The sequence below is a fragment of the Pseudomonas danubii genome (assembly GCF_042980055.1).
GTDB classification, from domain to species: Bacteria; Pseudomonadota; Gammaproteobacteria; order Pseudomonadales; family Pseudomonadaceae; genus Aquipseudomonas; species Aquipseudomonas danubii.
In genome coordinates this window covers 1,328,900-1,370,000 of record NZ_CP116502.1, presented here as the reverse complement: position 1 = coordinate 1,370,000, position 41,101 = coordinate 1,328,900, and the positions used below count along the sequence as shown (strand labels likewise).

Genomic DNA, 41,101 nt, shown 5'->3' with positions numbered 1-41,101 from the left:
AGGTGGTCGCCTTCGCCACTGGTGTTCCTTCCTATATCTACGCATTTCACCGCTACACAGGAAATTCCACCACCCTCTACCATACTCTAGCTTGCCAGTTTTGGATGCAGTTCCCAGGTTGAGCCCGGGGCTTTCACATCCAACTTAACAAACCACCTACGCGCGCTTTACGCCCAGTAATTCCGATTAACGCTTGCACCCTCTGTATTACCGCGGCTGCTGGCACAGAGTTAGCCGGTGCTTATTCTGTCGGTAACGTCAAAACAATCACGTATTAGGTAACTGCCCTTCCTCCCAACTTAAAGTGCTTTACAATCCGAAGACCTTCTTCACACACGCGGCATGGCTGGATCAGGCTTTCGCCCATTGTCCAATATTCCCCACTGCTGCCTCCCGTAGGAGTCTGGACCGTGTCTCAGTTCCAGTGTGACTGATCATCCTCTCAGACCAGTTACGGATCGTCGCCTTGGTGAGCCATTACCTCACCAACTAGCTAATCCGACCTAGGCTCATCTAATAGCGTGAGGTCCGAAGATCCCCCACTTTCTCCCGTAGGACGTATGCGGTATTAGCGCCCGTTTCCGGACGTTATCCCCCACTACTAGGCAGATTCCTAGGCATTACTCACCCGTCCGCCGCTCGCCACCAGGTACAAGTACCCGTGCTGCCGCTCGACTTGCATGTGTTAGGCCTGCCGCCAGCGTTCAATCTGAGCCATGATCAAACTCTTCAGTTCAAACATCTTTGGGTTTTGAGAAAACCCTAAACTTGGCTCAGCAATCGTTGGTTACATCTTTGATTTCTCGCGGAGTAACTTGTGATGCTGATAATCTTTTTGACTATCAGTCTGACTCCACAAGCACCCACACGAATTGCTTGATTCAGTTGTTAAAGAGCGGTTGGTTAAGATCTTTCGTCTCAACCGAGGCGCGCATTCTACAGCAGCCTCATTTGCTGTCAAGTGATTTTTTTAAGAAGTTTTCAAAGTTTCCTTTTTAACTTCAACCACTTGCGCTTCCGATCTCTCGTTAGCGGGAGGCGAATTCTACAGCGTTACACGCTGCTGTCAACACCTCTTTTTAACCGCTTTCGACCGAGAGGATCGAATCGTTAATAAGGCGAAAACACACTGCCTTACCAACTGCTTCTGGCTTCGATGAACTGAAGCGTAACCGCTGCCGAAAACCGCGTAACTCGTTGAATCTCAAGGAGTTTTCCGTTTCGACTGCGCCGGAAGTGGGGCGAATTATAGACCTGTAGAATCTGCCGTCAACACTTAATTTGCATTTTCTATGAATAAACTCAAAAGCACCCTCAGAAGAGTGTTTTGGCTAGCCGCATAGAGGGGCATTACGCCCCTCTATATAGAAGAGAAGCCTTACAGCACTCCCGAACGCGTCAAAGACTCAACAGCCTCGACCTGCATTCCCAATACTCGCTGCAGGACCTGCGCAGTGTGCTCACCCAATAGAGGAGGGGCATTACGGTACTCCACAGGCGTCTCGGAGAGACGAATCGGGCTGGCGACCTGAGGCACAGTCCCTGCCAACGCATGGGGCAGCTCAACAGCCAGACCACGAAACACAACCTGCGGGTCAGCAAATACCTGGGCCAGATCATTAATCGGCCCACACGGCACTCCTGCCTTCTCCAACTGACTTACCCACTCAGCAGTAGTCTTGAATACCGTCGCCTGGCGAATCAATGGAATCAACAGCGCCCGATTAGCCACTCGCAGCTTGTTAGTGGCAAACCTAGGGTCATCTGCCCACTGCGGCTGACCCGCTACCTCAGCAAACTTACGAAACTGCCCGTCATTACCCACGGTGAGGATAAAGTCTCCGTCCGCGGTCGGAAAATCCTGATAAGGCACTATATTAGGATGCGCATTGCCCAAGCGCTTGGGAGCAACTCCCGTGGTCAGATAGTTCATGGCCTGGTTAGCCAGACAGGCCACCTGCACATCCAGCAGCGCCATATCGATGTGCTGGCCGCCGCCGCCCTGATCCCGATGAGCCAGGGCTGCCAGAATCGCCACCGTCGAGTAAAGCCCGGTAAGAATATCGGTCAACGCTACACCGACCTTCACCGGCCCAGCCCCCTCATCCCCCTCAGGGCGTCCGGTCAGGCTCATCAGCCCACCCAACCCCTGAATCATGAAGTCATAACCCGCCCGCTTGGCATAGGGACCGGTCTGACCAAACCCGGTGATCGAGCAATAGATCAGTCTCGGATTGATTGCCTTGAGCGATTCATAGTCCAAGCCATATGCAGCCAGCCCACCAACCTTGAAGTTCTCGATGACAATGTCCGACTTGGCAGCCAGCTCACGCACCAACTGCTGCCCCTCGGGACGAGTGAAGTCGATGGTCACTGACTGCTTGTTACGGTTGGCCGACAGGTAATAAGCAGCCTCCGTGGTGTTCTCGCCATAGGCATCTTTAAGGAAGGGCGGCCCCCAGGCGCGCGTATCGTCACCATTGCCCGGACGCTCGACCTTGATGACCTCGGCCCCCAGGTCCGCAAGGATCTGCCCCGACCAAGGCCCGGCCAGTACCCGTGATAAATCCAGTACCCGCAGATGCGATAACGCGCCCATGGCCGCTCTCCTATTAATAGAACGCCTGGATACCGGTTTGTGCACGCCCGAGAATCAGCGCATGCACGTCGTGAGTGCCTTCGTAGGTATTGACCACCTCCAGGTTCACCAGGTGACGGGCGATACCAAACTCATCGGAGATACCGTTGCCACCCAACATGTCACGAGCCATCCGCGCGATATCCAGAGACTTGCCGCAGGAGTTGCGCTTCATGATCGAGGTGATTTCCACCGCCGCGGTACCTTCATCCTTCATCCGCCCCAGACGCAGGCAGCCCTGAAGGGCGAGAGTAATTTCGGTCTGCATGTCTGCCAGCTTTTTCTGGATCAACTGAGTCGCGGCCAGAGGACGGCCAAACTGCTGACGATCAAGGGTGTATTGACGCGCGGTATGCCAGCAGAATTCCGCCGCGCCAAGCGCGCCCCAGGAGATGCCGTAGCGTGCCGAGTTCAAGCAAGTGAAAGGACCTTTCAGACCACGCACATCCGGGAAGATGTTCTCTTCCGGGACAAAAACGTTATCCATGACGATCTCGCCAGTGATCGAAGCCCGCAGGCCCACCTTGCCATGAATGGCTGGAGCGCTCAGACCTTTCCAGCCTTTCTCCAGAACGAAGCCACGGATATCACCAGCGTCATCCTTGGCCCAGACCACAAACACATCCGCGATCGGACTGTTGGTGATCCACATCTTGCTGCCGGTCAAGCTGTAGCCACCTTCGACCTTGCGCGCACGAGTAATCATCGCGCCCGGATCGGAACCATGGTTCGGCTCGGTCAGACCAAAGCAGCCAATCCATTCGCCAGACGCCAATTTCGGCAGGTACTTCTGCTTTTGCGCTTCGGTGCCGAACTCGTTGATCGGCACCATCACCAGGGACGACTGCACACTCATCATGGAGCGGTAACCCGAGTCCACGCGCTCCACTTCACGAGCGATCAGGCCATAGCACACATAGTTCAGGCCACTGCCGCCGTACTGCTCGGGAATGGTCGCGCCCAGGAGGCCGACTTCACCCATTTCACGGAAGATGGCCGGGTCGGTCTTCTCATGGCGGAAAGCTTCCAGAACCCGTGGCGCCAGCTTGTCTTGAGCGAACTGCTCGGCACTGTCGCGGACCATGCGCTCTTCTTCGGTGAGTTGCTGGTCCAGCAGAAGGGGATCGATCCAGTTGAAGCTTGCTTTGCCGCCCATGAGTGAATCCTCGTGAAGTAGGTCAACTATCGTGGGCTGATCCTAGGCCCAGCAGGAGCCTCCCGGCAAACGAGGATTTTGCATACTGTTGTGCTAATTTCTCACTTCGTGACGGCAAAAAGTGCCATCTACAGCCACCATTAGTGAGATAGCCGTACATGCGCAGGAAGATCCCCAGTACCGCCGCCCTGATCAGCTTCGAGGCCGCCGCCCGCCACGAGAGCTTTACCAAGGCGGCGCAGGAGCTTTCCCTGACCCAGGGCGCCGTCTGCCGACAGATCGCCAGCCTGGAGGAGTTCCTCGGCGTAGAACTCTTCCGACGCTCGCGGCGGGGGGTCAAACTGACTGAAGCCGGCCTTTCCTACAGTCGACGGGTCGCAACTCAACTGGATGCCGTAGAGCGCGACACCCTTTCCGTGATGGGTCAGCAAGGCGCCAATGTCATCGAACTGGCAGTGGTTCCGACCTTCGGCACTCAATGGCTGCTACCACGCCTCAAGGACTTCCAGAAACAACACCCCGAAGTCACCGTCAACCTGACCAACCGCACACGCCCCTTCCTGTTCGCCGATACCCCCTTCGACGCAGCCATCTACTTCGGTGACGCCGACTGGTCCGGTACTCAGTCCCATCGCCTGATGGGCGAGCATCCAGTGCCGGTGTGCAGCCCGGCCATACTGGGCAACCACCAGCAACTGAGTGCCGAAGCCATTGCCGAACTGCCCCTGTTGCAGCAGACCACACGTCCCTACGCCTGGCGACAGTGGTTCAACTCACAACAAATGAGCATCCCCCGCGACATGACAGGGCCACGCTACGAGCTATTCTCCATGCTCGCCCAGGCAGCCATGCACGACATGGGTATCGCCCTGATTCCAGCCTTTCTCATTCAGCGCGAACTGGCGGAAAAACGCCTGGTGATTGCCAACCCTCAAGCACTCACGAGCATCAAGGCGTACTACCTGATGATTCCTGAGCGCAAGGTTGAATCAGCCTCTTTACGGGCATTTCGCGACTGGCTAGTAAACCAGGCGAACAGCTACAACCTTGGAAAATAAAGGCTACACGCCAATAACTGACCCCGTAGTCAACTAATTCAAAGCCCTACAGATATAACTATTTGTCGCATTTAGACAGACTGTACCGACACCTTGGACAATCGTTCTACAAGCGCCTAACCACGCGGCTTGTAGGGTTTATTTAGAGGCGATGTAAGACTATTCACGCCACCGATGAGAAGAATCTTAATTTCATGTCTAAAGCCTTGAAAGGCGCGGCTTACAAGGGTTTAAGTCTGTACGTTGCGACATTCGGTCACGGGGTGACTTGTAGTTAATTTTCCGTCACTAGTCAGAATCCCTTGAAGGCCTCAAAGTTCGCCTGCAAAATGCCGCGCCCCGCTGTGATTTCAGCGGGATCGTGCTGATCGGCCGCCCCAGCCGCACCCTCCTCAGTGCGCTGGCCTTCTAAGAAAGATCGAAAGCAATAAGATCAAGCAGGAGATTTGACGTGCACATTGGTGTTCCTCTCGAAACCCAGACGGGTGAAACACGGGTTGCTGCAACCCCGGAAACCATCAAGAAGCTGATCGGCCAGGGTCATAAAGTCACTGTGCAAAGCGGCGCCGGCATTAACGCCAGCGTGGTCGACAGTGCCTATGAAGCGGCAGGGGCAACCATTGGCAACGCCAACGATGCCTTTGGCGCCGAACTGATCCTCAAGGTAGTGGCCCCCAGTGACAGCGAGCTGGCTCTGATCAAGAGCGGCACCGTGTTGGTGGGCATGCTCAATCCGTTCAGCAATGAAACCATCGCCAAGCTGGCCGAACGTGGCATTACTGCCTTCGCCCTCGAGGCGGCACCACGCACTTCCCGGGCCCAGAGCCTGGACGTGTTGTCGTCCCAGGCCAACATTGCCGGCTACAAGGCTGTGCTGCTGGCCGCCCACTACTATCCGCGCTTCATGCCAATGCTGATGACCGCCGCTGGCACCGTCAAAGCAGCCCGCGTACTGATCCTCGGCGCCGGTGTGGCAGGGCTGCAGGCCATCGCCACGGCCAAGCGCCTGGGCGCGGTGATCGAGGCCTCGGACGTGCGCCCAGCGGTGAAGGAGCAGATCGAGTCCCTGGGGGCCAAGTTCGTCGACGTGCCTTACGAGACCGACGAAGAGCGCGAGTGCGCTGTAGGTGTCGGTGGCTACGCCCGTCCCATGCCGGCCAGCTGGATGCAGCGCCAGGCCCAGGCGGTCCACGAGCGTGCAAAGCAGTCCGATATCGTCATCACCACCGCGCTGATCCCAGGCCGCAAGGCACCGACGCTGCTGAGCGCCGAGACCGTCGCCCAGATGAAACCCGGCTCGGTGGTCATCGACCTGGCAGCAGCACAGGGCGGCAACTGCCCGCTGACCGTAGCGGATCAGGCCGTGGTCGAAAACGGTGTAACCATCGTCGGCCCGACCAACCTGGCCGGCGCGGTAGCTGCAGATGCCTCGGCGCTGTACGCCCGCAACCTGCTGGACTTCCTGAAGCTTGTCTTCACTAAAGAAGGGCAGTTCGAAGTCAACCTCGAAGACGACATCGTCGCCGCGTGCCTGATGTGCCGCGACGGCCAAGTCATCCGCAAAAACGCCTAAGCAGGGATTCAGACGATGGAAGAGCTTATCTCCCCCGGTATCTACAACCTGATCATCTTCGTGCTGGCGATCTATGTCGGTTATCACGTGGTCTGGAACGTCACACCCGCACTGCATACGCCGCTGATGGCGGTGACCAACGCCATTTCCGCCATCGTCATCGTCGGCGCCATGCTGGCTGCCGCCCTGACCGTGACCCCGCTGGGCAAGACCATGGGCACCCTGGCCGTTGCCTTGGCCGCGGTCAACGTGTTCGGTGGCTTCCTGGTGACCCGCCGCATGCTGGAAATGTTCAAGAAGAAAGCGCCCAAAGCCGTGAAAGAAGAGGTGCAGAAGTAATGAGTATGAACCTGGTAACAACCCTCTATCTGATTGCCTCGGTGTGCTTTATCCAGGCGCTCAAGGGACTTTCGCACCCGACCACGTCCCGACGCGGCAACCTGTTCGGCATGCTGGGCATGGCCCTGGCGGTACTGACCACCATTGGCCTCATCTATAAGCTCGGCGCAGAACTGGCCACCGCCGGCATCGGCTACGTCATCGTGGGCCTGCTGATCGGCGGCACCGCCGGTTCGATCATGGCCAAGCGCGTAGAAATGACCAAGATGCCGGAGCTGGTGGCCTTCATGCACAGCATGATCGGCCTGGCCGCGGTGTTCATCGCCATTGCCGCCGTGGTCGAACCGCAGTCTCTGGGCATCGTCAAACACCTGGGCGATGCGATCCCCGCTGGTAACCGCCTGGAACTGTTCCTCGGCGCGGCCATTGGTGCCATCACCTTCTCCGGCTCGGTGATCGCCTTCGGCAAGCTGTCGGGCAAGTACAAGTTCCGCCTGTTCCAGGGCGCACCGGTACAGTTCGCCGGCCAGCACAAACTCAACCTGGTGCTGGGCCTGGCCACCCTCGGCCTGGGCGTGACCTTCATGCTCACCGGCAACCTCGGCGCCTTTGCCCTCATGCTGGCCCTGGCCTTCGTCATGGGTGTGCTGATCATCATCCCGATCGGCGGCGCCGACATGCCGGTGGTGGTATCGATGCTCAACAGCTATTCGGGCTGGGCAGCGGCAGGGATCGGTTTCTCCCTGAACAACTCGATGCTGATCATCGCCGGCTCCCTGGTGGGCTCCAGCGGCGCGATACTTTCGTACATCATGTGCAAGGCGATGAACCGTTCGTTCTTCAACGTGCTGCTGGGCGGTTTCGGCAACAGCGCCGATGCGGGCGGCCCGGCCGGTGCACAGGAAGCCCGTCCGGTGAAATCCGGCTCGGCTGACGATGCGACCTTCCTGCTGACCAACGCGGATACCGTGATCATCGTTCCCGGCTACGGCCTGGCGGTAGCGCGGGCCCAGCACGCGCTGAAAGAGCTGACCGAGAAGCTGACCCACCGCGGCGTAACCGTGAAGTACGCGATCCACCCGGTAGCGGGGCGCATGCCCGGCCACATGAACGTATTGCTGGCCGAAGCCGAAGTGCCTTACGACCAGGTGTTCGAGATGGAAGACATCAACTCCGAGTTCGGCCAGGCCGACGTGGTGCTGGTCCTGGGTGCCAACGACGTGGTCAACCCGGCGGCGAAGAACGATCCGAAATCGCCGATCGCCGGCATGCCGATCCTCGAGGCTTTCAAGGCCAAGACCATCATCGTCAACAAGCGCTCCATGGCCAGTGGTTATGCCGGCCTGGACAACGAACTGTTTTACCTGGACAAGACCATGATGGTCTTCGGCGACGCGAAGAAAGTCATCGAAGACATGGTCAAAGCCGTCGAGTAAAGCTGCTGTAGCGCAATAACCCAAACCTCAGCCTTTAGTAGGCTGGGGTTTTTTATTTACACCATAAAGCCGACAGAAGGCTCTAGATCAGGGCCTTTCATTCGACCTTTGTCGCGGGGCGTTTTTTTTTGAAATCACTAGACTGCGCTTCTTGCTTCCGTTGCCCGAGATAACAATCCATGTACCGTGATCGTATCCGCTTGCCTTCGTTGTTGGATAAGGTGATGAGCGCCGCCGACGCTGCCGCCCTGATTGAGGACGGCATGACCGTCGGCATGAGCGGCTTCACCCGCGCCGGTGAAGCCAAGGCCGTGCCCCATGCCCTGGCCGAACGGGCCAAGGTGACCCCGCTGAAAATCAGCCTGATGACCGGTGCCAGCCTGGGCAACGACCTGGACAAGCAACTCACCGAAGCCGGCGTCCTGGCCCGGCGCATGCCGTTCCAGGTGGACAGCACCCTGCGCAAGGCGATCAACGCCGGCGAAGTGATGTTCATCGACCAGCACCTTTCCGAAACCGTTGAGCAACTGCGCAACCAGCAGCTCAAGCTGCCGGACATTGCAGTGATCGAGGCTGTCGCCATCACTGAGCAGGGCCATATCGTGCCGACCACTTCGGTGGGCAACTCCGCCAGCTTCGCGATCTTCGCCAAGCAGGTGATCGTCGAGATCAACCTGGCGCACAACCCGAACCTGGAAGGCCTGCACGACATCTATATCCCGACTTATCGTCCAACCCGCACCCCAATCCCACTGGTGAAGGTCGACGATCGCATCGGTAGCACCGCGATTCCGATCCCAGCGGAAAAGATCGTCGCCATCGTCATCACCAACCAGTCCGACTCGCCGTCTACCGTGTCCACCCCGGACAGCGAAACACAAGGCATCGCCAATCACCTGATCGACTTCCTCAAGCAGGAAGTGGATGCCGGACGCATGAGCAACAAGCTCGGCCCGCTGCAGGCGGGCATCGGCAACATCGCCAACGCGGTGATGTGCGGCCTGATCGAGTCGCCGTTCGAGAACCTGACCATGTACTCCGAGGTGCTGCAGGACTCGACCTTCGACCTGATCGACGCCGGCAAGCTCAGCTTCGCCTCGGGCAGCTCCATCACCCTGTCGAGCCGGCGCAACGCCGACGTGTTCGGCAATCTGGAACGCTACAAGGACAAGCTGGTGCTGCGCCCCCAGGAGATCTCCAACCACCCGGAAGTGGTGCGCCGCCTGGGCATCATCGGCATCAACACCGCCCTGGAGTTCGACATCTACGGCAACGTCAACTCCACCCACGTCTGCGGCACGCGGATGATGAACGGCATCGGCGGCTCCGGCGACTTCGCCCGCAACGCGCACCTGGCGATCTTCGTCACCAAGTCGATTGCCAAGGGCGGGGCGATTTCCAGCGTGGTGCCCATGGTCAGCCACGTGGACCACACCGAGCATGACGTCGACATCCTGGTGACCGAGATCGGCCTGGCAGACTTGCGTGGCCTGGCGCCACGTGAGCGGGCTCGGGTGATCATCGACAACTGTGTGCATCCGTCCTACCGCGACGCGCTGAATGACTACTTCACCAAGGCCTGCGCCTTGGGTGGTCACACGCCACACATACTGCGTGATGCCCTGAGCTGGCACATCAATCTGGAAGAAACCGGGAAAATGCTCGCCGAGTGATTGATACAGTTGGCAGCTGACGCAAACACAGTTTCGTCAGCTCGCCAGCCACCCACCAAAGCTCGACAAAAACTGTACTGCTGTACCGGTCTTTCCCTTGCTTAAAACCGTCAACTTCCAAACAAAAACCACCTAAACGCACCAAAAAGGTGCTGACAGGTACAGTTGCGCCATTTACGAACAGTACAGCCTCTATAAACAGTTAACTGGTCCTTCACAATACAGGTGAACTGTATCTACAGAGTCTTGCGCGGGAAGAGGATCATGGGCACCAGTTAAATCACTACCTGATCCCGCCACAAGCGGAAGGATGTCAACCATGGAACGTACACTCAGTTCCGAACTGTTCTTCGAAGACAAAGCTGAAAAAACCCAGGCTTCCCTGCCTCTGCGCGTTATCGCCAACCTGATGCTGTGGCAGCGCCGCATCTCCAGCCGCCATCAACTGGCTCGCCTGGATTCGCGTCTGCTGGCCGATGCCGGGATCAGCGAAGCACAACGCTACGAAGAGCTGAGCAAGCCGTTCTGGCGCTAACTCAGCGTCGCTGGCTCTGACCCTCCGGGTCCACCGCCAGCACCCCGAATTGCATACACAAAACCCGTCGCGGGAAACTGCGACGGGTTTTGTCGTTGTGGGCCGATGACAAACGTTCAGAGGTGAAGGACAGTCTGTACCAGCCAATGATAGGTACAGTTTAATAAAACAAAAATATAATAGATACAGTTCAAATCCCAGCCTATCTGTCTCTTCGCCGAGAAACCCAGTAGCTTGATGCTGCAAGCCAATCGCTCGACGTCTCGACGAGGACTGCGTCATGAATTCATTGTTGGCAGCCCCCAGCCCTGACACAGATCTGTGCGAATAGAAAAGCTCAGCCTAATATCTGAAGTGACGTAGCGATTTTCTTCCGAGTTGCGTCAGTTTCATCAGACACAGCACCTCGCAGTGGCTGCCCGGCGTCTCACTCAGCGCCCTTTAATTGTCTGTTTCATTCACAGGAGTTACCCATGTCCCGTCTTCGACTGCTCAGCGCTGCCGCACTGCTGTCCCTGGCCGCCAATGCCCACGCCACTAGCCTGATCGTGACCACTGACGCCATTGTCGGCGCCCTCAAGGCCACGACCGATGCGACCTCCGACGTCACCTCCTCCCTGCGCGACAACAAGATTGTCCGCGCTGCCCGGGATGACGCCGCCAGCTTCGTCGCCACCGACGGCGCAATTCGCGGGGTAAAACTGGAAAGTGCCTTCGCCCACATCCGCCAACAAGCCCCTCAGTTGCAGGCCACTGACACACAACTGGCTCAGGCAATCCTGGCGATCTGACCTGCCGTTTCAGGTGCGTGTACGCACCTGAAACCCTCTGCACTGGCCCTGCCCGGGCCATTGCGCTAGCCTTGGCGCTGGTTTTCAGCTGTCGAGACTCTTGGGTTTGTTCCGAATTTCGCTTTTCGCTCCACTATTGATCGCTGTCTGTTGGGCCTCCTCGGTGCAGGCATTTGACCTGACGACCCAGAGCTCGGTCATCACGGCTTACGCTACAAGCCAGGTGACCTCGGCGCCCTTCGACCATAAACTGCTGCTCGCCGCCCAGGATGACGCCGCCGCCTTCATTGCGACCGACGGCCAACTGCGTGGGGCACGCCTGGAGTCCGCACTGAAATATCTGCGGCAACACCAGGCAAAACTTCATGCCAGCGACCTTGAACTGGCGCAGGCAATTCTCGTCCAATAGCCATCCCTGTTATTCTGGAGTCGTTCCATGCGTAGCCCGCTGATTGCCGCCACCCTTGGCCTGCTGTTGTTGGCCGACGTGGCCCAGGCACAAACCCTGGTGGCCACCAGTAATATCATCGTCCGCGCCTCTGGCCGCACGATCGATTTCACCTCGGACACCACCACCTCGATCCGTGACTCCAAAGTCGTGCGCGAAGCCCATGACGATGCCGCCAGCTTTGTCGCCAGCAATGGCGATATCCGTGGCGCACAACTGGAAGCTGCCTTCACTGCACTGCGCACCCAATTGCCGGAAGCCCGTAACGCCAGCGATCAGGTCCTCGCCGAAGCTATCCTCGCTCTGTGAAGCCAGTTTTCGCCTGGCTGCTGGCCGGGACCCTGGGGCTGCTCTGTGGCACCGCCCAAGCCGACCTGCAATTGCGCCTCAAGACCGATGGTTTGAGCCCGGCGCAACAACGCGCCAGCCAGGCGCTGCTGGATGAAGCGATGCAGGCACTGCCGCCGCGCTTCATCCAGCAACTGGATCGCACCATTGATGTCGGCTGGACCGACCAGATGCCCGACAATGCCTATGGCGCGGCATCCCTGGTTGCGGAACTGGACCTCAATCGTGCCCTGTTGCCCAGCCTGGCCGATGGCTCGGCTGCGACCCAGAAGACCAGTCGCCCCCATGGCACCGTGCGCCGGGAACTGCTCGCCACCGTACTTCATGAACTGACCCATATTTATGATCGTGCGCGTTTATGGCCCAGCGCCGAACGCAGCCTGATCCAGCGCTGCACCCGCAAGACCGGTACTTCCGGCCTGATCGGCCTGCCGGATGAGTGCCGGGGCCAGAACGATCGCCGCTTTACCCTCAGCGACGACCCGCGGCTGCTGGACCTGGCCGGCTGGCCGCAATATGTCGGTCGCCGCGGAGAGCGGGAACAGCACAACCGGCAGGTTGCCCGCAGTCCGGACCTCTACGAGATCACCAACCCGAAAGAGTTCGTAGCGGTGAACATGGAGTACTTCCTCCTCGATCCGAGCTACGCCTGCCGCCGCCCGGCGCTGTATCGCTACTACCAGGAACATTTCGCCTGGGCCCCTGCAGCCAAGGACAATTGTGCCCAGTCCTTTGCCTTCCTCAACGCCGGCAACGACTTCGCCAAGACGCCCCTGGGCAAGGTCGACCCGGAACGGGTCTACGCGGTGGACTACCTGCTGGCCGAGGCCAACCAGAACTGGGTCAGCCGCTGGGGCCACAGCATGCTGCGCCTGGTGATCTGTGCCCCGGGCCGCCCCCGAGGCCCGGATTGCCGCCTGGACCTGGACCAACACCTGGTGCTGTCCTACCGCGCCTTTGTCGGCGACGTACAGTTGTCCAGCTGGGATGGCCTGGTGGGCAAATATCCTTCGCGGCTGTTCGTCCTGCCGCTGTCGCAGGTCATCGATGAATACACCAAGACCGAACTGCGCAGCCTGGCATCCGTGCCCCTGAAGCTGTCACGCAGCGAGATCGAGGAAGTGGTGGAGCACGCCGCCGAGATGCACTGGAGCTATGACGGCAACTATTACTTCCTGTCCAACAACTGCGCAGTGGAGAGCCTCAAGCTGCTGCGCAGCGGCAGCAACAACAAACAACTGATCGGCCTCGACAGCATCATGCCCAACGGCTTGCTGGAAGTGCTCAAGGGCAGGGGACTGGCGGACACCAGCGTGCTCGACGATCCCCGGGAAGCACTGCGCCTGGGCTATCGCTTCGACTCCTTCCGCGACCGCTACCAGGCCATGTTCGAAGTGATCAAAAAGCACCTGCCGATCAAACAGGCCAGCGTCGAAGACTGGCTGTCACTGAGCGCTGCGCAACGCCGCGAGTGGTTCGACCGGGCCGACCTGCGAACCAGCGCGGCCTTGCTGCTCCTGGAGCAGGCCAGCTATCGCCGGCAACTGTTGCTGGCCCAGGACGAGGTCAAGCAGCGCTACCTGGGCGCCCGGGAACTGAAGAATGGCGGCATGGAAAAAGCCAACAAGACCTTGCAGGAAATTCTCGCCAACAGCGGCTTCCTCAGCCGACCGGCGGAACTGCTGGGCAGCAGCGGCTATGGCTTGCCCCAGCCCGGCGAATGGCAGCGCCTGGAGTCCGAAAGCAGTGAGCGGCAGAAACAGCTGCAATCGCTGACCGGCGAACTGGACAAGGAAGTGCGGGCGTTGCTCGAACCAGCCCGGGCCGCCGAGATCGCCGCCAACGAGGCCAATCTGAAGCAGGTGGGCGAGCACCTGCGGGCTCTGCACAAGGCGGCGGGTGGGTTGGAGCTGCCTTGAAAGCTTCGCCGGCAAGCCGGTTCCTACAATCTTTCCTGCGACTCCCCTGGCAAGTGCTCATCCAGATGCAGCCAAGGCAACCGGTTGTCAGTCCAGATGTGCCGCTCGGCCGGCGCCAACTCAGGGTGATCCAGGCTGGCTATGGTCACGTCGATGCTCTCGGGACTCAAATGGGTTATCAACGCCAGCTGTGCTCCACAGTTGCCGCAGAAGTAACGGGCACAGCTGCTGGATGAGTCATAGCGGGCGGGAGTTCCCTCCAGCCACTTGAAAGCCCGGGCGGGCAAAGTGATCCAGGTGGTCACCAGACCACCGCTGACCCGGCGGCAGATCGAGCAATGACAGTGGGCGATATCGCGCAGTGGCCCGCTGAACTGGTAGCGCAGCCGCCCGCAGTGGCAGCCGCCGGTGTGCAACTCACTCATGTGCATTCCTCTTTCGGGCCCATGCCCGTCACTTTATGCCGCTGGTCGCCTGCCGCAACATCCACCGTTTCCTTTCAATGCCGAAAGCTGGCTGAAAGCTTCCCCGATTAGGATCGCCTCCACTACCGGCAAAAGACCGGTTGGCCACAGCGGGCGTTTCTGGCGCTCCCGGCCCTATTAACAACAACAATGGTGATTCTGATGTCCGCTCGTACCCGCCTGTTCGCTTCGACTCCTCCCGTACGCCTCGTGCTTGCCGTTCTGCGCTGATCCCACCCGGTTCGCCATTCCCTAGCCGCGCTACGCCTGGAGTATTCCCATGCTGACTTTCCTTGGCTTTGCCATGGTCATCACGTTCATGTTCCTGATCATGACCAAGCGCCTGTCCGCGCTGATCGCCCTGATCATCGTGCCGATCCTGTTCGCCCTGTTCGGCGGTTTCGCACCGAAGATCGGTCCCATGATGCTCGAAGGCATCACCAAGCTGGCGCCCACCGGCGTGATGCTGATGTTCGCCATTCTGTATTTCGCCCTGATGATCGACTCCGGCCTGTTCGACCCGGCGGTGCGCAAGATCCTCAAGCTGGTCAAGGGCGACCCGCTGAAGGTCTCGGTCGGCACCGCCGTGCTGGCCCTGGTGGTGTCCCTGGACGGTGACGGCGCCACCACCTACATGATCTGCGTGGCCGCCATGCTGCCGTTGTACAGCCGCATCGGCATGAGCCCGCGGATCATGGCGGGCCTGATCATCCTCGCCGGCGGGGTGATGAACATGACCCCCTGGGGCGGCCCGACCGCCCGCGCCGCCAGCGCTTTGCACGTGGACCCGTCGGACATTTTCGTGCCGATGATCCCAGCGATGCTGGCCGGTGTGGTGGCGATCCTGGCGATCGCCTATCTGTACGGCAAACGTGAACGGGCACGCCTGGGCGAACTGCACCTGGCGGGCGATGAGATCGATCACAGTGAAATCAGCGTCTCGCAGTACCCCGACGCCCGTCGTCCGAAGCTGATCTGGTTCAACGGTGCCCTGACCTTCGCCCTGATGTGCGCGCTGATCGCCGGGCTGCTGCCGTTGCCCGTGCTGTTCATGGTGGCCTTCAGTATTGCCATGATCGTCAACTACCCCTGCCTGCAGCAGCAGAAGGACCGGGTCGCGGCCCACGCCGGCAGCGTGCTGGCAGTGGTCGGGCTGATCTTCGCTGCCGGTATCTTCACCGGCATCCTGTCCGGTACCGGCATGGTCGACGCCATGTCCAAGAGCCTGCTGGCAGTGATCCCTGAAGCCCTGGGGCCCTATCTCGCGGTGATCACCGCGCTGGTGAGCATGCCGTTCACCTTCTTCATGTCCAACGACGCCTTCTACTACGGCGTATTGCCAGTGCTGGCAGAAGCCGCCAGTCATTACGGCATCACGGCGGTGGAAATGGCCCGGGCGTCGATCGTCGGCCAACCGGTGCACTTGCTCAGCCCGCTGGTACCCTCGACCTATCTGTTGGTGGCCCTGGCTGGCATCGAGTTCGGCGATCACCAGCGCTTCACCCTCAAGTGGGCAGTTCTGGTCTGTCTGTGCATAATGTTCGCCGCTCTGCTGATGGGGATTTTTCCGCTGTTCAGCACGCTATAAAAGCAATGATTCTTCGCTCGGGCCGGCTTCCCGGCCCGGGCCATAACAACCGCTCAAAGGAATACACATGGAATGGCTGACCAACCCGGAAATCTGGGTTGCCTTCTTTACCTTGACCGCCCTGGAAATCGTCCTGGGCATCGACAACATCATCATGATTTCGATCCTGGTCAGCCGCATGCCCAAGCACATGCAGGCGCGCACCCGGATCTTCGGCCTGGCCCTGGCCATGGTCACGCGGATTCTGTTGCTACTGTCGATCACCTGGGTCATGCGCCTTACGGCCGATCTGTTCGTGGTCTTCGGCCAAGGCATTTCCGGGCGGGACCTGATCCTGTTCTTCGGCGGCCTGTTCCTGCTGTGGAAAAGCTCCCAGGAGATGTACCACGCACTGGAAGGTGAAGACGAAACCCTGGATGAACCCAAAGGCAAGGGCGGCAACTTCATCTACACCATCATCCAGATCGCCATCATCGACATCGTCTTCTCCCTGGACTCGGTCATCACCGCAGTGGGCATGGTGTCCCATGTGCCGGTCATGGTGGCGGCGATCATTGTCGCGGTCCTGGTGATGATGCTGGCGGCCGGCGCCATCAGCGAATTCATCGACAAGCACCCGTCGCTGAAGATGCTCGCGCTGTCGTTCCTGCTGGTGGTCGGTACCGTACTGATCGCCGAGGCCTTCGAAGTGCACGTACCAAAAGGCTACGTCTACTTCGCCATGGCCTTCTCCCTGGCGGTGGAAGCCATCAACATCAAGATGCGCACCGCCATCGCGAAGAAGAAAAAACAGCAGGACCCGGTGAAACTGCGCAAGGACATTCCTGGTCAATAAACCGCCAACGCGCTACAGAAAAAGGGGCTTACGAGCCCCTTTTTCACGGCTGCAGGCAGCTGTTTTCATGACGGTTTTATTTCAATCACCGGTTTAGCTATGCGATGCTGGCGTCCTGTGCGTTAGCCAACTACAGCTTAAATACATAACGTAGAACCTCGCGCAACAACGTCCATTGGCCCCGCTTGGGGCTCTTCACCCCAGGGGGGCCCTCTCATGCTGACCCTGCTCAATCTGCTTTCCGCCGTGGCCCTGCTGATCTGGGGCACGCACATCGTCCGTACCGGCATCCTGCGGGTCTACGGCTCCAACCTGCGCCACGTAATCGGTCAGAACATGGCCAGGCGACCGCTGGCCTTCGTCGCCGGCATCCTGGTAACCGCCATGGTCCAGAGCAGCAACGCCACGGCGATGCTGGTGACCTCCTTTGTCGGCCAGGGCCTGATGACCCTGACCCCGGCGCTGGCCACCATGCTGGGGGCCGATGTCGGTACCGCATTGATGGCTCGGGTGCTGACTTTCGACCTGTCCTGGCTGTCACCGTTGCTGATCTTCCTCGGGGTGATTTTCTTTCTGTCGCGCAAACAGACTCGCGCCGGCCAGCTGGGCCGGGTCGGCATCGGCCTGGGCCTGATCATCCTGGCCCTGCAACTGATCGTCGAAGCCGCAGCGCCGATTACCCACGCCCAAGGGGTGAAGGTGCTGTTCGCCTCACTCACCGGCGACATCCTCCTGGATGCGCTGATGGGCGCGGTGTTCGCCATGGTGTCCTACTCCAGCCTGGCGGCGGTGCTGCTGACCGCCACCCTGGCCGGGGCCGGGGTGATCGGCCTGCCGGTGGCCATCGGCCTGGTGATCGGCGCCAACATCGGCAGCGGGGTGCTGGCCTTCCTCAGCACCAGCATGCAGAACACCGCCGGACGCCAGGTGGCACTGGGCAGCCTGCTGTACAAGCTGATCGGCCTGCTGCTGATCATTCCGGTGCTCGACCCGCTGGCCCACTGGATGGATAGCCTGGACTTCAGTCCACAGGAAGTGGTGATCGGCTTCCACCTGTTGTACAACACCGTCCGCTGCCTGTTGCTGCTGCCCACTGTCGGCCCCATGGCCCGACTCTGTGCCTGGCTAATGCCGGAGCGCCCCCAGGACAACGGCCGTGCACGACCACGGCACCTCGATCCCACTGCCCTGGCCACCCCGAGCCTAGCCCTGGCCAACGCCGCCCGGGAAACCCTGCGCATCGGCGACCTGATCGACAATATGCTGGAAGCCATGCGCGATGTGCTACGTGGCAAGCAGACCGCCATTACCCAGGAAATGCGCGCCCTGAGCGAGGATGTTGAAGCGCTGTACAGCGCCATCAAGCTGTACCTGGCGCAAATGCCCCGGGAAGACCTCAGCGAGCAGGACAGCCGGCGCTGGGCGGAGATCATCGAACTGGCGATCAACCTCAAGCTGGCCAGCGACCTGATTGAACGCATGCTGCGCAAGGTCCAGCAGCAGAAGACGTCGCAACGCCGCTCCTTCTCCGAAGTGGGTCTGGAAGAGCTGACCGGACTGCACGCGCAACTGATCGCCAACCTGCGCCTGGGACTCTCGGTATTTCTCAGCGCCGACCCGGAAAGCGCCCGTCAACTACTGCGGGAGAAACGCCGCTTCCGCGCCCAGGAACGGCGCCTGGCCCACGCCCACGTCAGCCGGCTGCAGCGCAAGATCGTCCAGAGCATCGAGACCAGCTCCCTGCACCTGGAACTGATCGCCGACATGAAGCGTCTCAACTCGCTGTTCTGCAGCAGCGCCTATGTGGTCCTGGAAACCTCGGACACCGGGGCGCTGGAAATCGAGAACATGACTGACATCACCCATTCACCCTGAACGTCCAGAGTGATCTGAAGTCTCTAAAACTTACGCACGCCGTAAGGAAGCTTGTTATGCGTTGTCTGTTATTCGCCTGCCTGTTGCTGGGCAGTGCACAAGGATGGGCCCTGGATCGTTTCCAGGTCGAAGGCTACACCCTGCCCAACGGCCTGCAGCTGCTGCTCAAGCCCGGCAGCGAACGCGGCCATGTGGCGATCCGCCTGGTGGTGGGCGTCGGCCTGGACGATTTCGCCTGTGCCGACAAGGAACTGCCGCACCTGCTTGAACACTTGCTGTTCAGCGGCATCGACGCCAGCGGCGAGGGCGGCCTGGAAGAGCGCATGCAAGCCCTGGGCGGCGAATGGAACGCCTATACCAGCAATGCCGACACCACCTTCGTCATCGAAGCCCCAGCGAAAAACCAGCGCAAGGTCCTCGATCTGCTGCTGGCATTGCTCACCCGCACCCACCTTGGCGACAACGCCGTGGCCGCCGCCAAACAGGTGGTGGAGCGCGAAGACGGCGGCCATTACTCGCACCTGCAACGCTGGCTCGACCGCCAGGACCTGGGCCACAAGGCCGGCAACCAGCTGGCGGTGGAACTGGGGCTCAAATGCGCCGAGCGCGCCGAAGTCGGGCACTTGACCCTGGCCCAGCTGGAGCAAGTGCGCAAAGACTGGTACGCCCCCAACAACATGACCCTGATCGTCGTCGGCGAACTGGATCGCCTGCTGCCGGCTTATCTGGAACGCACCTACGGCGCCCTCGAGCCGGTAGAGCCCAGCGAGCACCGCGAGCTGCCACAAATCCAGGGCACGGCCGCCGCCGAGCGCAACTTGATCCATGGCTGGGTAGGGCAGAGCGCACAATTGCACTGGCTGTTTCCCGAACCCCTGCTGGCGCAGCAGCACGACGAGACCTTCGACCTGCTCAAGGACTATCTGGACTGGGCGTTATACCGTCAGTTGCGCCTGGAGCATGAGCTGTCCTACGGCCCCTGGAGCGACCGTGAAGTGTTTGGCGGCGTCGGTTTTCTCAGCCTCAATGCCGACCTCGAACGCGATGACCTGCCCCAGGCCCGACAGGTGGTCGAGCAGCTCAAGGCGAAACTGCTCAAGGACGGTCTGGACCCCGCGACTTTCGAGCGCCTGAAGCAGGCCGCCATCGATCGCCAGGCTTGGGCAGTACAGGGCAACAGCGCCTTGGCGGATTACTACTGGAGTGCCCTCGGCGACTTCGACAACGGCCGCTTCAGCGATCCGGCCAAGCGCCTGCGGGCAGTGAGCCTGAAGCAGGCCAACCTGGCGCTGAGGCAATTGCTGCAACAGCCGGGCTATGTGCGAATCGAAAAACCCCTGTTGGGGGACGAGCAACTGCTCTGGCTGGCCGGCGGCCTGCTGGCCCTGATCGTCTTCGGCAGCCTGGGCGGCTACCTGCTGTACCGCCGGCGCACCCTCTAGCCGGTGTGGCGAGGGAGCCTGCTCCCTCGCCACAGGCCGCGGCCAACAGGTATCCTGTCACGGTTTTTTCCTGCCAAGACTGTGACCCCGCCCGATGCCTAACCTGACCCACTATATTCAGCGCATTCTGGAACTGATGAAGCGCTACCCGGGGGTCATTGCGCTCGGCGGTTTCATCTCCGGAGTCGGCAGCTTCATCCTGGTGGACCGGCAACAGAGCCTGGCCTCGTGGATCGCCGTGATCCTGTTGGTGAGCTGGGTCTGGCTGATGCTGGAAAACAGCCTGACCCAACTGTTCACCAAGGTCTTCAAGCGCGAGATCCCACAACCGCTGCTGCGCTACGCGACACAAATGATCCACCAGGAAAGCCTGTTCTTCGTCCTGCCGTTCTTCTTCATCACCACCAGCTGGAACAGCGGCCAACTGGTATTCACCGGGCTGCTGGGGGCAGCAGCGCTGATTTCCATCACCGACCCGCTGTACTACAAGTGGCTGGCGCCGCGGCGCTGGCTGTTCCTCGCCTTGCACACCCTGACCCTGTTCGCCGCCTTGCTCACGGCCCTGCCGCTGATCCTGCACCTGACCACGGCCCAGAGCTTCAAGCTGGCCCTGGGCATCGCCATGCTCCTGTCCTTCCCGAGCCTGGCGTCGATCCTGCCGATCCGCAGCGTGCGCAGCGCACTGGCGGTGCTGTGTATCACCCTGGCCATTGGCAGCACCGGCTGGCTGCTGCGCTCCTGGGTGCCGCCGGCCACCCTGTGGCTGACCGAGGACGCCATCAGCACCCAACTCCAGGACCGCACGCCCGGGGACAGCCTCGAACAGGTGAGTGCCAGCCAGGTACGCAGCAGCGGTTTGTACGCCTACACCGCGATCAACGCCCCCCGGGGCCTGGACGAGCGCATCTATCACGTCTGGAAGTTCAACGGCAGCGAAGTGGATCGCATCGCCCTGGATATTCACGGCGGACGCAAGGAGGGCTACCGCGCCTGGTCCCACAAGCAGAATTTCCCCGGCAACCCAGCGGGAAAATGGCAAGTGCGGGTGATCACCGAGGACGGACAGGTGATTGGTGTGCTGCGCTTCGAGATCACCGACCCAGATCAAGATCCAGCCAAGAGCGGCGAGGCAAAGTAACGGGGATCGTGCTATTACGTAGCACTGCGCAATCGCCACACAAGCTCGGAGCTTATGAATACCCGCATGACGCCCGGCACCGCTCAACTGGATAACGCCCACACTCCGGCGCAACTGCGCATCGGCGGAGACTGGACGCTGGCCCACTACAGCGACCTCAAGCGCCTCTGCCAGAGCCTCAACGGCCACTACGACAGCAGCACCCACGTCGACCTCAACGGCCTGGGAGCCCTGGACACCGCGGGTGCCTCGCTGCTGGTAGAACTCCTGGGGACCGAACGCCTGGGGCAATCCGCCGAACACCCCGATTGCACCCTGTCCACCGCCGACCGCGCATTGCTGCATACGGTCTACAGCTCGCTCAACGATTTTTGTGTACCGGTCAAGGAACCGGAGATTGCCGTCAGCGTGCAACTGCTCTCACGCATTGGCAGTGCGGTCTACACCGTCTGGCAGGACACCCTGAAGGTCCTGGGCTTTATCGGCCTGATCCTCGAAACCCTGGCCCGGGGCCTGCTGCACCCCAAGCGCTGGCGCATCACCCCGGTGGTGGCGCATATCGAGCAGACCGGCCTCGATGCCGCGCCCATCGTCGCCCTGCTGACCTTCCTGGTGGGGGCAGTGGTGGCCTTTCTCGGGGCCACGGTGCTGGCCAACTTCGGCGCCAGCATCTTTACCGTCGACCTGGTGGCGTTTTCCTTCCTGCGGGAATTTGGCGTGCTGCTCACCGCGATCCTCATGGCCGGGCGCACAGCCAGCGCCTTCACCGCGCAGATCGGCTCGATGAAGGCCAACGAAGAGATCGACGCCATCCGCACCCTGGGCCTGGACCCGATGGAGTTGCTGGTGCTGCCCCGGGTGCTGGCCCTGCTGGTGGCGCTGCCGATGCTGACCTTCCTGGCGATGCTCTCGGGGATCATCGGCGGCGCCGTGGTCTGTGCCCTGTCCCTGGATATTTCCCCGGCGATGTTCCTGTCGCTGCTGCATTCTGACATCGGCGTTAAGCACTTCCTGCTGGGCCTGGTCAAAGCGCCGATCTTCGCTTTCCTGATCGCCGCCATCGGCTGCCTGGAGGGCTTCAAGGTCAGCGGCAGTGCCGAATCGGTGGGCGCCCACACTACGTCCAGCGTGGTGCAGTCGATCTTCGTGGTGATCGTCATCGACGCCGTGGCCGCGCTGTTCTTCATGGAGATGGGCTGGTGAGCCGCCCGACGCGCCCGCCCGCCGAGGCGGTGATCGAGGTCCGTGGCCTGTGCAACCGCTTCGGCAAGCAGAGCGTGCACGAAAATCTCGACCTGGACGTGTACAAGGGCGAGATCCTTGGCGTGGTCGGCGGCTCAGGTAGCGGCAAGTCGGTGCTGCTGCGCAGCATCGTCGGCCTGCGCCAACCCAGCGAAGGCTCGGTGCGGGTCTTCGGCCAGGACCTGCCCAGCCTGCCGGAGCAGCAACGTTCCCTGATCGAGCGGCGCTTTGGCGTGCTGTTCCAGAAGGGCGCGCTGTTCACCTCGCTGACAGTGACCGAGAACGTCGCCCTGCCACTGATCGAGCATGCGGGCCTGTCCCGCAGCGACGCCGAACACTTGGCGGCAGTGAAACTGGCCCTGGCCGGGTTGCCCCTGTCGGCCGCCGACAAATACCCGTCCTCGCTCTCCGGCGGCATGATCAAGCGCGCAGCCCTGGCCCGTGCCCTGGCCCTGGATCCGGACATCCTGTTTCTCGACGAACCCACCGCCGGCCTCGACCCGGTGGGGGCGGCAGCCTTCGACCAACTGATCCTGACCCTGCGCGATGCCCTGGGCCTGAGCGTGTTCCTGGTCACCCACGACCTGGACACCCTCTACACCATCACCGACCGGGTGGCGGTACTGGCACAGAAAAAGGTACTGGTGGCGGACGCCATCGACATCGTCGCCGAAACCCCGGACGAATGGATTCACCAATACTTCCATGGCCCACGCGGCCGCGCGGCCTACCAGGCCGCTACACAGACCAACGAGGGATGACATGGAAACCCGAGCCCATCATGTACTGATCGGCCTGTTCACCGTGATCGTGGTGGCCGGCGCCCTGCTGTTCGGCCTGTGGCTGGCCAAGTCCAGCGTCGACAGCGCCTTCCAGGACTATCAGATTGTCTTCAATGAGGCGGTCAGCGGCCTGTCCAAGGGTAGCGCCGTGCAATACAGCGGCATCAAGGTCGGCGATGTGGTCAACCTGCGCCTGGACCCCAAGGACCCGCGCCGGGTACTGGCGCAGATCCGCCTGGGCAGTGAAACCCCGATCAAGGAGGACACCCAGGCCAAGCTGGCCCTGACCGGCATCACCGGCACCTCGATCATCCAGCTCAGCGGCGGTACACCGCAAAGCCCGCCCCTCAAGGGCAAGGACGGCCACCTGCCGACCATCATTGCCTCGCCATCGCCCATTGCCCGCCTGCTGAACAACAGCAATGACCTGATGACCGGGGTCAACCTGCTGCTGCACAACGCCAACAGCATGTTTTCCCCGGACAACGTGGAGCGGGTCAGCAACACCCTGGACAACCTGCAGAAAACCTCGGCCAGCATCGCCGGACAACGTGACGACCTGCGCCAGCTGATGCAGCAACTGGGCTCTATCAGCAAGCAGACCAGCGCCATGCTGGAACAGACCACCGCGCTGATGCGCAATGCCAACGGCCTGCTCAACGACCAGGGCAAGCAGATGTTCGGCAGCGCCGAGCACGCCATGCGCAACCTTGAGCAGAGCAGCGCCACCCTGAACAAACTGCTGAGCGACAACCAGGACTCGCTGAACAATGGCATGCAAGGGCTCAACGGCCTGGCGCCGGCGGTGCGCGAGCTGCGCGAGACCCTGAGCTCGCTGCGGGCCATCACCCGCCGCCTCGAAGCCAACCCCGGCGGTTACTTGCTGGGTAACGAGAAGAACAAGGAGTTCACGCCATGAAGCCTGCCTGTCACCTGCTGGCCCGACTGGCCCTGGGGTGCACCCTGGCCCTGAGCGCTGCCTGCTCGATCCTGCCCAAGGGCGAACCACTGGATATCTACCGGCTGCCGGTAGGGCAAAACGCGACCCCTGCCACGGGCAAGGCACTGTCGTGGTCGCTGCAGTTGCTCAAGCCGCAGGCTGGCGATGCGCTGAACAGCGCACGCATCGCGGTGATTCCCCAGGGCAACCTGATCAGCAGCTACAAGGCTTCGCGCTGGAGCGACCCGGCACCGATCCTGCTGCGCAACCGCCTGCTGGACGGCTTCCAGCGCGATGGCCGGGTGCAGTTGTTGAGCACCGACGACAGCAACCTGCAGACCGACCTGGCCCTGGGCGGCGACCTGCAAGCCTTTCAGACCGAGTACCAGGGCAACGCCGTCCAGGTGGTGATCCGCCTGGATGCGCGGCTGATTCGAGGTTACGACCAGAAGATCCTCGCCAGCCGGCGCTTTGAAGTGCGCCAACCCCTGAGCGAACCCCAAGTGCCGGCGGTGGTGACAGGGTTTGGCCAGGCCAGCGACGCGCTTACCCGGCAGGTAGTGGATTGGGCGGTGGGGCAGGGCAACCTGGCGCTGAAACAATGAACGGCCCTTTCGCCGGCAAGCCGGCTCCTACAACCTCCGTAGGAGCCGGCTTGCCGGCGAAGGCTTATCCAAAGAACCAGTAGCAAACCGCAATCGCCGCCACCACGCCGGCGAACTCCGCCAGCAAGGCACAGCCCACGGCGTGCCGCACCCGCTGGATGCCCACCGCGCCGAAATACACCGCCAGCACATAGAAGGTGGTTTCGGTGCTGCCCTGAATGGTCGCTGCCACCAGTGCAGGGAAACTGTCCACACCCTGGGTCTTCATGGTCTCAATGAGCATCGCCCGGGCGGCACTGCCGGAGAACGGCTTGACCATGGCGGTGGGCAGAGCGTCGACAAAGCGCGTATCCCAGCCGGCCCAGGCCACCAGATGACGAATCCCGTCGAGGCCGAAATCCAGGGCCCCGGACGCCCGCAATACGCCGATCGCGCACAGCATGGCCACCAGGTACGGCAAGAGGTTCTTGGCGACGTCAAAACCCTCCTTGGCCCCTTCGACAAAGGCCTCGTAGACCTTGACCTTGCGCAGCGCACCGATCACCAGGAACAGCATGATCAGGCCGAACAGGGTGAGGTTGCCGAGGATCGACGACAGGGATGCCAGGGCCGTGGCCGACAGAGTCGCCAGCAGCGCCATGAAGGCGCCCAGAGCCAGGGCCCCGGGAATCAGGTAGGCCAGCACCACCGGGTCCCAGAGACGCAGGCGCTGCATTACCGCCACCGACAGCAGGCCGACCAGGGTCGAAGCGCTGGTGGCCAGGAGGATCGGCAGGAACACCAGGGTCGGGTCCGCCGCACCTTGCTGGGCGCGGTACATGAAGATGGTCACCGGCAGCAGGGTCAGGGACGAAGCGTTGAGCACCAGGAACAGGATCTGCGCGTTGCTGGCGGTGGTGGCGCTGGGGTTGAGTTCCTGCAGGGCGCGCATGGCCTTGAGGCCGATCGGCGTGGCGGCGTTATCAAGGCCCAGGCCGTTGGCGGCGAAGTTCAGGGTGATCAGCCCCAGGGCCGGGTGCCCAGGCGGCACTTCCGGCATCAGGCGCTTGAACAGCGGGCCCAGGATCTTGGCCAGCCAATCGACGATGCCGGCCTTCTCGGCGATCCGCAGAAAGCCCAGCCACAGGGTCAGGGTGCCGAACAGCAGCACCATCACCTCCACCGACAGCTTGGCCATCGCGAAAATGCTTTCCACCATGGCGGCAAAGATCCCGGCGTTGCCGCCCACCAGCCACTGCGCCAGGGCGGACACGGTCGCTACGATAAAGAAGCCAAGCCACAGGCCATTGAGCATCGGTCATATCCCTCGGAAGATGCGGCGAATGATAGCGGGGCCCGCAGAAACGACAAACCCCGGATTACCCGGGGTTCGTTCATTGCAGGAGCCGGCTTGTCGGCGAAGGCGCATCTGAGCCGTATAGAGGACTTGAGGGCCTCTGCGTCGGCAAGCCAGTTCCTACACCGAGGCGCTTAGCCTTTGGACGCTTCGCCTGCCGGCAGCTTCTCTTTGCTGCGCCAGTGCGGCAGGGAATTCCAGTAGCGCTGGCCCTTGGCATCGTCGTACATGCCTTCCCAACGGGCGATGACCAGGACTGCCAGGGCGTTGCCGATAACGTTCAAGGCGGTGCGCGCCATGTCCATCACACGGTCGACACCGGCGATGAAGGCCAGGCCTTCCAGCGGAATGCCCACGCTGCCCAGGGTGGCCAGCAGCACCACGAAGGACACGCCCGGAACTCCGGCAATGCCTTTGGAGGTGACCATCAGGGTCAGCACCAACAGCAATTGCTGGCTGATGGACAGGTCGATGCCGTACAGCTGGGCAATGAAGATCGCCGCGATGGACTGGTACAGGGTCGAGCCGTCCAGGTTGAAGGAGTAGCCGGTGGGCACCACGAAGCTGCAGATGGCTTTCGGCGCGCCGTAGGCTTCCATCTTCTCGATCACCCGCGGCAGCACGGTTTCCGAGCTGGCGGTGGAGTAGGCCAGCACCAGTTCATCCTTGAAGATGCGCATCAGCTTGAGCACCGAGAAGCCGAACAGGCGGGCGATCAGGCCGAGGATCACGAAGGCGAAGAAGGCGATGGCCACGTACACCAGGATCACCAGCTTGGCCAACGGCAGCAGGGAGGCGAAACCGAAGTTGGCGACGGTCACCGAGATCAGGGCAAACACACCAATCGGCGCGTAGTTCATGATCATGTGGGTGACTTTGAACATGCTTTCCGAGACGCCCTGGAACATCTTCACCAGCGGCTCGCGCAGATCGGACTGCAGGCTCGACAAGCCCAGACCGAACAGCACCGAGAAGAAGATGATCGGCAGCATCTCGCCACGGGCCATGGCCGCGAAGATGTTCGATGGAATCAGGTTGAGAATGGTCTCGATGAACGCATGTTCATGCTGCACTTCGGCGGCGGTGGCCTGGTACTTGGAAATGTCCACGGTACCCAGGGTGCTCATGTCGATGCCCGCGCCCGGATGGAACAGGTTGGCCAGCAGCAGACCCACGACGATGGCGATGGTGGTGACGATTTCGAAGTAGATGATGGTCTTCAGACCGATGCGGCCAAGTTTCTTGGCGTCGCCGACACCGGCAATGCCGACGATCAGCGAGGAGATGACGATCGGGATCACGATCATCTTGATCAAGCGGATAAAGATATCGCCTGCAGGTTGCAGAACGTTGCTGACCCACCAGGCCTTTTCAGCACTGAAATGATTGAGCAGCGCGCCAATTGCAATCCCCAGGACCAGACCGATGAGGATCTGCCAGGCGAGGCTTAATTTTGCCTTCTTCATATCATTACCCTTACTTCAGTTGGACTCGGGCTGATGCGCGAACTGGAACGCTCAATGGCGGAAAAGTTTGTGCATCGGCCCCCGTATAAGGTCATCCCGAACGAGCATTTACGGCTCTCTGCGGGCGAAAAAAGGCGCAACTATTCCGATGCTAGGGGGGCGCGTCTAATGCCGTAAACGCCTACCCTATGCCGAATCGGCATGAGTTTTTACAAACTAAACGAGCGTCCCAACCGGTTCGAATACGACATTTCGGCAGGCAGAAATACCGTGAAACGGCCATTTCAGGCGGCGTGCAGGCTTGTCGGAAGGGTCAGGAAAAGGTCTGAAAAAGTTTAGGATTACTCTGATTCGGGTGTTCGGAAAGGTTGCGCAATTGACGCAAAGTTTCTCGATATACGGTCGCAGAGAAACACCAGGAAACGTTTGACTGGAGTCAAAGGAAGATTTTTTCCTTGGGGAATCACGAAAAAGACGGACCGATGGCTCTAGGACAAGACTTTGCTCTTCAAGCACGCCGCAAGCTCGTCAAGTCGATGCTCGACCTGGGAGCTTACGCCGCTGCTCTTTCCTGACCCGGCCCTTGCGGAGGCACTCCCTGTACCCCTAGGTCACTCCGATCATCGGTGGATCAGAACGTCCCGCCCCCTTGGTCATGCACTCACCCTCCTCGGGTGGTGCAACAGTCGAAAGAGCCAGGGCGGCCCTTTCTTCTAGCTGTTATGCAAAATCGGCAATGCGCGCTCAGTACCAGTTCGGGTCTTTGCGCAACTGCTCCTGAAGCAATGCCCGCATTCCTTCATCGGGTTTGCCGAGAAAGCGGTAGCTCGCGTGACGGGTCGGTGACTTGTCCGCAGGCAAGCCCGCAGGCACCTCCACCAACATCGCGTAGGCATGCTTCTTGTCGAAGCTGAAGGCCACGATCAGGCGCTGGTTCTGACAACTCTGCGCAGTCTCGCAGAGCGGTCCAACCAGGTACTGATCGCCGTCTTCAGTCACTGCGTTCATCTGTTGCTGAGCATCGCCCGACAGGTTCATCACCCATTCAGGCAAGCGCTCTTCCTTGTGCACAACCCCCTGCCAGGTGTCACGAAACTGCGGGTCCGAACCCAGCAGTTGGTTGGTACGTGCCTGGCCATCATTGGCCGCCGACGCCAGGGCGCTGACGCCCAGCAGCAGCGTGGCAGCCAATGTTTTCAACGAAAGACTCATGGTCAGCCTCGACCACGACGGCCAAAGAAGAACGAAGCGATGAACATCACCAGGAACACGACAAAGAGAATCTTGGCGATACCCGTGGCGGTGCCCGCGATACCACCGAAGCCCAGGACCGCAGCGACAATGGCAATGATCAGGAATGTGATTGCCCAGCTCAGCATGATGATTCTCCTTACTCTTCTATTAATAGTGCTCAGGGGTGCTGCCTATGAAGCCGGTCGTGCGCCGCCGAATGCGGCCCAGACCTTGGTGCCTAGAACACCCAGCGCTCCTGACGCGGAGCCTCAAGCACCGGTTGTGCCTGGTCGACGGCCATCAGTTGCACTGGCGTTGCATCGTTGAGCTGACTGCTCACCGAACTGAAATGGGTCTGGGTGAAGTGATGAGCCGGCACGCGCGGGGCGGGTGCCTGGCTATCCTGCCAACGCTGGAACTGCTGTCCGGCGATCAAGGTGACCAGTAACGCCAGGCTGGCGAACAGGCCTTGCTGGAGATGCAGTGGCGCGATACGCAATTGGGCAAGACCTTGGCGATTCATCCTGAAACTCCTCCCACACTGGTGGTGATGTTGTTATGGAAGCCCTGACTTGCGCTTCACGATGAGAGGGATATTGCAGTCTGCATGCCAGCTTTTAATCATATAAATAATTCAATAAAATCAATGACTTAAAGCAATTCAAAGACGCTCACTCACACGCATCCTGCACGATCCCCACCGGCCAACCGTGCGAAATGCACGATCAGACCGTTCCGGGTCCATGGCTTTTTGATCAGAGGGGGAACTTTGCCGAGCCGCGGACAGCCTGATACAGACCCACCCAGGGACTAGCCTTGGCAAAATATTAGGGATTTCAGTCTGTTAGCCATTTCCGGCGGAGATATCTAACCTTCAGGCCGTGGAATGGATCAGAATCAACCTTGCAACTTGCCCGATTTTTCTGGGACTAAATAAGATCATTCATTAAAGGAGCCTGGGAAATGGAGTCAGCGCCGGAGAATCAAGGCCGCATCCTGCTGGTGGATGACGAATCCGCCATCCTCCGCACCTTCCGCTACTGCCTGGAAGACGAGGGCTATACCGTGGCCACCGCCAACAGCGCGGCCCAGGCGGATACGCTGTTGCAACGCCAGGTGTTCGACCTGTGTTTCCTTGACCTGCGCCTGGGGGAAGACAACGGCCTTGATGTGCTGGCCCAGATGCGTACTCAAGCGCCCTGGATGCGGGTGGTGATCGTCACTGCCCACTCCGCCGTGGACACGGCGGTGGACGCAATCCAGGCCGGTGCCGCCGACTACCTGGTCAAACCCTGCAGCCCCGACCAACTGCGCCTGGCTACCGCCAAGCAACTGGAAGTGCGCCAGCTCTCGGCGCGCCTGGAAGCCCTGGAAGGCGAAGTGCGCAAACCCAAGGACGGCCTGGACTCCCACAGTCCGGCGATGAAAGTGGTACTGGAAACCGCCCGCCAGGTGGCCAGCACCGATGCCAATATCCTGATCCTCGGCGAGTCGGGTACCGGCAAGGGCGAACTGGCCCGGGCCATCCACGGCTGGAGCAAACGGGCGAAGAAGTCCTGCGTGACCATCAACTGCCCATCGCTGACCGCCGAGCTGATGGAAAGCGAACTTTTCGGCCACAGCCGCGGCGCTTTTACCGGGGCCAGCGAAAGTACCCTGGGCCGGGTCAACCAGGCCGATGGCGGCACCCTGTTCCTCGACGAGATCGGCGACTTCCCCCTGACCCTGCAGCCCAAGCTGCTGCGTTTTATCCAGGACAAGGAGTACGAGCGCGTCGGCGACCCGGTGACTCGCCGGGCCGACGTGCGCATCCTCGCCGCCACCAACCTCAATCTCGAGGACATGGTGCGCGACGGGCGCTTCCGTGAAGACCTGCTGTACCGCCTGAACGTGATCACCCTGCACTTGCCGCCCTTGCGCGAACGCAGCGAAGACATCCTGACTTTGGCCGACCGCTTTCTTGCACGCTTCGTCAAAGAGTATTCGCGACCGGCCCGAGGCTTCAGCGACGACGCCCGGGAAGCCCTGCTCAATTACCGCTGGCCGGGCAACATCCGCGAACTGCGCAACGTGGTGGAACGGGCAAGCATCATCTGTCCCCAGGAACGGGTTGAAATCAGCCATCTGGGCATGGCCGAACAGCCCACCAACAACGCCCCGCGAATCGGTGCCGCGCTGAGCCTGGACGAACTGGAAAAAGCCCATATCGGCGCCGTCCTGGCCACCAGCGACACCCTGGACCAAGCGGCCAAGACCCTGGGCATCGACGCTTCGACCCTGTACCGCAAGCGCAAACAGTACAACCTGTGAGCATCACCCTATGAAGTTAGCGATGAAACTGCGGACCCGGCTGTTTCTGAGCATCTCGGCCCTGATCACCGTGGCCCTGCTGGGGCTGGTGCTCGGGCTGGTCAGCGTGATGCAGATGGCCAGTACCCAGGAATCGTTGATCCGCAACAACTTCATCACCCTGGATCTGGGGCTCAAGCTGCGCCAGACCCTGGGTGATCAGTTGATCATCATGCTCAGCAACAAGCCCGACTCCGCAGCCCTGGAAGCCTCGCGGCAGCACTACCTGGACCTCCTCGACCAGGGCATCGCCCACGAACAGCAGAACCCGTCCGTGGGTGGTTTCAAGCAGGCCCGCAGCGACTACCTGAGCTTCTACCAGGCCTTCGAACACAGCAACACTGCCGCGAGCCTGAACAACAACGAGGCGCTGACCGAGCGTTTCAATACCTTGCGCAACGGCCTGATCAACGAACACAAGCGGGCCCTGGACAACATCAGCCAGGTGGAACGCCAGGCCCGGGACCGTGCCTTGCTGGTAGCCGGCTTGCTGGGCCTGGTCGGCCTGGCAGTGCTGATCATCGGCTTCATCACCGCCCACGCCATTGCCCGGCGCTTTGGCGGACCGATCGAAGCCCTGGCCAAGGCCGCGGACAAGATCGGCCAAGGCAATTTCGACGTCACCCTGCCGATCTCGGCCGCCGCGGAAATGAACCTGCTGACCCGCCGCTTCGGCATCATGGCCGAAGCCCTGCGCCAGCATCAGGCCACCAATGTCGACGAACTGCTGGCCGGCCAGCAGCGCTTGCAGGCGGTGCTCGACAGCATCGACGACGGCTTGTTGATGATCGACCGCCAAGGCCGCCTGGAGCACCTCAACCCCGTGGCCCAACGGCAGTTGGGCTGGGACCAGGAGCGCCTCGGCCAGGGCCTGGGCAGCGCCCTGCAACGCCCGGAGCTGGATGAACAGCTGCAGCTGGTTCTGCGTGGCGGCAACCTGGAGCGGGCCCCGGAAGACCTGGATATCGAGGTCGATGGCGAATCGCGCCTGCTGACCTACAGCCTGACCCCGGTGAGCCACACCCAGGGCCATATTCTCGGCGCGGTGATGGTGCTTCATGACGTCACCGAACAGCGGGCATTCGAGCGGGTGCGCAGCGAGTTCGTATTGCGCGCCTCCCACGAACTGCGAACCCCGGTCACCGGCATGCACATGGCCTTCGGCCTGCTTCAGGAACGCCTGCACTTTGCCGAAGAGTCCCGGGAAACCGACCTGCTCAATACAGTCAACGAAGAAATGCAGCGGCTGATGCAACTGATCAACGACCTGCTGAATTTTTCCCGCTATCAGAATGGCCTGCAGAAACTCACTCTCGCGCCCTGTCCCCTGGAAGAGTTGCTGGAGCAGGCCCAGGGCCGCTTCAACGAACAGGCGCAGCGGCAGGACATCAGCCTGCTGCTGGAGATCCAGGCGCCACTGCCGCGCCTGCACGCCGACCGTCCGCAACTGGAACGGGTCCTGGACAATCTGATCGACAACGCCCTGCGCCATACCGCCAGTGGCGGCCAGATCCGCCTGCAGGCCAGGCGCCATGGCGAACGGGTGATTGTCAGCGTCGAGGACAATGGCGAGGGCATCGCTTACGGTCAGCAGGGTCGGATCTTCGAACCCTTCGTTCAGGTCGGACGCAAGAAAGGCGGCGCCGGGCTCGGACTGGCCCTGTGCAAGGAAATCGTCCAGCTCCACGGTGGACGCATGGGCGTCTACTCAAGGCCGGGGCAGGGCACCCAGTTCTATCTGGCCCTGCCGCTCTAGGGCTTCAGGCTTCATCATCCAGGCGCCGGGGCACCAGACGCCGGCCTCGGGTAATCAGCTCGGTAAACTGCAAGGCACTCAGGGCATGGGCGAACAGCCAACCCTGACCGAAGCTCACCCCCTCGCTGCTGAGCAGCGAAGCCTGGTCCTCGAATTCGATGCCCTCAGCGATCACCGTGAGATTCAAGGCGTGGGCCATGCGAATGATGTGGGGCGCCACGCCACTGCTGGCAGCATCGTGACCCAGGGCGTCGATAAAGGCCTTGTCGATCTTCAGGCAATCCACTGGCAGGCTTTGCAGATAGGCCAGGCTGCAGTAGCCGGTGCCGAAGTCATCGATCAGCACCTGATGCCCGACATCCCGCAAGGCCTGCAGGTTGTTGCGCGCCACCACCACGTCGATCAGGCCACGCTCGGTGACCTCGAAGGCGATCTGTCGCGCCGCCACCTTGTGCAAGGCCAGAAGCCGCGCCATGACCTGACCGATGCGCGGCACCATGACATCACAGGCCGCCAGGTTGACCGAGATATACAGCTGGGGATTGGCTCGCAATACGTGCCCCAGTTGCTCCAGCAGACGCTGCAGGACGAAGTCGGTGATCTGGCGGATCTGCCCGGTGTTTTCCGCCAGCGGAATGAACAGATCGGGACTGGTCAGGGTGCCGTCCGGACGCCGCCAGCGCAGTAACGCTTCGGCCCCTACACAGAGCCTGCTGTTGAGGTCGAAGATCGGCTGGTACAGCACCTGCAGCTCACCGCGTCGCAGCGCCCCTTGCAGCTCTGCTCCCAACGACTGGCGCTGCCGCGCCAACTGATACACCAGCCCGCCGATAAACAGCGCCAGCAACAGACTGAACGGTAACAACCACCACCAGCCATCGAGTACTTCCGCCTGCAGGCTGGCCCGGGGCGTGATCAGCACCAACTGGTACTCGGGATTCTGGGTCGGCATGCGATAGATCAGCAGGTCCGGGGTGACCTGCAGCGGCCCCTCGCGACTGGCGCGCCAGGGCTCCACCGGCGGCCAGGAACGGGCCTGACCCAGTACCGGAATCGCCCGGGAGCCATGCTCGACCACCACCATCAGGCTGCCACCGGCCGGCAAGTCCACCACATCGGTCAAGTGCCCACGGGAGGTGGCCACGCGAAAATTGCCCCGCCCCAGCATCAGAGCAGCGAGGTTTTCATTGGGTTGGGTCGAGGTGTTGAGCCAGTAGCTGTAGGTCGGCCCGCGGATATCCGGAGCCCTGGGCGAGGGCAGGAGATTCTGCCGCGGCCAGTTTGAGCACGTCTGGGTGGCATCCATGTAGGCCGCTTCATAAATGAAGCGATAGCTGTAGCTGACCTGCTGCAGGGCTGCGATCAGCTCGGCGTTGCACTCGCGCAGCGGCTGGGCCTCCAGCACATCCAGGCCTTCACGCAGTTGCCCGAACAGTTGCTCCAGACGCTCCAGAAAACGCTGGCCCTGGGCGTTCATCTGTTGGCTTTCTCGCTGCTGGACCTGATGCATGGCCACTCCGGCACTGCCCAGCAACAACACCGCCGCGCTCAGCACAGCCGCCAGCGTCGCCAGCAACCAGGGGCGATGGAACCAGGTACGCAGGGTCTGGCGAGCAACCGGCATCATGAAAGATCCGAAGGATTACCAATGAGTTATAGCAACTGATTGAGCAATCGGCCCGAACCGTCCGGCGGCGTCATTATTTTGTCTGGTTGAGCACCTGCAGGATGGCTGCGCTTTCGGCGTCCGGGGTGCCGTCGAATCGGCCCGGGCGATAGTGCATCTGGAAAGCCGCCAGCACGTGGCGGGTGGCCACATCCAGTTCGCCAGTCTGCGGCGTGGCATAGCCCAGGACCGCCAACTGTTGCTGGAACCAGCTGATGCTCGGCAGGTTAGCGGCAAAAAATGCCTGCTGGCGGGCCACTGCCTGAGCGTTTGGCCACAGGCCGAGTCCGGCGTCAGCCAGGCGCTTCCAGGGGAACAGCGGGCCCGGATCGAGCTTGCGCGATGGCGCGATGTCGCTGTGGCCAATGATGTGACGCGGGGAGATGTTGTTGCGCTTGCTGATGTCCTTGAGCAGCACGATCAGGTTCTGGATCTGCGCTTCGCTGTAGGGATACCAGAGCCGTCCGTTGGGGCCATCACGAAAGCCCGGGTTGACGATTTCAATGCCGATGGAGCTGGAGTTGAGCCAGGTCCGGCCCTGCCACTGGCTCTCGCCGGCGTGCCAGGCGCGGTATTGCTCGTCCACCAGTTTGTAGATCGTGGCGGACTTGTCGTCGCCGATCAGGTAATGACTGCTGACCTGACCGTGGGTCAGCAGGGCCAGGGAGCGTTCCAGGGATGCCGAGGTGTAATGAACGATGATGAACTGGGCGCGCTGGTCGTAATTGACCGAAGGGTGGCTGGTGTCAATACGCGGACCGCTGGCACAACCGGCGAGGACCAGGAGCGAAAAAGCAAGAGCAAGAAGTTTCATGGCAAAGGGCAGTACGCTGAAGAAAAGAATGCAACAGTGTAACGTACTGCTCCCAACGCCATGGGCAAAACCGAGGTTTCAGACAGGAATCGGCAAGCGTCTCAGCCTGCCTCTACCCGGTTGCGACCCGCATCCTTGGCCCGGTACAACGCCTGATCGGCTCTTTTGATCACCAGATCGCTGCGATCACCGGACTTGAAGGCACTCAGTCCGACGGACACGGTAATGGTCACTGGCTCGCCCTTGAAGTGGAACGGACACGCCTCGACCGCCGCTCGCAGCGCTTCCACTATCCGCGCGCCCGCTGGCAACGAGGTATTGGGCATCAGCAGGACAAACTCCTCGCCGCCGAAACGCGCGATAAAGTCGCTGCCACGCAGGCGCTTGCGCAACACATTGGCGATGATCTTCAACACCTTGTCACCGGCCAGATGACCGTAGTTGTCGTTGATCCGCTTGAAGTGATCGAGGTCGAGCATGGCCAGCAGCAGGCTGTTGCCATGTTGCCGCCATTGACCGACCTCGTGCTCCAGACGCTCGGTCCAGGCGGCGCGGTTGGGCAACCCGGTCAGCGGATCGATCAGAGCCTTTTGCCGCTGTTCCTCCAGGTGCTCACGGTAGCCCTGGGCCTCCTGCTCCATGCTCGAAACCCGCTCTGCCAGGCTTTGCAGACGGGCCGCCACTTCCTTCTCACGCTCATCGCGCTGCTTCTGGTGGTGATCCATGGTGCCCAGCAGGCCTTCCAGATGGCTTTCCAGTACCTGCTTGAGGTCATCCAGGTCTGCCGCCTCCTGCACGCTGCTCTGCAGGCCATCGACCTGCTCACGGATCTGGGTGTCCATGGCCCGTGCCGCCGAGCTGCTGTCGGCGTGGCCATCACTGGCCGCCTGCAGATTGCTCTGGAAAGCCTCGAGGCGCTCGTTGAGCTGTTTGAGGTACGTCTCGAACTCATGCTGGCCCGAATCGGTGATTGCCAGCATCAGCACCGCCAGATCATCGAGGATTGGCAGCAACTCGTACCAGTTCAGGCCATGTTGCAGACGATCACGCATGGCTTCGGCCTGAGGCCGATGACGTTCCGGCAGACTCAGGTCATCGAGCAGTCCCAGCAGGGTGTGTTCGATATGCTTGGCCACCGAGCTGTAGGAGGGCTCAGGAGAGTCCGGCAGGGCGTAGAGCACATCGTGCTCGGATTGCTCTGGATCGATGGCCGCCAAGGCCTCGGCCATGACCGGCGGCAAGGGCAGGCTGTCGAGCAGCACTGCCGGGGAAACCGCGGGAAGCGGTAACAGCTCATCGGGGTTGAGCGGACCGGGCTCGCTCTGAGGTACGGCGGCTACTTCTACCGGCGGCTGCAGAGGCGCTACCGGTAAAGCATCGACGGCGACAGAGGCCAGAGGCGCGACCTCGGCTGCAGCCGGAGCCGGAGCTTCGATCGCGACCTGGGGCGCTGGCTCAAGGGGTGCTTCCTGTGCCAGGACTGGTGGCACGAATGCCACCACCGACGACGGGGGCGGTACGCTGGCCGTTTCGGGCTCAATCTTGGCAGGGGCCTCGGAAACGGGCTGCGCAGCGGGTGTTGCCTCGGGCTTGGCCGGTGTCACGGCGACAGGTGCCGGAGGGACCTCAGCGACTTCCGGCAAATCCGTGGCCGGGGTCTGATAATGCTCGCGAACCACTTCGTCCGCTTCGCCAGCCTCTTCAACCTGGGGACGAGCGTCCACCGCAGGGACAGGAGCAGGCGCCGCTGGCGTAACCGCCTCAGCCTGGGGAGCATCGGCGGCGTCACGGGCACCGAACAGGCGCTGCAGCAGACTCGGGCGATCTGGTTCGGCGGGAGTTTCCAGCTGGCTCAGGGCCTTGCCCTGAAGATTGCTCAGCTCCCCCAGCAGCAAGGGGATCTCTCGCGCCTGACTGACCCGGCCATCCAGTTGCTTGGCGAAGGCCTTCAACGGGCGGCTGACTTCCCGGGGCAGGGGCAGGGACTGCAATTGGGTAACCAGGGCGGTCAAGGCACTGCTCATCTGGTTGACCCGGGTTTCACGCCGCTGCTCGGAGTCCAGCACGGCTTTTTCCAGACGGGGCAGCAGCGCTGCAAGCCCGGCATCCATGTCGTCGGTGCGCACAACCTCGCGCATCTCCTTCATGCACTGGTCGACCGCACGATCGGTACCCTCCGCCGCCAGGGTGCTACGCACCAGGCCACGACGTAGCAAGTCCAGTCGAGCGGCCCATCGGCGCTCAAGCTTTTCCTGCTGCTCGATACTTTTGAGGTATTTCTCTTTCCAGCGTTGGGCGTCGTCGCTCATTCATCGGTTCCGCGAGGTGCAGGACTCAACGCGGGCAATGCATCGGCCGTGAGCGAACCCGGCAGACGAATCTCTACCGCGACCGGCAGGTGATCGGATATGGGTTGGGCCAGGACTTCGACTCGCTCCAGGGTCAGGCTGGGGCTGAGGAGGATATGGTCCAGGCAGCGTTGCGGACGCCAGCTGGGGAAGGTCGCCTGCAGTTGCGGCGCCAACAGGCTGAGGTCACGTAAAGGGGAGTGCTCCAGCAGATCGCTGGCGTGGGTGTTCATGTCTCCCATCAGCACTTGATGCTTGTAGCCACCAATCAACTCGCGGATGTACGCCAGTTGCCGGGTTCGAGCCCGGGCGCCGAGCGCCAGGTGCATCATCACCACCACCAGCGCCTCGGGGCCTTCGCCAAATCGCACAAGGATCGCGCCGCGCCCCTTGGGGCCGGGCAGTGGATGGTCTTCGATGGCCCAGGGGCGCAAGCGACTGAGCACACCGTTGCTGTGCTGAGCCAAGCGTCCCAGGTTGCGATTGAGCTGTTGGTACCAGTAAGGGAAGGCACCCAGTTGGGCCAGGTGCTCCACCTGATTGACGTAGCCTGAACGCAGGCTGCCACCATCGACTTCCTGCAGGGCTACCAGATCGAAGTCCCCCAGCAGATTGCCGATCTTCTGCAGGTTGTCCGCACGTCCGTTATGGGGCAACAGGTGCTGCCAGCCACGGGTCAGGTAATGGCGATAACGCTCGGTGCTGATACCGACCTGAATATTGAAACTGAGCAAACGCAGGCGACTGTCCGCCGGCAGCCCGGTCGACGCCAAATGGTGCTCGTTTACCTGCGGATCATGCAGGCCAACGATGCGTTCAGAGCCCCAGCGCGGCATGGCGGCGGCGCTTACTTGGCTGCGCGCTCTTTGGCAATCAACTGGTCGGCGACGCTCAGCGCACCTTCAGGACCACCGGCGGAGCCCAGGTCGAAACGGTACTTGCCGTTGACCACCATGGTCGGTACGCCAGTGATCTGGTAGGCCTGAGCCTTCTTCTTGGCGTCTTCGACCTTGCCTTTGACGGCGAAGGAGTTGTAGGTGCTCAGGAACTTGTCCTTGTCGACGCCTTCGGCTACCAGGAATTCGGCCATCTCCTCTGGAGTGGCGAGTTTCTTGCCGCTATGGATGGCTTCGAACACGGCCTTGTGAACCTTGTGCTCGACGCCCATGGCTTCCAGGGTGATGAACAGTTGGCCATGAACGTTCCAGATACCGCCGAACATCGCCGGGATACGCACAAAGTTGACATCGCTAGGGAGTTTTTCAACCCAGGGATTGATGGTCGGCTCAAAGGCGTAGCAGTGCGGGCAGCCATACCAGAACAGCTCTACCACCTCGATCTTGCCAGGCACGGCAACCGGAACGGCGCTGCTCAACTCGACATATGTTTTACCGGCTTCAAGCGGCTCGGCGGCTTGAGCGGTCACGCCAAACAGGCTGGCGGTGACGAGAGCGGCGCTGAGAATCAGATTACGCATGCTTTACTCCTGGACAATTTTGGCGCCTCGCGCGACCTGAATTCAGACAGATCATGGCGGGCTTGAGTTCGCTAGTGTAGCGGCAGACGCCATAAAAAAGGGCGGCCTGAGCCACCCTTTATGCTTGCACCGTCAGATTAATCGATCATTAACGTTGCCGCGGCTCAACACCCTCGGCAACTTGATCGAGCAGGCCTTAGTGCAGGCCCTGAATATAGCTGGACACCGCCTCGATGTCTTTGTTGCTCAACTTGGCGGCGATACTGCGCATGACCATGGTATCGCCGTCATTGGTGCGGTTGCCTTCGCGGAAGTCGGTCAGCTGCTTGGCCACATATTGTGCGTGCTGCCCACCCAGGTGAGGGAAGCCGGCCGCTGCGTTACCAGCGCCATTTGGCGCATGGCAGCCGGTGCAGGCAGGCATGCCTTGATCCAGCTTGCCGCCCCGGAAGAGTTCTTCACCACGGGCCACGACTTTAGGATCGGCGGCGCCGACGCTGCCTTTCTGGCTGGCGAAATAGGCGGCGATGTCAGCCAGGTCCTGATCGTTCAGATTGGTCAGCATACCGGTCATTTCCAGCACTTGCCGCTTGCCGGACTTGATGTCGTGCAGCTGCTTCTCCAGGTACTTTTCCCCCTGACCCGCCAGCTTGGGAAAGTTTGGCGCCATGCTGTTCCCATCAGGGCCGTGGCAAGCGCCACATACTGCGGTTTTCGCCTGACCGGCAGCAGCGTCGCCTGCGGCATGGGCGACACCTGTGATGCCCAAGGTCAACAGCAGACTCACGAGTAATTTGTTCATCAGCTAATCCAACTACGGCTAAGGGTTAAGAGTTATGGACCGGAATCACTCGCTCATCCAATGGATGATGGCTCGGTAATCCTCGGCACTGCAGTCCATGCACAAACCACGCGGCGGCATCGCCTTGAAACCCTGGGTCACGTGTTGCACCAGCGTCTCCATACCTTGCGCCAACCTCGGCGCCCAAGCTTCCTGGTCGCCCTTGCGGGGCGCCGTGGGTAGTTGGCCGGAATGACAAGCCCCACAAACACGGTTGTACACAGCTTCCGGATCCTGTGTAGCCTGAGCGCTGTAAAGCGGCATCAAGACACCGGCAGCTAGCAGCCATTTCGTCATAAAACGACCTTTTCAGGGTTGAGAGCGTGCTGCGTTCTAATGCGCATTCAAGGTTTATCGCTCTCGTGAACTTCATCCTACGCTGGGACAAAGCGCACACAAAATCTGCGGCATTATATACTGGCGTTACTGAAACGGAAACGACACCGCTCGCCGCGTCCACTCTCGGCATCGCCCCTATCGGAAATCCCATGCAACTCAAGAACCCCATCCTCGGTCTGTGCCAACAGGCTACGTTCATGCTCAGCGCCGCCAAAGTCGATCAATGTCCTGACGATGACGGCTTTGAAGTGGCCTTTGCCGGGCGCTCCAACGCCGGTAAATCCAGCGCCCTGAACACCCTGACCCACGCCAGCCTGGCACGCACCTCGAAAACCCCGGGTCGCACGCAGTTGTTGAACTTCTTCAAACTAGACGACGATCGCCGTCTGGTCGACCTGCCGGGCTATGGTTACGCCAAAGTACCGATCCCGCTGAAGCAGCACTGGCAGCGCCACTTGGAAGCTTACCTGGGCAGCCGCGAGAGCCTTAAGGGCTTGATCCTGATGATGGATATCCGTCATCCCATGACCGACTTCGACCTGTTGATGCTGGACTGGGCGGTCGCCAGCGGCATGCCGATGCACATCCTGCTGACCAAGGCCGACAAACTGACCTATGGCGCAGCCAAGAACACCCTGCTCAAGGTGCAGT

Annotated in this window: 37 protein-coding genes and 1 rRNA gene (2 of these 38 cut by a window edge); 22 read left to right on the top strand and 16 right to left on the bottom strand. The window is 61.1% G+C overall.

The genetic code is table 11. From position 1 onward, the window contains the following. The 3 genes from PFZ56_RS06500 to PFZ56_RS06490 form a co-directional block, all read right to left on the bottom strand. Positions 1-736: ribosomal RNA gene (locus PFZ56_RS06500) — 16S ribosomal RNA — on the bottom strand (it extends 803 nt beyond the left edge of the window). A gap of 642 nt (positions 737-1,378) precedes the next feature. Continuing rightward, positions 1,379-2,599, bottom strand: coding sequence for a CaiB/BaiF CoA-transferase family protein (locus PFZ56_RS06495; protein ID WP_170001345.1), 1,221 nt, complete (start codon positions 2,597-2,599; stop codon positions 1,379-1,381). Positions 2,600-2,612: 13 nt separating this feature from the next. Then, the gene (locus PFZ56_RS06490) at positions 2,613-3,794 is read right to left on the bottom strand and encodes an acyl-CoA dehydrogenase (RefSeq protein WP_077933165.1); all 1,182 of its coding nucleotides are present in this window, start codon (positions 3,792-3,794) and stop codon (positions 2,613-2,615) included. Positions 3,795-3,952: 158 nt separating this feature from the next. On the opposite strand from PFZ56_RS06490, the gene PFZ56_RS06485 reads away from it, so the two are divergent. The 10 genes from PFZ56_RS06485 to PFZ56_RS06440 all read left to right on the top strand — a co-directional run bounded on the left by PFZ56_RS06485 (position 3,953) and on the right by PFZ56_RS06440 (position 13,914). After that, the gene (locus tag PFZ56_RS06485) at positions 3,953-4,852 is read left to right on the top strand and encodes a LysR family transcriptional regulator (protein ID WP_102881467.1); all 900 of its coding nucleotides are present in this window, start codon (positions 3,953-3,955) and stop codon (positions 4,850-4,852) included. A gap of 451 nt (positions 4,853-5,303) precedes the next feature. Beyond that, positions 5,304-6,425, top strand: a complete 1,122-nt coding sequence (locus PFZ56_RS06480) for a Re/Si-specific NAD(P)(+) transhydrogenase subunit alpha (RefSeq protein ID WP_170001346.1) — start codon at positions 5,304-5,306, stop codon at positions 6,423-6,425. A 15-nt stretch (positions 6,426-6,440) separates the two neighbouring features. Next, positions 6,441-6,764 carry an NAD(P) transhydrogenase subunit alpha gene (locus tag PFZ56_RS06475; protein ID WP_005783507.1) on the top strand — a complete coding sequence of 108 codons (324 nt, stop codon included), beginning with the start codon at positions 6,441-6,443 and terminating at the stop codon, positions 6,762-6,764. Further along, positions 6,764-8,200: an NAD(P)(+) transhydrogenase (Re/Si-specific) subunit beta gene (locus PFZ56_RS06470; RefSeq protein WP_102881466.1), complete on the top strand. Its 1,437-nt coding sequence runs from the start codon at positions 6,764-6,766 to the stop codon at positions 8,198-8,200. The genes PFZ56_RS06475 and PFZ56_RS06470 overlap by 1 nt, the downstream gene beginning before the upstream one ends. A 179-nt stretch (positions 8,201-8,379) precedes the next feature. Then, complete coding sequence (locus PFZ56_RS06465) at positions 8,380-9,873, top strand: acetyl-CoA hydrolase/transferase family protein (RefSeq protein ID WP_016963711.1); 1,494 nt, start codon at positions 8,380-8,382, stop codon at positions 9,871-9,873. Between the two features lie 319 nt (positions 9,874-10,192). Then, positions 10,193-10,408, top strand: coding sequence for a DUF1127 domain-containing protein (locus PFZ56_RS06460; RefSeq protein WP_011058498.1), 216 nt, complete (start codon positions 10,193-10,195; stop codon positions 10,406-10,408). A gap of 473 nt (positions 10,409-10,881) precedes the next feature. Next, positions 10,882-11,199 carry a DUF2388 domain-containing protein gene (locus PFZ56_RS06455; RefSeq protein ID WP_102881464.1) on the top strand — a complete coding sequence of 106 codons (318 nt, stop codon included), beginning with the start codon at positions 10,882-10,884 and terminating at the stop codon, positions 11,197-11,199. Positions 11,200-11,314: 115 nt separating this feature from the next. Continuing rightward, positions 11,315-11,608: a DUF2388 domain-containing protein gene (locus tag PFZ56_RS06450; RefSeq protein WP_371826189.1), complete on the top strand. Its 294-nt coding sequence runs from the start codon at positions 11,315-11,317 to the stop codon at positions 11,606-11,608. A 27-nt stretch (positions 11,609-11,635) separates the two neighbouring features. Continuing rightward, on the top strand, positions 11,636-11,956 hold the full coding sequence (locus tag PFZ56_RS06445; RefSeq protein WP_102862518.1) for a DUF2388 domain-containing protein: 321 nt from the start codon (positions 11,636-11,638) through the stop codon (positions 11,954-11,956). After that, positions 11,953-13,914: a DUF4105 domain-containing protein gene (locus PFZ56_RS06440; protein ID WP_102881463.1), complete on the top strand. Its 1,962-nt coding sequence runs from the start codon at positions 11,953-11,955 to the stop codon at positions 13,912-13,914. The genes PFZ56_RS06445 and PFZ56_RS06440 overlap by 4 nt, the downstream gene beginning before the upstream one ends. Positions 13,915-13,937: 23 nt before the next feature. On the opposite strand, the gene PFZ56_RS06435 is transcribed toward PFZ56_RS06440, so the two are convergent. Continuing rightward, complete coding sequence (locus tag PFZ56_RS06435) at positions 13,938-14,339, bottom strand: GFA family protein (protein ID WP_170001347.1); 402 nt, start codon at positions 14,337-14,339, stop codon at positions 13,938-13,940. A 319-nt stretch (positions 14,340-14,658) separates the two neighbouring features. Here PFZ56_RS06435 and PFZ56_RS06430 point away from each other — a divergent pair, with 319 nt between their 5' ends. The 9 genes from PFZ56_RS06430 to PFZ56_RS06390 all read left to right on the top strand — a co-directional run bounded on the left by PFZ56_RS06430 (position 14,659) and on the right by PFZ56_RS06390 (position 24,825). After that, positions 14,659-15,966, top strand: coding sequence for a CitMHS family transporter (locus tag PFZ56_RS06430; RefSeq protein ID WP_102881461.1), 1,308 nt, complete (start codon positions 14,659-14,661; stop codon positions 15,964-15,966). A gap of 67 nt (positions 15,967-16,033) precedes the next feature. Continuing rightward, positions 16,034-16,801 carry a TerC family protein gene (locus PFZ56_RS06425; protein WP_102862514.1) on the top strand — a complete coding sequence of 256 codons (768 nt, stop codon included), beginning with the start codon at positions 16,034-16,036 and terminating at the stop codon, positions 16,799-16,801. Positions 16,802-17,017: 216 nt separating this feature from the next. After that, positions 17,018-18,676: a Na/Pi cotransporter family protein gene (locus PFZ56_RS06420; RefSeq protein WP_170001348.1), complete on the top strand. Its 1,659-nt coding sequence runs from the start codon at positions 17,018-17,020 to the stop codon at positions 18,674-18,676. Positions 18,677-18,732: 56 nt separating this feature from the next. Continuing rightward, positions 18,733-20,118 (top strand): pitrilysin family protein, encoded by a 1,386-nt coding sequence (locus PFZ56_RS06415; RefSeq protein ID WP_170001349.1) that lies wholly within the window; start codon positions 18,733-18,735, stop codon positions 20,116-20,118. 94 nt (positions 20,119-20,212) lie between these two features. Then, positions 20,213-21,256 carry a DUF5924 family protein gene (locus tag PFZ56_RS06410; protein ID WP_102881458.1) on the top strand — a complete coding sequence of 348 codons (1,044 nt, stop codon included), beginning with the start codon at positions 20,213-20,215 and terminating at the stop codon, positions 21,254-21,256. Between the two features lie 54 nt (positions 21,257-21,310). Then, positions 21,311-22,459, top strand: a complete 1,149-nt coding sequence (locus PFZ56_RS06405) for an ABC transporter permease (protein ID WP_102881457.1) — start codon at positions 21,311-21,313, stop codon at positions 22,457-22,459. Next, positions 22,456-23,259, top strand: a complete 804-nt coding sequence (locus PFZ56_RS06400; protein ID WP_102881456.1) for an ABC transporter ATP-binding protein — start codon at positions 22,456-22,458, stop codon at positions 23,257-23,259. The genes PFZ56_RS06405 and PFZ56_RS06400 overlap by 4 nt, the downstream gene beginning before the upstream one ends. Before the next feature lies 1 nt (position 23,260). Beyond that, positions 23,261-24,199 (top strand): MlaD family protein, encoded by a 939-nt coding sequence (locus tag PFZ56_RS06395; RefSeq protein ID WP_102862508.1) that lies wholly within the window; start codon positions 23,261-23,263, stop codon positions 24,197-24,199. After that, positions 24,196-24,825 (top strand): ABC-type transport auxiliary lipoprotein family protein, encoded by a 630-nt coding sequence (locus PFZ56_RS06390; RefSeq protein ID WP_110652538.1) that lies wholly within the window; start codon positions 24,196-24,198, stop codon positions 24,823-24,825. Before PFZ56_RS06395 ends, PFZ56_RS06390 begins: the two co-directional genes overlap by 4 nt. A gap of 64 nt (positions 24,826-24,889) precedes the next feature. Here the strand turns inward: PFZ56_RS06390 and PFZ56_RS06385 are convergent, their stop codons facing one another. The 5 genes from PFZ56_RS06385 to PFZ56_RS06365 form a co-directional block, all read right to left on the bottom strand. Then, positions 24,890-26,119, bottom strand: a complete 1,230-nt coding sequence (locus tag PFZ56_RS06385) for a nucleoside recognition domain-containing protein (protein ID WP_102862506.1) — start codon at positions 26,117-26,119, stop codon at positions 24,890-24,892. Positions 26,120-26,295: 176 nt separating this feature from the next. After that, the gene (gltP, locus tag PFZ56_RS06380; protein WP_102862505.1) at positions 26,296-27,627 is read right to left on the bottom strand and encodes a glutamate/aspartate:proton symporter GltP; all 1,332 of its coding nucleotides are present in this window, start codon (positions 27,625-27,627) and stop codon (positions 26,296-26,298) included. A gap of 744 nt (positions 27,628-28,371) precedes the next feature. Further along, positions 28,372-28,839 carry an inhibitor of vertebrate lysozyme family protein gene (locus tag PFZ56_RS06375; protein ID WP_102862504.1) on the bottom strand — a complete coding sequence of 156 codons (468 nt, stop codon included), beginning with the start codon at positions 28,837-28,839 and terminating at the stop codon, positions 28,372-28,374. A 2-nt stretch (positions 28,840-28,841) separates the two neighbouring features. After that, a complete protein-coding gene (locus PFZ56_RS06370; protein ID WP_003170804.1) occupies positions 28,842-29,006 on the bottom strand; it encodes a DUF1328 domain-containing protein in 165 nt (54 codons plus the stop codon). 92 nt (positions 29,007-29,098) lie between these two features. Further along, a complete protein-coding gene (locus tag PFZ56_RS06365; protein ID WP_110594114.1) occupies positions 29,099-29,383 on the bottom strand; it encodes a hypothetical protein in 285 nt (94 codons plus the stop codon). Positions 29,384-29,823: 440 nt separating this feature from the next. On the opposite strand from PFZ56_RS06365, the gene algB reads away from it, so the two are divergent. Beyond that, positions 29,824-31,170 carry a sigma-54-dependent response regulator transcription factor AlgB gene (gene algB / locus PFZ56_RS06360; protein ID WP_102881452.1) on the top strand — a complete coding sequence of 449 codons (1,347 nt, stop codon included), beginning with the start codon at positions 29,824-29,826 and terminating at the stop codon, positions 31,168-31,170. Between the two features lie 10 nt (positions 31,171-31,180). Further along, positions 31,181-32,965: a KinB sensor domain-containing domain gene (locus PFZ56_RS06355; protein WP_102881451.1), complete on the top strand. Its 1,785-nt coding sequence runs from the start codon at positions 31,181-31,183 to the stop codon at positions 32,963-32,965. A gap of 4 nt (positions 32,966-32,969) precedes the next feature. Here PFZ56_RS06355 and PFZ56_RS06350 read toward each other — a convergent pair whose 3' ends face one another. From PFZ56_RS06350 to PFZ56_RS06320, 7 genes are all read right to left on the bottom strand, one after another. Then, entirely contained in the window at positions 32,970-34,589 is a 1,620-nt protein-coding gene (locus PFZ56_RS06350; RefSeq protein WP_110652544.1) for an EAL domain-containing protein, read from the bottom strand. A gap of 76 nt (positions 34,590-34,665) precedes the next feature. After that, positions 34,666-35,445, bottom strand: coding sequence for an N-acetylmuramoyl-L-alanine amidase (locus PFZ56_RS06345; protein WP_110594116.1), 780 nt, complete (start codon positions 35,443-35,445; stop codon positions 34,666-34,668). Positions 35,446-35,546: 101 nt separating this feature from the next. Continuing rightward, positions 35,547-37,754 carry a GGDEF domain-containing protein gene (locus tag PFZ56_RS06340; protein ID WP_170001350.1) on the bottom strand — a complete coding sequence of 736 codons (2,208 nt, stop codon included), beginning with the start codon at positions 37,752-37,754 and terminating at the stop codon, positions 35,547-35,549. Next, on the bottom strand, positions 37,751-38,629 hold the full coding sequence (locus PFZ56_RS06335; protein ID WP_102862498.1) for an endonuclease/exonuclease/phosphatase family protein: 879 nt from the start codon (positions 38,627-38,629) through the stop codon (positions 37,751-37,753). Before PFZ56_RS06335 ends, PFZ56_RS06340 begins: the two co-directional genes overlap by 4 nt. A gap of 11 nt (positions 38,630-38,640) precedes the next feature. Continuing rightward, positions 38,641-39,270, bottom strand: a complete 630-nt coding sequence (locus PFZ56_RS06330) for a thiol:disulfide interchange protein DsbA/DsbL (RefSeq protein ID WP_102862497.1) — start codon at positions 39,268-39,270, stop codon at positions 38,641-38,643. Between the two features lie 196 nt (positions 39,271-39,466). Beyond that, positions 39,467-40,072, bottom strand: a complete 606-nt coding sequence (locus PFZ56_RS06325) for a cytochrome c (RefSeq protein WP_102862496.1) — start codon at positions 40,070-40,072, stop codon at positions 39,467-39,469. A 45-nt stretch (positions 40,073-40,117) separates the two neighbouring features. Then, positions 40,118-40,408 carry a cytochrome c5 family protein gene (locus PFZ56_RS06320; protein WP_016963939.1) on the bottom strand — a complete coding sequence of 97 codons (291 nt, stop codon included), beginning with the start codon at positions 40,406-40,408 and terminating at the stop codon, positions 40,118-40,120. 191 nt (positions 40,409-40,599) lie between these two features. On the opposite strand from PFZ56_RS06320, the gene yihA reads away from it, so the two are divergent. Beyond that, positions 40,600-41,101: the 5' portion of a ribosome biogenesis GTP-binding protein YihA/YsxC gene (gene yihA, locus PFZ56_RS06315; protein WP_060836883.1), read on the top strand. Its footprint extends 140 nt past the window's final position; the window shows 502 of its 642 coding nt (coding positions 1-502); its start codon is at positions 40,600-40,602; its stop codon lies off the right edge, out of view.

Excerpts from the sequence above, each read along its gene's own strand:
- PFZ56_RS06495 (WP_170001345.1), bottom strand. The coding sequence starts at position 2,599 with ATGGGCGCGTTATCGCATCTGCGGGTACTGGATTTATCACGGGTACTG.
- PFZ56_RS06490 (WP_077933165.1), bottom strand. The coding sequence starts at position 3,794 with ATGGGCGGCAAAGCAAGCTTCAACTGGATCGATCCCCTTCTGCTGGAC.
- PFZ56_RS06485 (WP_102881467.1), top strand. The coding sequence starts at position 3,953 with ATGCGCAGGAAGATCCCCAGTACCGCCGCCCTGATCAGCTTCGAGGCC.
- PFZ56_RS06475 (WP_005783507.1), top strand. The coding sequence starts at position 6,441 with ATGGAAGAGCTTATCTCCCCCGGTATCTACAACCTGATCATCTTCGTG.
- PFZ56_RS06470 (WP_102881466.1), top strand. The coding sequence starts at position 6,764 with ATGAGTATGAACCTGGTAACAACCCTCTATCTGATTGCCTCGGTGTGC.
- PFZ56_RS06465 (WP_016963711.1), top strand. The coding sequence starts at position 8,380 with ATGTACCGTGATCGTATCCGCTTGCCTTCGTTGTTGGATAAGGTGATG.
- PFZ56_RS06460 (WP_011058498.1), top strand. The coding sequence starts at position 10,193 with ATGGAACGTACACTCAGTTCCGAACTGTTCTTCGAAGACAAAGCTGAA.
- PFZ56_RS06455 (WP_102881464.1), top strand. The coding sequence starts at position 10,882 with ATGTCCCGTCTTCGACTGCTCAGCGCTGCCGCACTGCTGTCCCTGGCC.
- PFZ56_RS06445 (WP_102862518.1), top strand. The coding sequence starts at position 11,636 with ATGCGTAGCCCGCTGATTGCCGCCACCCTTGGCCTGCTGTTGTTGGCC.
- PFZ56_RS06435 (WP_170001347.1), bottom strand. The coding sequence starts at position 14,339 with ATGAGTGAGTTGCACACCGGCGGCTGCCACTGCGGGCGGCTGCGCTAC.
- PFZ56_RS06430 (WP_102881461.1), top strand. The coding sequence starts at position 14,659 with ATGCTGACTTTCCTTGGCTTTGCCATGGTCATCACGTTCATGTTCCTG.
- PFZ56_RS06425 (WP_102862514.1), top strand. The coding sequence starts at position 16,034 with ATGGAATGGCTGACCAACCCGGAAATCTGGGTTGCCTTCTTTACCTTG.
- PFZ56_RS06420 (WP_170001348.1), top strand. The coding sequence starts at position 17,018 with ATGCTGACCCTGCTCAATCTGCTTTCCGCCGTGGCCCTGCTGATCTGG.
- PFZ56_RS06415 (WP_170001349.1), top strand. The coding sequence starts at position 18,733 with ATGCGTTGTCTGTTATTCGCCTGCCTGTTGCTGGGCAGTGCACAAGGA.
- PFZ56_RS06410 (WP_102881458.1), top strand. The coding sequence starts at position 20,213 with ATGCCTAACCTGACCCACTATATTCAGCGCATTCTGGAACTGATGAAG.
- PFZ56_RS06405 (WP_102881457.1), top strand. The coding sequence starts at position 21,311 with ATGAATACCCGCATGACGCCCGGCACCGCTCAACTGGATAACGCCCAC.
- PFZ56_RS06395 (WP_102862508.1), top strand. The coding sequence starts at position 23,261 with ATGGAAACCCGAGCCCATCATGTACTGATCGGCCTGTTCACCGTGATC.
- PFZ56_RS06390 (WP_110652538.1), top strand. The coding sequence starts at position 24,196 with ATGAAGCCTGCCTGTCACCTGCTGGCCCGACTGGCCCTGGGGTGCACC.
- PFZ56_RS06385 (WP_102862506.1), bottom strand. The coding sequence starts at position 26,119 with ATGCTCAATGGCCTGTGGCTTGGCTTCTTTATCGTAGCGACCGTGTCC.
- gltP (WP_102862505.1), bottom strand. The coding sequence starts at position 27,627 with ATGAAGAAGGCAAAATTAAGCCTCGCCTGGCAGATCCTCATCGGTCTG.
- PFZ56_RS06375 (WP_102862504.1), bottom strand. The coding sequence starts at position 28,839 with ATGAGTCTTTCGTTGAAAACATTGGCTGCCACGCTGCTGCTGGGCGTC.
- PFZ56_RS06370 (WP_003170804.1), bottom strand. The coding sequence starts at position 29,006 with ATGCTGAGCTGGGCAATCACATTCCTGATCATTGCCATTGTCGCTGCG.
- PFZ56_RS06365 (WP_110594114.1), bottom strand. The coding sequence starts at position 29,383 with ATGAATCGCCAAGGTCTTGCCCAATTGCGTATCGCGCCACTGCATCTC.
- algB (WP_102881452.1), top strand. The coding sequence starts at position 29,824 with ATGGAGTCAGCGCCGGAGAATCAAGGCCGCATCCTGCTGGTGGATGAC.
- PFZ56_RS06355 (WP_102881451.1), top strand. The coding sequence starts at position 31,181 with ATGAAGTTAGCGATGAAACTGCGGACCCGGCTGTTTCTGAGCATCTCG.
- PFZ56_RS06350 (WP_110652544.1), bottom strand. The coding sequence starts at position 34,589 with ATGCCGGTTGCTCGCCAGACCCTGCGTACCTGGTTCCATCGCCCCTGG.
- PFZ56_RS06345 (WP_110594116.1), bottom strand. The coding sequence starts at position 35,445 with ATGAAACTTCTTGCTCTTGCTTTTTCGCTCCTGGTCCTCGCCGGTTGT.
- PFZ56_RS06340 (WP_170001350.1), bottom strand. The coding sequence starts at position 37,754 with ATGAGCGACGACGCCCAACGCTGGAAAGAGAAATACCTCAAAAGTATC.
- PFZ56_RS06335 (WP_102862498.1), bottom strand. The coding sequence starts at position 38,629 with ATGCCGCGCTGGGGCTCTGAACGCATCGTTGGCCTGCATGATCCGCAG.
- PFZ56_RS06330 (WP_102862497.1), bottom strand. The coding sequence starts at position 39,270 with ATGCGTAATCTGATTCTCAGCGCCGCTCTCGTCACCGCCAGCCTGTTT.
- PFZ56_RS06325 (WP_102862496.1), bottom strand. The coding sequence starts at position 40,072 with ATGAACAAATTACTCGTGAGTCTGCTGTTGACCTTGGGCATCACAGGT.
- PFZ56_RS06320 (WP_016963939.1), bottom strand. The coding sequence starts at position 40,408 with ATGACGAAATGGCTGCTAGCTGCCGGTGTCTTGATGCCGCTTTACAGC.